Source organism: Paenibacillus sp. AGC31, assembly GCF_057334655.1.
In genome coordinates, this window is sequence record NZ_JBHFJH010000001.1 from 395,116 (window position 1) to 452,786 (window position 57,671).

Sequence of the window (57,671 nt, forward strand, 5' to 3'; positions counted from 1 at the left end):
AGTTTAATTTATATCAGACCTGCAATCAGATTCTTTTCTTTCGTCTCCAGGTCCACACTACTGCCAAAGCTGCCAATACAATGACTCCGCCATATAAGATGAGATAGAGAGGCCCACTTCGCCCACCACCATCATTGGTTTCTCCAAAATCTTCTTTACTTACAAGCTTTCCCGCACCCAGCAATTTCAGATCGTCTCCGGCTTGTTCAATTGGAACATTGCGACTGCACAGATTCGTATGAAGCTTATGATCCACTTCATATTGATAAGCATAGATCAGGTAGGACTGATTCTTTTCAAATTGAATGCCACAGGACTCAGAACCACCGTCACTCGTGAGAATTTTCATCTTTTTGGCATTAACCCCCTTCCATGCAGTATCTACATCAAAGGTATACTCTCTTAATAAGCCATCATGCTTAGACTGTTGAGAACGTCCCTTCTTCACCACTTCTCCTGTAAATACAGTTGTGTTTGTCTTCAATCTCTCTTGAGCATCACTCTCGACACAACTGCAAGCATACACTTTCTCTCCGGGAAATAGAGCTAACCCTGACATAACCAACAGTAAGACCAACATGCACATCACCAACCGTCGTTTCATTCCGCCCACTCCCCTATTAGATTCTCTGCTCAAACAACCGTGTTAAGGTTACATATTTTTATTGCTGCAATATTTATTGTAAAATTATAGCACAAAACCAATATGGCTATGTTCGCATTCGCAGACACAACCTACAAAAATCAACCATCACGGAGGAACTCAACATTTGATGCACAACTGGAAAAAGAATATCTCATTCCCGCTGCTCGTTGCAGCGTTATGCATGATCGCTTTTGTAAGCATCGCCCTGTCCATCAGCGACAACCAAATTCATCGATTTGATGATACCTTAATCGGATGGATTCAGGGGTTGGAATCCCCTGGTATGACACAATTCATGCACCTTTTCACCTGGATCGGCAGCGAAATGCCAGTGGTCTTCATTACCATCATCGCCATGATTGTGTTATACATTTTCCTGCGACACAAACGCGAACTGCTCTTCCTGGCTTGTGTGCTCCTAGGTTCAACCCTGTTAAATGCATTGCTCAAGCTGGTATTCCAGCGTGCCAGACCTACCATTAACCGGATTATCGAAGTGAGCGGCTATAGCTTCCCCAGTGGGCATTCTATGGCAGCATTTAGCCTGTACGGTGGACTGGCCTTTCTAATCTGGAAACATGTACCCACCGTCACCGGACGTGTGCTGATGATTGTTGCCAGCGCCGTATTTATACTTACCATTGGGATAAGTCGTATCTACTTGGGGGTGCATTATCCAAGTGATATCGTAGGCGGATACTTCTTGAGTGGTTGCTGGCTCTCCATATGTATATGGTTTTATCGACGGCATTTGGAGCGCATGTCCCAACTGCAAAGCAGAAGACTGGCATAGCCGCCACCAGCGCTTACACAAAGAAATACCCGGCTTTCCTTAACTGAAGGATAACCGGGTATTTCTATATTCATTATAGTAGTCCTGAACTCGTTCAGATACATGAATCCGCTTGTCCCATTTAAGCGAACAGACGGATCTGTTTTTTTTTACACCAATTTATAACTCTTCACCATTGGATTCGATAACTTTTTTGTACCAGTGGAAACTCTTCTTCGGTGTTCTGCTCAAGTCTCCGTTACCGTCGTTGTCTTTATTGACATGAATGAAGCCATAACGCTTCTTCATCTCTCCAGTGGATGCACTAACCAGGTCGATACATCCCCACATGGTGTAGGCAATCAGATCTACGCCGTCAGCTACCGCTTCTTTCATCTGCTCAATGTGACCTTTCAAATAATCAATGCGATAGTCATCTTGAATGGTGCCATCTTCCTCTACCACATCAACAGCGCCCAGACCGTTCTCAACCACCATCAGTGGAATCTGATAACGATCATACAGATGATTCAGCGTGTAACGCAGTCCTTTTGGATCAATCTGCCAACCCCAGTCGGAGGCTTCGAGATATGGATTTTTGATACCGCCAAGCAGATTACCTTCTGCTCTCTCGAGGGACTCGTCTGCACTTTCAACCAAAGACATGTAATAACTGAAGGAGTAGAAGTCTACGCAGCCGTCACGCAGGGTCTGTTCATCATCTGGTTGCATCTCGATCTGGATGCCTTCTTCGGCGAAGAAACGTTTGGCGAATCCAGGATACGCTCCACGAACCTGAACATCACCGCAGATCATGTTGGAGATTTGGTCTTTCTTCTGTGCGAGCAACATGTCGTCCGGGTTACATGTGTTTGGATAGGTTGTCATGAAAGCGACCATACAGCCGATCTGAAAATCAGGGTTGATTTCATGTCCCAGCTTCACCGCTTTGGCACTGGCAATGAATTGATGATGTAATGCCTGGAAACGAGTCTGTGGATCATCCACTCCGTCGACCAGTGTCTCTTTACCTTCAAACAGAATACCTGCAGCCATATAAGCACCCATCGGCATCGTCAGACAGTTGATTTCGTTGAACGTTAGCCAGTATTTGACCTGATCCTTGTATCGATTAAAGAGGGTTGTACAATAGCGGATATAACAGTCGATGACTTCACGGGAAGCCCAGCCATTATACTTCTGTGTCAGACCAAATGGCGTTTCATAATGGGAGATTGTTACGAGCGGCTCAATATTGTATTTTTTCAACTCGGCAAAGACGTTATCGTAGAACTGCAATCCCTCTTCGTTTGGCTCCAGATCGTAACCGTTCGGATAGATCCGGGACCAGTTGATGGACATGCGGAACATTTTGAAGCCCATCTCTGCCATCATGGCAATATCTTCTTTGTAATGTCCGTAAAAATCAACCGCTTCATGGCTCGGATAATACGTGCCCTCTTCCAATACAGGCGTAATCCGGCGTGGAATCGTGTGAGTTCCCCCTGTCATCATGTCCGACGTGCTTGGCCCTTTGCCACCCTGGTTCCATCCACCCTCGAATTGATTGGCAGCCGTTGCGCCACCCCAGTAAAATCCTTCTTTCATTGTCATGACCAGTTCCTCCTTCATATTTAACTCATTTCGATATAAAGTGCTTGATATTATGCGAGTAGCCGTTCCGGTCACGAATCGTTCTTCTGATCGCTGTTATCCTCGGATTTCTTTTATTCCCATTTCTAAATGGAAAAATCCCATGATAAATGCGAACACTTCGTTTCTTCAGAATCGATATCGTCCCCTTCACTACTTCGCAATAAATGAAGAACAAATTATAAGACTGAGTCAAAATGTCTTGGTAAGACTTTTACACCAGTGTACCACCCATACCCTGACACCTATTGTCATGGTATAATAAGAGCATGGAAAATAACCGACTATTTCGAATGTTGCTTTTGTTATTGGAGAAAAAGAAAGCCACCGCACCCGAACTCGCCCGTATGTTCGAGATTTCTGTACGCACGGTGTATCGTGATATCGATCGGTTGAGTGCTGCGGGCATTCCCGTCTATACAACGACCGGCAAGCATGGCGGTATCCATCTGATGGACAACTATGTCATGGACAAGTCCCTGTTGTCAGAAGAAGACCAGAATGAAATTTTGATGGGACTATACAGCATCAGTGCGATCCCCCATCTTAACAGTGCCCATATGCTCCAACGGTTAACCGCCCTTTTTGATCACAAGCTGGATTGGATCGAATTCAATTTCTCACCATGGGGCAGCATCCCTCTGCAGGAGAGAGAACTGTTCAATCAGGTGAAGCAGGCTATATTAACGAATCAACTGATTACGTTTCATTATGTTAATTCGGATGGTGAGAAGAGCATTCCGACCGTGGAGCCACAGAAACTTATATTCAAAAACAGTACATGGTACTTCAAAGGCTATATTCATGATGATCCTGAGCGGAAAGAATTCGAGACATTCAAAATGAAACGGATCACCCAATTGAGTTTTCTAACGAGAAAACACGATCACTCTGTTACTGCCGGATCAAACGACCCTGAATCAGAAGCAGCTCCTGTCCTGACTCCTCTTACACTCTCGTTCTCCAGCAATATTGCATACCGAGTGTATGATTTTTTCGAACCCTCCCTCATTAAAAAAGAGCCTGATGGCAGGCTCCGTGTTTCTCTCGAACTGAATGTAGGGGAATGGCTCTACTCCTTCCTGCTGTCATTTGGTTCCGAGCTGACCGTAATTGAGCCTGTTCATGTTGGACAGGAATTGCTCAGACGTCATATCAAAGCCGTTGAACATTTGCAGAACGTCATGAACAAACTTCCCAACCATGAATGATATAATATAGGCCTATACAACTTTTGATCACAGCTGACTCTCCGTCATCCATCTGACCGAAGGAGGTTTATTCATGCAAGACATTAGACGCAACAATGTGGAACGTTTCAAAGGTTTTGGTACGTTATACGATCAGAACCGACCAGCTGCTCCCACTGAAGTGGTGGATATTCTAACGACATATCTTGGCAGCACACCGCGTATGGTCGCAGATATTGGTTGTGGCACCGGCTTATCCTCGTGGATCTGGCTTAATGAAGCTGAACGTATCATCGGCTTTGAACCCAGCGATGACATGAGGTCTGTAGCTGAATCCAAGTGGGAATCTGCCGGGAAGCCGGATAACCTGCGGTTTGTGTCCGGCTTGTCTCACGACCTTGGACTACCAGATGGCAGTGTGGATGTGCTGACCTGCTCGCAATCGTTTCACTGGATGGAGCCGCAACCCACACTACGCGAGTTTGCACGTGTACTTCGTACAGGGGGCATATTTGCAGCCTACGATTGTGACTGGCCGCCAATGTTAGACTGGCAGTTAGAACAAGCCTATCTGCAGCTGAATAAGGAAGCAGATCAACGAGCAGCCAGTCTGGCTCCCCAGGATAGTCAGGCACACAAATGGAGCAAGGATGGGCATTTGCAGCAGATTCAGCAGTCCGGGCTGTTCCGATATGTTCGGGAAATCGTATTTCATCACCACGAGACATTCACAGCCGATCGATATGTCAATCTCGCCCTGAGCCAAGGCGGCCTGCAAACGGCGTTGAAGCTCGGAGCGGATGATCTATTAACAGCTGCTGACGAGTTCAGAGCGCTGGCTAATCGTGTATTTGATGGAGAATCCAGAAAAGTACTCTTTTCTTATCGCATGCGCCTTGGTATTGTTTGAAAACCGTCCGTTCCTTGTATCTCTATACATACCAAATGAAAAAGGAGGTCCTACACGTCATAAACATGATCTGTAGGACCTCCTTTTGTCTACATCCTCAGGAAGAGAATAAGTCACTTAATTGTCGCTCCTGTACATTCAATGCCAACACCAATTTTGTTGGATCTTGTCTTGAATAAATGACGTTAATGATATGACCTTGCTGCACCTGGGGCAGCGCAGATGATAAAATTTCTTTTTGCGTTGTCACAATGAAGGTTTCACCGTTCGTTTTCGTTATGCTGAGTTTGAGCTGAAGCTTGATCTTATTAGTGCCTCCACTCCCAAGTGGAGTGACATCAAGGATCTTGGCCATCGCTTTTTCCCCTGTTCTTGCAATATCCATCATTTCAGGTGATACCCCTTGCTGTACCATCTTTTCATCCAGCAATTGCTGCATATCCTCCTGTGATAATTGCCCCTTCATATCAAGCCCTACCTTGCGCTCATCCTTTACGGAGACAACTAACGGAATAAAACTGCCCGGCTGAAACTGTGCCATGGAGGTCAGTGGAATGACGCTTTTCATCTCGGTATCGTATTTCTCTCGCCCTTTACGCGACACCGTCAGACCCAATCGAACCTCAGGTTGTTCATTAATATACGTCCCCGTCAGTTGTATTGTCTTAATGACTCCCACTGCTGGTAAACCTGTCCTTACTCGACCTACGCCAAAAATATTGCTCAAAATCGCAGGAACAAAGATCAGTGCAAACCCGGCAAAGATCGCCGGAGTGTACCACCATGCCTGCATAATCATAAACGGATCATTCCACAGCTGCTGTGCCAGAAATGGGGAGAACCCCACCCCGAATACAGTTAATACGCCAATGAATCTCAGAAATCCCACCATATGATCCACCCTCTCTTAATCCTTTTCTTAATATCTCTATTCAACGTTGTTATAAGCATTATCTAAATAGATTATGACGTCTTATAACCAAATACCTTCTAGCTGGACAATAGCCCCATGTAGATCAGCTCGGACGGATTTGCTGGATTCTGACCTAATCCCACCCGATCGCCTACTCGTGGAATCTGCATTTTGGACACCAGTGTCTCCAATGTCCGCTGATACTGGTTACCATTCGTTTCGGTCACATCCAATACAAGCACAACAATCGGATCAAAGTTGATCAGTTTGCCTGTATCGGTGATTGTCACCACCGTTGCTGTTGCCGTTAAAGGCAGAGAACCACTCGCCGCCAACTGTGCCTGCTTTGCCGAATCCAGACTTTGGTTGATCGCCTCCCGATGTTCCTTTGATACAAAACCTTTCATCATCATGCCCGTGAGTCCTTTATTCATCATTTTATCCGCTTTAGCAATTGCATCTTCCTGTTTGTTCTTTTTACCGAACCATCCCATATCAAACACCTCATTTGTTTTATTTGTTTTTAGAAGTTGTTCAAAAAGTCCACTTTTGATTACGAATCATGCCTAGCGGCATCATCAGCATCGAATATGAAATTCAGCCGAAATGTCCGTTGCTCACGTAGGTCTCCTACGCTCCGCTACTCCATTTCTATCTTCATTCCATCTTCTCGGTACTGAAAACCAGACTTTTTGAACACGTATTTATAGTTAAATTATAAACACCGTGACTTGTCCTTGAATACCCTTCTGGCGGCATACAAAAAAAACGAAAAATCCGGTCATTGAATGACGGGATGATCGCCTCTTTAGTAAGGAATGATGCTAATTTCACAAAAAAAGATCTACTGATCCGATCTTCATTTCACGATTGGTAGCCATATTTTGTGCCAAATCCATCGGCAATGCACAAAATCATGCCAAAAACATAACTTTAAGCTTTCTCGAACCTCCAGACGGACTAGTGGTAGCCTTAATGCAACCTGCCACTTACTCCATTAATCTCCTTTTATTTCATTGTCGTTCGGTATTAATTCATACAAGGTACGAACATCACAACCGATGGAATCGGCGATCGATATGGCAATTTTGAGTGGCATCACTCTTTTGTTTTCAATAAAGTCGTAAACTCGTTCCGGTTTAAAAAGTAAGTCTTTTGCCAACCATTCTGCTGACTTTCCGGATTCCATCAATCGTTCACTCAGTAAGCAACGTCCTAGTTCAAATTTCAAGAAGCGATGACCTCCCGCATTAGATAATATTTAACCTTAAGCGTGGTCCATTGCCAGCATGAATATACTCTTATGGGTAAATCCAAGCTGATTTCCGCTCTATTTTTTGCGTAACAGGTAGACCAGCTTCCGATAATACATCGCCGCTTCCTTGTATTTCCGCTGATCCTCCGATACTACGGCCATCCCCTCATATAACGGCTCAAGCCGCATGACATGCTGCGCGGACTCAAAATAAGGCAGACACGCAAGCGCACGTTCCATGAAAACATCCCGATTTCCATGCGCAAGAGCCAGATGGCTCTGGTAGAAGGTTGCGCTCATCTGCTGGTTCTGTGTTGTTGCACATTTCAAGAGTTGATCTACACTCTGCGCGAGCACGCCCCAGTTCTTCCTTGCCAGGGCCACTTCGCATCGATACACACTGACGAGCGGCTGCATGGCGATCTGTGTTTCTTCCGTTTCCTGCTGCAATAACGATTCAAATCGTTCAATCTCCGCCTGTGCCTGATCCAGTTCACCTTTCATCGTCAGCATGACAATGCGATTGTTGGCAATCGCCGTCACCAGATCTCCCTGGTTGCCAGCATACACGAGGTTTGCCTCCGCCATGGTTAATGCCGAGAGCGCCTCCTGAACCAGCCCCATTGCGAAGCAATAACCACTATATGCCACATATAACCCAGACAACCGATGGAACATCCGCTGATCATAGACATGACGCATCGTAAGCTCGAATACCTGTTTTGCCTCTTCATACTGTTTGACCTGAATGTAGGCTTCCATCTTGATATTTTGCACAGACAACCAGAATTCACTGCCAGGAAGCGCCAGCTCACTGAGCCTGGTTGCATGAGTTAGTACATCCACAAAAGCCATTTTGGAACGATAATATTGTATTTTATAGAATAAAAGTGCCTTGACTAACGGACGCGGCAGATCAATATCGTCTGGGCGACCGTATTTCTCCAGGTAAAAATTGAGGTAGGAGGTATGTATATACTCATGAGCCGTTGCATCGTTTAATTGCTGATAATAGACCGCCTTCATCAAGGCCGTTGTCAGCTCAACGGTCAACGTGTCATCCCGATCTGCCAGTGCATGCACCGTATCTTCGGATATCGCCGACGCTGGAACAGACATTTGTTCGAAAACGACCTCTGCCCGTTCAATTGTTTCCTCGTCCTGAGCCGCAGCTTTTAGAATATAGGAAGGGGATACCCCAAGACGCCCGGCGATGGCTTCTGCCAAGTCCTCAGGTAGAGGATAACGATCCGCCAGGATATTGGCAAAGTGGGCCTGCGTGACCAGACCTTCCACAAGGTCTTTACGGGAGATTTGTTTTCTTTTGCTTAGCAGTTCAATGCGTTCCTTCAGCATGGTATCCCTGTCCTTTCTATCCTAACAAGCGAGTACATTCTATTCACATCATCGCAAAATTAGAGATATCACGCCACCCTTCCGGCGAAATCAAACGAAACGGTTTCCGTTTCCGAGGTAATTGTTTTACAATAAGAAAGTATGTGTAAGAGCATTTTATCGAAATGCTGAAACATGAGCTGAATATGAAAGGATGCAAATAAATGATTATTAAACCAAGAACACGTGGTTTTATTTGTACCACTTCCCATCCTGTAGGTTGCGCTGCGCAAGTGCAGGAACAGATTGATTATGTGAAATCCCAGCCTGAGCTGAAAGGACCGCGTAATGTGCTCGTGATCGGTGCTTCCACCGGATACGGTCTCGCGTCACGTGTTGTTTCTGCCTTTGGAGCTGGAGCGAATACAGTCGGCATTTATCGTCCAAGCAGTTCCACAGAGAAACGTACGGCTTCTGCAGGCTGGTACAACTCCGCTGCATTCGAAAAAGCCGCTGAAGAAGCAGGCCTGAAATCGTACAGCGTTACAGGTGATGCATTCGCAAACGAAACACGAGACAAAGCCGTTGAACTGATTCGCAGTGAACTCGGTCAAGTCGATCTGGTCGTATACAGCGTAGCCTCGGCACGCCGTACCGATCCGAACACGGGTGAAGTATTTAACTCTGTGCTGAAGCCTATCGGACAATCCTACACGAACAAAACGGTGAACTTCCACACAGGCGAAATTAGCTCCGTTACCCTTGAACCGGCAAACGAAGAGGAAATTCGTCAGACGGTAACCGTTATGGGTGGAGACGATTGGGAACTGTGGATGGATGCCCTGCAACAAGGCGGCGTGCTTGCCGATGATGCAACAACCATCGCTTTCTCTTATATCGGTCCTGAACTTACGCATGCCATTTATCGTGATGGTTCCATCGGTCAAGCCAAGAATCATCTGGAAGCGACTGCACACAAGCTGAATGATCGTTTGAGTGCCAAAGGTGGACGTGCGTACTTAACTGTAGCCAAGGCGCTGGTGACTCAATCCAGTTCGGCAATTCCAGTGGTGCCGTTGTACATCTCAGCATTGTACAAAGTCATGAAAGAAAAAGGCTTGCATGAAGGATGCATCGAGCAATTGCAACGTCTGTTCGCTGATCGCTTGTATGCGGGAGGAGAAGTTCCAACCGATGCCGAAGGCCGTATTCGCATTGACGATTGGGAGATGAGAGCTGACGTTCAGGAAGAAGTGGCGAAGCTCTGGAATGAGTTGACCACAGAGAACATCTACGATCTGTCCGATCTGGAAGGTTACCGTCGCGAATTCTTCCAGCTGTTTGGTTTTGAAACCGATGGTGTGGATTATGAAGCAGATGTTGATCCCAACGTTGAAATGCCTCATCTGGTGAACTAAAGAAGTTTTGGCGTGGACGTGAGCTTAGATTTTCGTTAGAGCTAACTTGCGGATATCATGTTAAAGATCGGATTTTAAAATCAATGAAGGAGGAGCCATCTGGCTCCCCTTTTTTTTGCCCTTTTAAAATCACTCAACAATTCCAATTTCCGTATCCATACATCCTTTCGTATTCCCCTAATCAAATCAATTTAAGCAGCTTTTTCAGCTCTTTTGGTACCGTCTTCTCTATAGTAATGGAACGTGCTCCATGCATGGACGCAAAGAATTGAAGCCCCTCCCGAAAATCCGTGATCCATTCCTCCACAGGTGGAGCAGTCTCTTCCATCGATAACAAACGAACGGTAAGTACTCCAGTTTTGCGATCAAGTCGTGGGTCCATACGTCCAATCAACCGATCACCGTGAAGAATAGGCATGGCATAATAACCATAGGTTCTTTTCACCTCTGGGGTATAAATCTCCCATTTATAATGAAAATCGAATAAATCAACAATACGTTCTCTTCTCCATAACAGGTTGTCCAGCGGCGGCAGGAAACGGACCGGGCCTGACGGATCATAGTGTGGCTCTTCGCTTTCCATGTGCAGCAGCAAATCCTCATCTTCAGCACGAATATAATAAGGCGTGGCCACATCCTCCACCTTAAGCGGGATCATTCGCCCATCTGACACACGGGCAGCAATATCGGCTCGACGTTCAGCCGCTGTAGATTTCAGCCAACCCAGACGGGGATCACGGGCATCTACGACACGATACGCATGAATGTATTTATCCAGCAGAGCCTGTCTCTGGGCCAACACATCGATGTCTTCTTTTATTGTAAGTCCCTGTTGTTGCAATCCGGATTCGGTAATATGAAAATAACGTTCATTCCCCTGCCTCGCCACCACACGAATCACAGCGGAGTCTAACAGTAAATTCAGAGCAAGTGTGGTATCCTTCGTCTTTGGCACATCTGCACTGTCCCAATAACCACTTACCCGCTCAACAGCACGAAAGGCTCTTGAAGGTAAAGGCCCTTCTTCCTTCAAACGTTGTAACACATGCTGCACTGTTTTCTCCAGACCTTGCAGGGACGGAGCCAGACGATCCCTTAATCGAGCACGCACAGGTTCAAAGAGAGCATAGTCTTCCATTGGAATGACACAGGCAGCATTTGCAAAATATTCAAACACCTTGTGATCACTCAGCAGTGTATTTAAGCTGTCAGCAGTATAACCAGGGTCACGAGCCCCCAACACCAAATGCTGGTTTCCGGTTACAGCAGCCACAGGATCGATCTGCACGCAACCAAGGGAGCGAATCATACTCAAAACTTGGTCCGGTCCTGAAGGTAAGGAAACTGCGGGCCAACGTCCCAGTAAAGCTTGCGTTTGCAGCAAAAAACGCCGAACGATTTTTTTATTCATGCGCAGCGCTGTTGTCATATGTATAGGTTCTTCCCTTCATTCATATATACAAGGCTTTATAGTCCAATTTATCAAGATACATTGATTTTAACAGTCCACATGATTACTTTCCAACCAAAGAAAGAATTCAATGTCTTACTTATCCAGCAATCCGTTCCTTATGGACAAAATAAAAAGAAGCACCACCATCCTGGATGATCTGCTTCTTGTGTTTGACCTTTTGCAATTTTTCCTGCTTCGTAGGCATGAGCCGTACATGCTGGGATAACGCACCATAATCTCCGTTAACTCTTCGGCTCTGTTCCAAGCACCATTGACCTGACCGCTCTGCTTTGCGTAATGCTTTTTGTGTTTGTGTACGTGCCATAATGGATCACACACTCCTTTGGTTGATATACACTCAATATATCATGTGCAGCTACACAAGTGAAGGTGCTTCCTACTGGAATGGGCATATACATAATTAAGAAGACTTCCACCGAGTACCTTAGCGGGATTGTCGCTTTCGCCGGGACTGCCACGTCTCGATTGGCTCATGATCATCTTCTTCGATCAGTTCCAATGCTTCGTCTACTCTTCTGGCTTTGAACAACAAAATTAACTCTATCAGGTCTTCCCGGTCCAGCAGCTTCACTCCATTAACCGCTGCAAGCGTACGACAGGCTTCGGTGTAACGGGCGGACGTTAATACAATCGACCGGTCGGCTTCATAATAACGCATCGATGTATATATCTCCTGCACAGCACTCAACCCTACGGGATGGTTCGCACCATATCGCTTCGCTTGTATAACACTTCGTCTGCCAAGTCTATCAACAAACACCAGATCTGCCCCGAAATCCCGGCTGCTCGTCGTCTTATGAACTTCATCGTACCCGAGCTCTTCGAATAAATGATAGAGATATAATTCAAATTCCGAACCATCCTCCATTTTGTCGATGTCCTTTATTGTGATCTTACGAGGATTGGCTTCACTTCGGATCCGCTGCCCGCGCCCGATAACCCGCCGAATAATCCAGGCCAGCAGTAGTAATATGACAATAATTCCTATGACCCATAGGGTCACATTTTCACTCCAGTTCATAAATTCTTCTCCTTGTGTCATTTCCTATATTCTATCCAACGTCTTACGCAGATACGGCTTGTCACCGCACTAAATATATCAGACTTCCACCTTCATCGAAAGAAGATGAATTCCCTGTAACCCTTATACTTCACGAAACATAGTGATTTCGACAAACCAATGATAAAAGGTTACAGTACGTTCGGTTGAATTCAGCTTGACTTTAATGGTAAAATTCAACAATCGGTTCTATTTGAACCGAAGAAGAAAGGTGGTTTATCACTTGCATACATTGACCAAACACAAGTCCAAAACATGGGCTGCCCTCATTCTGAGTGGCATGCTCCTCTTCACCATGAATACAACTGGTTACGCCGCTGCGTCAACCGAATCCATGCCGAAACCTGCGTGGACGTCATCTTCCCTGATGTTATCTGAGGCTAATACAGAGAAAGATGTCATGATCAAGGGAATCCATGCCGTGCCATCCAAAAATCTTGTATATGTGCATGCCTCGCAGCCCGTGACCAAAACAAGCAGCAAAACAACACTCGACTGGCAACTGGACTCTCTCCAAGCATTCGATGTTACGACTGGACAATTGAAGTGGAATACAATATTCCATGAGAAAAGTGGGCCTTATACCACCTACTCCGATTCGGTATATGCCAGCAACGGTACGGTTTATGTGTATATGGAATATTCGGACAAAACCAAAAAATTGTACTCTTTCAATACATCCGGTAAAACCAACTGGATCAAAACGGTGAATTCACCTGCAAGCATATCCCTATTGGATAACGATACGCTGATGGTTGCTTCAAGTCAGGGCGTACAATCGAATGGTTCAGTTCGCTCAGCCATCTCGTTATATGACAAAAAGGGCAAGCTGATTACCGAGAAGACCATTAACGGTAGCGTGCTTAAGGCTGATCATGGTCGAATTGTGGTGGATGCCAGTAAACAAACCAAGGTAGGCAACTTCTGGCAGCAAGCTGCAAATCCCAAAGTGGAGATCTATGATCGTACGTTGAATCGTCTGTCCTTCTACCAATTCCCTGCCAATGCAAATACATTAGGAGATGGCGGCGGTGAATCCCTGGCCATTCTGGATGATGGCTCCATCATTATGCGCGCCAATTTGGAGAACACAGGTAACCGACTGATGGGCTTTGGCGTCGATGGAAAGCTTGCTTGGGGACGTGCCATTGCTGGTGATGCCTACATTCAGACGGCTGGCAACGGTTATACAGTCTTTACAGGGCAGAAGCTGGAATTGTACACGATGAAAGGCAAAGTGACTGAGCGTACATTCAAGGACGCACAGCCTGCACTTATGCGTGTGGACCAGACGCAGGATGGACAGTACCAGCTTGATTTTGCCAAAACAGGATACATTCTTGATCCACAGAAGCTGGAAGACGTGCATATCTACACTACCAGTGCCTCGGTTCCTTCATTAGAAGGTGTCTCTACCTATGTCGATGATGTCATCTATTCCATGAACAATGAGACATTGTCCAAATATGTATTAAAGGCTGCTGCAAAATAATGAACAGAGCGCTTCTGTATGACCGCCTAAACGGTTGACAGGGCGCTCTTTTATTTCAAATTCCCCTGGCTCCCCTTACTTGTCATTTCTTCTCATCCTGTTATACTATTAACGTTCTCTTGCTTCACCCTAATCTTGATAGGCAAAAGGAGCTTAACCTTCCTATGATTATTCAGTTCATTCGATACAGATAACTTGGGGCATAGCCATAAACCTCTTTTTTTGAATTTCGTGCAGAGGTTTATTTGTTATGCCCTTTTCTTCAGTTATCCAAATCTGAATGAATGGGGTGTTATTCCATGTCAGTCCATCGCAGAGAACGCAGCGCTGCGCTTATTAATCCATACATCCATATGTTGAACTGTCCCATCTGTCATAGCCCTATGGCAACCATTAACTCAGGGAGCATTCAATGTGTGTCCAGGCATAGCTTTGATTTTGCAAGACAAGGCTATATCAATTTCATGACACGTTTCTTCAAGGGCAACTATGACAAACGTTTATTTACAGCCAAAAGGAATATCTTATCGGGAACCGGTATTTATGCTCCTTTGACCGAAGTACTACGCAGGTGGATCGCACGTTATTCCGTTGACATCAACTATCCCGTGCATATTCTGGATGCAGGCACAGGAGAGGGAACATTTCTGCAGCAGATTACGCAGAATACTCCAGCCGTTGGCTGGGGCATCGATATTGCCAAAGAAGGCATTGCCATGGCTTCCTCTGCCTACAACCAGCAAATCTGGTTTGTCGGCGATCTGGCATGCAGTCCGTTTGCAAAAGGTCAACTGGACATCATCCTGAATATATTTTCTCCTTCCAACTATGAAGAATTTGGACGAATTCTGAAAGAAGGGGGATGGATCATCAAAGTCATCCCCCGTGAACAATATTTAATTGAACTGAGAGAAATGCTTTTCCTGAATCGACCTGATCGAGCAGACGGCCGGGAACTTACGCTGGACCGATTCCGCAAACATCATCATCTCATCGCCAGCATTCCACTGACCTACACGCTGCCCGTCACCGCAAGCATGCTGGATTCACTCGTTCATATGACACCACTTTCCTGGCATCGGTCGGGATCTTCCCTGGCGAGCATTCAAGCTTCCTTGTCGAAGATTACCATTGACGTAGAAATACTGGTGGGAACAATCAGATAACCGTTATGGCTGATTTTAGCCGCCATACAGCCAAAAAGCCGGGCGAGTTCCAACTGGAACTTTCCCGGCTTTTCATGTGATCTGATGCATTATTTCCAGTTCTGCTCGATAAATTCGTCCCGTCCGGATAACGCACGGTCTTCCTTATAATGTTTTTCGTTTTTCTTGTGGTAATCCTGATGATAGTCTTCAGCCGGATAGAAAATAGCTGCATCCCGAATTTCCGTAACAATCGGTTGAGTGAATCGTCCGCTGGCTGCCAGTTCCTGTTTGGACTGTTCAGCAAGCACACGTTGACGTTCATTATGCACAAAGATTGCCGTACGGTACTGTGTCCCCCGATCCTGGAACTGGCCTCCGTCATCCGTGGGATCAATCTGCGGCCAGTATAGCTCCAGCAGTCGTTCATAAGGGAATACATCTGGATCAAATGTAATTTCAACCACTTCGACATGACCGGTCTCCCCGGTTTTGACCTGCTCATATGTTGGATTCTCGACGTGGCCGCCAGCATAACCTGATATAATGCCATGAATGCCCGGTTGTTCTTCAAACGGTGTAACCATACACCAGAAACATCCGCCGGCGAATGTAGCTTTTTCCATTCCGTTCATCCCCTCTTATCTAAACGATCTATAGATTACTGATGCTAAATTACGCATACATTCTTATATTTTAAAACAACAAGAGGTTGATTGAAAGCCATGGTTATGGCTCTCAATCAACCTCTTCATTGGTAAAACATTTAGCTGACAACTAATGCAAGAAATTATCTTGATTAAGTTACCCGCGACTACGTCCCATCGAACGGAAGATCAAGCTTACGATGGCTACAAGAACGATCGCACCAATCAATGCAGGTACAATATGGAATCCGCCCATCTCAGGACCCATATCGCCCAAGATTACTCCACCTAACCATCCACCGATGAAACCGGCAATGATATTACCAATAACACCACCTGGAATGTCACGACCAACGATCAAACCTGCCAACCATCCAATGATACCACCGATAATTAATGACCATAACCAACCCATATCATTCACCTCTAATTAAAGTTTTTGTTGTTGTCTGTCTACTATTAACCGCTACAGAAGCATTTAAACAATTGGCATAAAAATTTTTGCATATTACCTTTTGTCCCCATGCATCTCCCTCTGCAAAACAAGCCTTAGTCAGGTATGGAACAGATCGCGTTACTTTCCGGCATCTCACCAGCTCAGGGCTGCGTTATGTACCTCCCGAAAGTCATTGTATGTTAGAGCAGACAAGGTTAGTATCACCAATTGAGGTAGGATTATTTATAAAAGTGCGTCATATTATAGGATGGATGGGTTAGCTCTGATCAATAAAAGCCTGCACGGCCCTTACCTGGCTGCGCCAGCCAAGTATGTTTATGGCTCTTGTCCAGCTCGCCACGCATCGACTGAATGACTTTCACTATGTCTGTCTGTCCATTCTGATGCCATTCCAGCGCAGCGCTCACATACAACTCACCTAGCTGTGCAAGAGAAAACGTGTCGGTCAGGCGGGCTGCTTCTATCGTGCCTTCTTCACCCGCAAATACGGTGAAGCCTCGTTGGCGCAAATATTGCAGGCGCAACGCTTCATCTGGCAACGGAATTTCATAAGCCCGGTCGAACCGTCCAGCACGGTTCATGAGACCAGGATCTATTTTCTCCGGATAATTCGTTGTCCCAATCAGGAAAATGCCTTCTTTCGACGTAGCACCATCCAGTGTATTCAGGAAAAAGGAACGGACTTCATCCGGCATCGAATCGATGTCCTCAATGATCAGTACCATGGGTGCCAACCGCTTGGCAGCCTCGAACACTTCACGCACCGATTCACTGTTGGTATACTCCGTAATCTGCCAATACGCAGCCGGGCCCGGGATACTTCCCGCAATGGATTTTACCAATGTGGTCTTGCCATTCCCCGGATGCCCATACAATAGAATGCCTCTTTTGTACGGGATATCATAATCCCTGTAAAAAGAACGATCCGCTTCGAAAAATTGATCCAGCGAGCGGAAAATATCCTGCTTGATCTGTGCCGAGAGAACAACATCCTCTCTTCCCACGGAGCGAGTGATGGATTCCACATGACGATCGCTGCCATTCCGGGCATCGGTGTAGACCGTTACTTTTTTCATATTTTGCTGACGTTCCCGTTCCCGGACACTTCCCAGAAATTGCTTCATCTCCTCATCACCGATGGCAAAGACAAAGTCTTCACTATAGATCCCGTTATCTCGGAAAAATGGCACCCGCACAAGTGCTACGCCCCATTTCGGATAAGCAAATACGTTATTGCGAATGGAGTAATGAACACCATAAGTGGGTATATCTCCATCATCGTCGTAATGCAACGTCTGAAGCTCCAGATCCTCGAATATACGGGCTACCAATTCCACTTCGTCACTGCCATTTTGCAAGTCTTCCCGGAGTAACTCCCAGTATTCATTGTTCGGGTCAGAACTGGCATAAAGCTTGTACTCAACTCCATAGCGCTTATGGAGCGCCTCACTGATTCCACGAATCAGCCTTGAATAGATGGCGTACCCTTCCACTCGAATTCGGGTATCATGTTGTTCGTCATAGGTATAGATCGCTTGAGTTGGATCTGTTTGTTTTTCGTTTATTATCATTATTTCGCTCCCTTTACCGCTACAAGCGGTTTGCAATTGGCTACAACTTGAGCCAGGCCTGCGCCGGTAACACTGTCTATAATTTCATCTACATTTTTATAAGCCTGAGGTGATTCATCAATAATGGATTCAAGTGAGCGTTGGTTTACCACGATCTCATCTTCTGTACCCACACCCAGTGCCGTAGCAAAATCTTCCACGCTAATCAATCGTTTTGTTGCCGTCCGTGAACGGATGCGACCCGCACCGTGACATATTGAATAATAATTATCAGCACCCTGCGGCTGACCTACCATGATATATGAAGCAGTTCCCATGGAACCGGGAATAAGCGCCGGATGCCCTGTTGCCAGATAGGGCTTTGGATTGTCCGGGTGACCTGCCGGCAACGCACGTGTCGCCCCTTTGCGATGTACAAAAACGGAACCTTGGTCTGCGTGAGATTCCTCCCAGGCATAGTTGTGCATCAGATCGTATAACGTACGAAATTCACATTTGGAGCCAAACACATCCCGGAATGCTTCGCGAATAGCATACGCAATCAGATGACGATTGACAACAGCGTAATTCAATGCAGAATACATCATGTTCACATAATGACGACCTTCCGCATGCTCAAGTGGAGCAAATACCAGTCTAGGATCGGATGTACCCAGGTTAAGCCGCTGCATGACTTTGGCAATCGCTGAAGAACTCGTCTGGCTTACATAACCACCCCATGCACGAGAGCCGGAATGAATCATGACCACGACCTGTCCATCATACAATCCCCAAGCTTCGGCGATTTCACGATTCTCTTCAGCGATCTCAATTGCCTGGATCTCGGCAAAATGATTCCCCCCACCCAGTGTTCCGAGCTGACGATGCGAACGATGCCATGTCATATCAGGAACGTGGTTTAACACATCCTCATCGTAACTGAACTTGCTGCTTTCCACATGTGTCATCGCTGTTGATTTTTTCGGTGTATAGCTGTCTGGAATATACTTTTTGGGTAAACCATGCAGTCCTTTACGAACAATATGCTCCAATCTGATATCCGAGTAATGACCTCGCTGGTTCGCCTCCATCGGCAAAACTTTCTCAATGGCCTTGACGAGTTTGCGACGGAGCTTGATGTCTTTCAATTCGTCCTTGTGCAAGTTCGTCATATGCACTCGCATGCCACAGCCGATGTCACTGCCCACGATGGAGGGAGAAACGTATCCGCTCTGCGCATCCCACACGGCTGTCGTTCCAATGCATGTACCTACCCCGACGTGCACGTCTGGCGTGTAACTCATATAAGAGATTCCCGGAATCTGCAGATTATTGTTTGCCATCTCGAATACCTTGTAATCAAGCGAGGAGAAGAGCTGTTGCGCCGCATATACGGTTAGGTCGCCTGCAGGCAATTTTACTTCATGCCGGTAGCCGCCTGCGATTTCATCTGGATTAGTAAATAAATTAAATTCTGTATTCATAAAAGTGTATTATTCCTTCCTGTACGTTCAGCAAATTCGGTTTGCTGACTCATCTGTAAAATAAAAATAAAAAAAGCCATAGGCTAATCGCCCATGACTTCTACTGAATGACAATAACGGAGAACAGATCCGCATAAACATGCTGTGTGTCTGTCATCCATCGCTATAATATAAGCGAAGAACGCATATCGATTATAAACCCGTTAAACGATATGCCTATCCCCTATGTCGACCGTATGAGGCCAATGAAACGATGAGCCGGATATGCTATTGTGTCTACATTGCGCCGTGTTTGAATCAAATCATAACCAAGCATCATGTCTCTCGGCCTCCCTTCGTTAATGTTAGTCTTATATTAAGGGGACTAGAATTCATGTGTCAACCCTTTTCTTGGAAATTGGACCCGGCTGCATTGTTCATATGTATACAAAAACAGGAGATTGTCCTAGGACAATCTCCTGTTTTCCAAATAATAATGATGTTGTTAGCGTAACATGATTATTATAGACCTGCTTGTTTTTCCAACTCTTCAACCGGATTCTCGTCTTCTTTTTCAGGAACTTTGGAAGACAGGAACCAACCACATACCGCAATGGTGATCAGTACAATATAGAATCCGAATTTCCAAATTTTATTTTCCGGGAAATGCTCATCCAGAACACCCAATGAAGGGTGTGCGAGTGTAATAACTGCCAGCTTAACCCCTACCCAACCTACGATCACAAAGGCAGCAACTTCAAGCCCTGGACGGGAATGAAGCAATTTCACAAAGTATGAAGCTGCAAAACGCATGATCACAAGCCCGATGAATCCACCGAGGAAGATAACGATAAACTGTCCACCGTCAAGTCCGCCAATTGCAGGCAATCCACTTGGTGGCAACGCCACGGCCAAAGCAACCGCAGCCAGAATGGAATCAACTGCAAATGCGATATCCGCTACTTCGACCTTGAAAACGGTCATCCAGAAACCGGATTGTTTTTTCGGTTTCTTAGGCGTGGAATCAGCTGCTTCATCTGTTTTATTGCGACTACCCAGTATCTTTTTAACGATATGGTTAATCGAAATATACAGGAGATACAGGGCACCGATCGCTTGTACCTGCCATACATCGACGAGGAAAGAGATCAGGAACAACGAACCTAAACGGAAAACAAATGCACCCATCAGACCATAGAACAACGCTTTTTTGCGCTTATCTTCAGGCAAGTGTTTAACCATGATTGCGAGTACCAATGCATTATCCGCTGCGAGTAATCCTTCAAGGACCACTAAGACAGCAAGCACCCACCCATATTCTAATAATAATGAAACATCCAACATTGACTCCTCCTTAATATTCTTATGATGTACAAAAAAAAGGACCTTTACCATCACTGGTAAGGTCCTTTTATATCCACAAAAAGAGACCTTTACCGAGCATGAAAACTTGGTAAAGGTCTCGCTAACAACAAAATTGCTGCCAATAAAGCCGGGGATATGATCCCGAACTGACGACTTTACTGTAAAAGCTACTCCCCTTTAACAGGAATATGTAGTTTTAGTTGGAACGGGTTGTTTAACCTGTACTCATCATATTTCATAACGTTAAATAAAGTCAAGCTTTATTTAGTTGACGATACAGCTTACGGAATACGGCAACATCATAGATCATATTCCCCAGTGGAATGAAAGAAACAAAGAACAGAGCAATTGGACGGCGCAGACGCCATTTCTGTGAGGTGTACATAGTCACCATAAATAACAAATACATTAAAAACAAAAAACCGTACAGATTCCCAAACCATGTGACAGCCTGCGGCATAACCCCGGCATCTCTCAACGGAAAAGCAACAAACAGTAACAACACGTACGAAATGCCCTGCAACCACAACAACAGCCGGAAGCGCCCCAGCGTAGAATGTAACATTATTTTCCTCCTGCTTTTATACATGTAACGAATTCAATTGTTCCCGTACAGTATATCACAAAAGCTGAATATCTCGCTTAAATGCCATGCAGCAGATTATTCCTGCACGCTTTATAGGTGGTTCACCTACCATTTCGCAGGAGCCAAATGCTTTAACTTCTCATAAGATATATGACGAAGATTGTTACAGATGTCGGACAAGGAGGAGCCGGATCATGAAAATAGCTATGGTTGCACCCGAGAAATTGCCTTTGCCCGGTAATGGTTCCGTGGAAATCTGTATCCTGGGCATCGCTCGTGAACTAGCCCATCGCCATCAGGTGACCATTATAAGTCGTCAAATGCAAGGTCTCGCCGCCACAGAACAGATCGATGGGATCACCATTCAACGTGTCCCTGCAACGAGCCCTGTCATGTACACCAAAGCAGTCATACGTTTGTTATCCCAACAACCCTATGATGTAATTCAAGTGGATAACAGGCCACGAAGTATGGCTACCATCAAACGAGCTTTTCCAACCACACCTGTTGTACTCTATCTTCACTCGTTAACGTTTGCTCAGCCTGGGCCTTCCAAACTCACATTGATGAAAAAAGCTGATTGGATTGCCGTCAACAGTCATTCCCTGAGACAAAGGTTAAGCCGCAGATTTCCCTTGGTAAAACACCGGATGAGTGTTGTTCCATTGGGTGCAGATCTAAGCCGCTTCAGACCTGTTGAATCCAGCGAAGAACAGATTCATCTGCGTACACAATATGGAGTAACTAAACCATTCTCTATTCTCTATGTCGGCAGACTGATCCCTGGAAAAGGGGTAGACGTATTAATTCGTGCAACTGCCCTCCTTCAGCAACAGATGCCTGTTCAACTGGTTGTTGCAGGCAAAGGACCTCCGTATTACATGCGTAAACTTCGCGAACTTGCTCAAAAACAAAAAGTCCATGTTTCCTTCCGTGGTCAGATAAACCATGAGCATATCGATCAGTTGTATCGGGCAGTCGATTGTCTGGTCTGTCCGTCTCAAGAACATGAAGCTTTTGGCCTGGTTAATGTTGAGGCGATGGCTTCAGGATTACCCGTCATTGCTTCGGATAACGGAGGTATTCGTGAAATTATTGAATCAGGTATCAATGGATACCTTGTCACCGCTTATAAGCGTCCCCAACGTTTCGCCTCTTACCTGTACAAACTTGCAAGCAATCCCACTTTTGCCGAGAAGTTAGGGAAGGCTGGCCGAGACAGCGCAAGGGCACATTTCAGTTGGGCAAGAACAGCCATGCATCTGGAAGCGACCTATACCAGGCTCATCCGTAAATGAGCCTTCTTCTGTTGCGATGATCAAGCTTTCTCACGAAATTGCCATCCCTTAATCAAAGAATCCATCTGCGGAACAGAAATGTGACTCATCTCAATTAACTCCATAATAACCATATCTCTCATCATGAATCGTACTTTGGCACACGTTAGTTGATGAAATACATCGTAGAATTCCGTCCCGATCCAACATCCATGTGGTACGACCAGCGAATCATTAACGATATAACCTACGGCTCCAATCGGGGGAATAACAACCTTAATCGCTTGATGATCCAACCGATTATCTGGATCTTTGACGAGATACACGGTATCCCCCACATGTAAAGCTTGTACGCCATGGTAGTGGTCCATCCCATACATAGCTGCGAATAATTTGGTGCTCATATTACCTGCTCCTTTTCCTGTATTTCTCCATGATTGAAATTTTCACAAAGATACATCGGTTTCATAATGTTCCAACCACTCGACAAGTTGCCTGCGTATCTCTCTACGAAACTCACGAGGTTCAAGTACCTCTGCCTCGGGCCCAAATTGATACAACCATTTCAAAAATTCTCTGCTGCTATTCAGTGTCACTTCAAATAACAATCCCCCATCCGACATATTCGTCATTCGCGGGCGAACAAACATCTCTTCTTCTTTTATGTAGGGGGCCACTTTCTCAGAGAATCTTACCTTGAAATGGATATTTTCGTCGCCACGGTCAATAGACCATGTGTTCTTCATGTACTGCGTTATGTTGAAATCACCCTTGTCGAAACCGGCATTTGTTCGTGTCACATCCAAAAAACGGCTAATTCGAAACAATCGAACTTTTTGCAGCAAATGGCAGTATCCAATCAAATAAAAACGTTGATCACGTGGAATGAGATAATAGGGATCGATATCCCGGACTGTAATCTCATTTCTTGTCAGCGTATGATATTGAGTACGAATGGTTTGCTGGCTTAGAATAGATTCGATAATGGGAATCAGCAAATTAGGGTCTTTTCCTTCCTCACGATAAGCTGGCGTGCCCATCCGAATAATTCCCGCAATATTTTCTACAATATCACTGTTTCTTGATTTTAATTTGGTATGAGCCGACATGACCTTGTCAAAAGCTGAATCGAACTCAGCAGGTAACTTGGAGGTATCAACTACGGACGGCAGCAAGGAGAAGACCATTGCTTCCTGTTCAGTAAAATCTAATGGATACATCGCAAACTCACCAATAAATCGGTAACCTTTGCCATATCCTTCATTCATAATCGGGGCGACCCTATCCAAAATCCGGAGATCACGATAAATCGTGCGTACAGTCGTACCGCATTTCAGCGCCAATTCCTTGGCCGAAATTCCAGGATTTGCTTGTATAGCCTGAAGTATACGCAGCAGACGAATTAATTTCTCTGTCATGTAGTTTCTCCCCTTCGATATTTTATCGGCAAGGAAAACTAGTTCCTTTAGTACAGGACTAAATCTTTAGTCCCAATTTTATTTTCGCAATTTCACCATTTTTGTATAGTCCAATTGCACTTTTACCCCCTTTTAATATACATTCTCTTACTTGCTTGCGTAAAACATTAACCCGAAAGACCTTAAACCTAAGTCTGAAAGCCTATACAATTTTCTAAAAATAATACAAAAAAAGCCCAGATCTCTATAAAGAGACAAGGCTTTTCTCGAAATTACTTGTTATGCAACTGTAATAATTGATCCATCACATTCGTCATATGCTCACAGAGTTCAGTAATGTCTCCCATCTGGTCTTCATTCACACTGCGGTCAAAATAAACGTGAGCCGTGACGTTATACATGATTGGCTGTTCATCAAAAATATACCGGATGTTCTGGCACATCCTCTGCTCAGGCCAGCTCTTCTGTAATATTGGACGAATATCCGGGCACTGCTTCTCAGGCTCCTTTACAACCATGCTAAACCGTAGTTCCAAACGGCAACCTGGATTCGCACCAGGCGTCTCCAGGATCTCCGCTGCAAGCTCCTCAAGGGAGCTGCTTAATACAACTTCCCCTGTTACTTCCGGGCGATCCCTGAGACAGAATTGTAATGTGAACTCTCTGGACATCACCGCCATCTCCAGCCGATCTTTACGCCCCGTAATCTGAATACGTTCATCCAGGTTATCCATATCATAGAGATAATTCTCAAACCCGACTTTCAGATTGTCATACACCGTTGGATCAAACATTGAAATAAACCTACTTTCTAACCCTTTAACATGTATTGTAGTACATTCTCAATTTTCATGCGACTAGCCCAATCTCTTGTCCTGAAAGTATAAAAAGCCCAGTCACTAGGACTGGGCTTCGGCTAAACATGCGATCTGATAAGATCCCTGAGCTTTGCTTATTCTTCTGTAGCTTTTTCTTCAGCTGCCGGTTCAGCTTCCTCAGCAGAAGCCGTTGGCTCTTCCTCAGCGGCTTGTGGCGGCATGACGGAAGCGATGATGGACTCAGGTGATGTTATGAGTGTCAAACCTTTGTCCAGCTTGATATCCGCAGCAGTCAAGCGATCACCAATATCCAATCCGCTAACATCCACTTCAATGGACGTTGGCAGATCCGCAGGCAATCCTTCTACTTCCAGCTGTGTCTCCTGTGTCTGGAATACACCGCCAGCTTTCGAGCCGGCCGCTGTACCCTGGAAGTCGATCGATACACTTACACTGATCGGCTTGTTCTTGGAAATTTGCAAAAAGTCTACGTGCAGCAAACGTCCGTTACGCTCTTGCTGATCCTTGATCAGCACCGGAACCGTATTACCGCCTTCAACATTCAGGTTGAACATTTCGGAGCGGCCTGTGCGTGCCACTTTCAGCATTTCTTTTTCATCTACATGTATTGAAGCACCTTCAAGTCCCGGGCCGTAAACGACTGCAGGAACTCGTCCGCCTTGTCTTAACAGGCGCAATGCTGCACCTTTCTTTTCCGTTCTTGGCGTTGCTGTAAGTTGAGCCATTTTTCCGTTGGATTTCATGATTGAACATCCTCCTTCAAGGGATCACTACATTATATTTGTTGGAAAGCGCTGAGGCTTATCTCATAGACCATGATGGTCTTTTTCCTTTGGCCGAATCGTGGGCCATATCTATATTTACCCCAATGATAGAGGATCTCAAACACAAAAGAGGACAATTAATTATTTTTTGGCAAGTTATGCGGCTTATAATCAGACCGAAAAAAGCAGTCGGAGTCTCTTCCAACTGCTGGTTTAACAAGGTTTTGACGAATTACATTCGACGTTATAAATAAAGAAACTATGCGCTATTACGATCCTCTGTTTTTTCGCTTTCACGAATGATCTGCATCTCGTCTGATCCGCTACGGACAATAATGTGCACATTCCCGTCTTCAGGTACAATGTCGACGTAACGGTCTCCGCACGTATCTTTAGCTTCCCATTCGTTCAATCGAATGATCAATCCCAGGTGATGCAGACCCGGAGCAACGCGGAAGCGGGCTTCGGCGGCATTTCCGACTTGTTCCAGCCGTACTGCTCCGTCCTCCATACCTGTGCCCCATACCCAGACATCCCAACCTTCATAGTGCTGGTCTTCCCGTTCGTATCGAAGCGTGACGGTTCGCGAAATTTGTTTATGAATCGTTACGCCAAGCGTTGCCCGGATTCCTCCGGCTTCAGCAATAATATGGGTTACTCCAGGTGTCATCGCACGTACGATCCCTGCTGCACTCACCGCTGCAAGTTCTGGGTGAGAAGAGCTCCAGCGTATATTCGAATCCTGAAGCGGCTGACCAAATTGATCCAGAACCAAGGCACGGAAGCGACTGATTCGAGTCATATACATGACAGGTTCGCCCACAATTTCGATTCGTTCAGCATGACGATAATCCACTTGTAACATACAGCTTGCCGTTATGTTCCCACAATGGACTGTAATCGAAGCTTCCCCTCGTTCCAGTGCATGGATTGTTCCATCAGGCTGGATCTGAATGATATCCGGATCAGAAGAAGTCCAGGTGACTGGAGCTTTTTCTACCACATTGCCAATGCTGTCCCGTACGATCGCTCGCAGTTGAGTGGTCTCCTTCGGACTATATACCTGGCGAGGAAAACTAATCTCCACTGTTGATGGTTCAGTGCCTCCAGCATGCTCTGTGTCATACAGTACCATTAAGGACCATCGTTCTACCTGAACAGTACCACGAACAGTCTCGATCACGTCTGTGCCTGCCTGATGATCATTGACTACAACATGCCAGTCTCCTTCTCCCAGGTCGACATGCTGCTCATGTTCCGTTCCGTTATAGATGACCAGAATCTGATTCCAGGTGTCCTGATTCGCACCATTCTGAAGTATAAAGGCAACTACGTTGCCATCCGCACGAATAACACGAAGGTGAGTTCGTACCTGTTCAGCATCAATCATACGAAAAGCGGGATGGGTTCGCCGCATATGAATAAGACCACGATAGTAGTCGAACACCGGTCTGAAGCGTGATTTGTTGGCCCATGTGATGGCGTTCACCGCATCCCCGCTCCGATAACTGTTATGATCACCGGCTTTGGATCTGAGCATCTCATCCCCTGAATGCAGAAACGGAATTCCCTGAGATGTAAGCAGAATGCCGGAAGACAGTATAGAGCGACGAACCATCTCATGATTCAAAACATCATCTGCATCCACATACCGATAAGGATCTGCTGCTTTTACAGCGGACTCAGCACTCCCACCACCCACGGGCTGTCCGTCCTTCCATACGGGAAATCCTAATTCATGTCTAAGGTTCATTGTTGTCGCAATTTTGTCCCACAGATTGAGATTGTCATGGGCAGTTACATAATTGACAACTTCCACAGGTGAAGATGTGAAATCATCCAGTGCTCCCGCTAATCCCCTAATAAGCTCATATTCCTGCCCTCCGGCACCCGTGACAAACCCTCTGCCACTGCCATCACTATCGCCCTTGATTGCACTGCGAAAATGATCATTAAATACTGCAAACCCCTGACCTCGCTGGGTTCCTTTTAATGTTTTACGGTCCAAAGGTGAATCTCCACCCATCCAGGGTTCCCCATAGATCAGAAACGCCGGATCGATCTGTTCCTTCAATTCGCGTGTCAGTTCATTCATCGTTTCCGTATCAATCAGGGCCATAAGGTCAAATCGAAATCCGTCCACATGATATTCTTCTGCCCAGTATCGGAGAGAATCCAAAATATATTTTCGCACCATTGGACGTTCTGTCGCCAATTCATTGCCTACACCAGAACCATTGCTGAGGGTGCCATCCTCCCGATAACGGTAATAATATCCTGGTACAATCCGTTCAAAAGGTCCCTCTTCCACGCTATACGTATGATTATAGACAACATCGAGTACAACGCGAATGCCTTGTCTGTGCAAGGATTGAACGAGTGATTTGAGCTCCCGGATGCGAACTGCAGGATCACGAGGATCTGTCGCATACGAACCTTCGGGAACGTTATAATGCTGGGGATCATACCCCCAGTTGTATGGTGCTCTGATGTTTGAACCCACATCTGCTGTAGCAAGTTCATTCACCGTCTGATAATCCGCCACAGGCAGAAGATGTACATGAGTGACTCCCAGTTCGGCAAGATGGTCTACGCCAATACTATTGCCTGCTCTATCCGTCAGACCGGATGCCGTGAATGCCAGATATTTTCCCTTATACGGAATGTCTGCATGTGGATCCGAGGAGAAATCACGGACATGTAACTCATATAACACGGCATCAACAGGACGCAGAAAAGCAGGTTTGACATCCAGGTCCCAATCGATCGGATTGGTGGTCTCCAGATCTATAATAGCCGTTCGTTGCCCATTTGCCGTTACCGCTCTGGCATAAGGATCAACAACGACTTCAATCCGCTGATCATCATGGATAATTCGGTACATATAATAATGTCCTGCCCAATCGCCGCTGAGCTTCAGGCTCCATATTCCGTCCGCATCGCGCGTCAGACCGTGTTCCTGCCCATTTTCATGATCTTGTACTTTACCACTATCGTTGTAATGCCCTTCATCTTCAAAGACCAATATATAAACCTGCTGTGCCGTAGGTGCCCACAATTTAAAAGTACTTGCTGCACGAGTATATGTTAAGCCAAGATCGTTGCCTTCGTAACAAAAAGAAGTCCATTCCGGCATCGTTCTCACCGCCTTTATATCCATTGATTTCGTGTTGTCCCGATGTTACGGAGCGGGACGTTGTTTGTCAACCCGGGGTTGTCTGTACTCATCATATCGGTCCAATTTGCGTATTCAATTAGCAATCGCTTTCAAAATATAGGATATGAAAACAAGCGCCATAGATTGACAGCATTTGTACCTGTCCTGACAAAAAAAGTTTGGAATATACAAGAATATAATGCAGGATGTCATTTGGTTGAGATTAAAATGCACCAACAGATGCACAGCATAAAGAAGGTCAGACATGACAAGGTATAGCCTTGCGACCAAGGCAATGGTTTCTGACGCATCAACAAATCGGTACCAACAAACCATTAGTAAAATCGCTACTAAGGCCCGTTCTAGATATCCAATCCAATCTAATCAAATAAATTGAGATAAAACAAATCCCCCCCTTTTCTGTATGAAAGGGGCTTCAATTCTTGGCAAGCATTGCGTTCATCAGGAATTGGAATACATTACCGTTAGGGATATCGCATTCACATGTACCTGTCCGTCCTGTATGGTACGTATCGTATCAACGCCTGCTTGTCCTTTTTCTACAATCACATTCCATGTCCCTGTGGGAACAGCGATGTCACGGTTTTCTTTTGCTGCGTTATAGATAACAACAATATGTTCCCATGAATCGCTGGCTGCTGTACCGTTCAGTTCATAGGCTAGCAGCCCATTGCCTTTTTCTATTAGACGAACATACTTCTCGATCTCTTCCCGTGTACGAAGCCGAAAGGCTGGATGTTCTCGCCGAAGACGGATCAGCCCACGATAATAATCAAATACCGGCTTGAACAGCTTCTTCTGCTCCCAATGTATGGCATTAACCACGTCTCCACTCTGATGGCTGTTGGCGTCCCCATATTTGCTTCGAAGCAGCTCATCTCCAGCCGCGATCAGGGGAACACCCTGGGAGGTTAAAACGATACCATTGGCAAGCAAACTACGGCTAACGGTCTCATTCTCCAGAATGTGTTCCGGATCAATCTGCAGGTAAGGCTTAGCCTTCTCTACAGCCTCTTCCACGCTCTCGCAACCACAAATACTTCCATCCTCGTTATAGCTGAGGAAATTCAGGGTATCGTGGAGTCCTTGTGTACGCGCGACTTTATCCCACAGATTGAGATTATCATGCACGGTTACATAGTTAATCGTCTCGGATGGATCATCCGTAAAATCCTGAATGGCTCCCCGGACGCCAGTCCACAATTCGTCTTCTTTCCCGTCCGCACCTGTCGCAAATCCCGTACCCATGCCATCGCTGTCTCCCTTGATCACTCCGCGGTAATTATCGTTAAACACAGCAAAACCCGCCCCGCGCTGCGCTCCTTTTAGAGTCATATCATCTCCAAGCGGCGAATCCAGTGCACCCCATGGTTCACCATATAACAATATGGAAGGTGACACTTCGGTGTGCAACTCCGCTGCAAGCTGTTTCATCGTAGTTGTGTCGATCAGGCCCATAAGATCAAATCGAAAACCATCCACATGATACTCCTCCGCCCAGTAACGGACCGAGTCGATGATAAATTTGCGAACCATGGTGCGTTCAGTAGCTACCTCATTGCCCGTACCTGAGCCATTGCTATAGGTTCCATCGGCGTTTTGACGATAGTAGTACCCTGGTACAAGTTTTTCAAAAGAGCTGCCTGCCGTATCAAACGTATGATTATATACCACATCCATAATTACTCCTATTCCCTTGTTATGAAGGGCAAGCACCATGGATTTGAACTCACGAATTCGTGTCTCCGGATCATCTGCACGTGATGTATAGGAACCTTCCGGGACATTGTAATGAAGCGGATCATATCCCCAGTTATAGTTGGAGCCATCAGACGTATCACCATCTACTCTGGATTCATCCACCGTCGCAAAATCAAATACAGGCAGCAGATGCACATGTGTAATCCCGAGTTCAACCAAATGATCGATCCCCAGTCTGTTGCCCTCCGAATCACGCAGACCCGTCTCGGTGAAAGCCATGTATTTGCCTTTATTCGTTATACCAGATGAAGGATGAATGGAAAAATCACGTACATGCAGTTCGTACAAGATTGCATCTACAGGACTGGTCAATTGCGGACGAATATCCTCACTCCATCCATTCGGATGTGTCTGCTCCAGTCTGACAATTACACCCATTTCTCCATTCATGGTCACTGCTCGTGCGTAGGGATCTACAGCATGGGTTGAATGTCCATCTTCGAAAGTAGGCTTGTACATGTAACGGTAGCTGTTTAAATCACCCTCCAGTTCCAGAACCCAGATGCCTTGTTCTTTCTTTTGCATAGGTAACGCCTGCTGTTTCTGTTGATTGGGCTCTTCCTCCGGGCTCCCCCCTGTCAAAGGTGGGTATAGAAGTAGTTCCATCTGAACGGCTAACGGTGACCAGACTTTAAAGTGACAGGTTTGTGCTTCTAATGTGACACCTAAATCTCTTCCTTGGTATGTATCTTCTGAAATCAATAGTTCCTGCTTATCCTCTTCAATCATGTGTGTTGTTCCCCTCTCGTTGAGAAAATTGATGAACATGGATGATACGAGTGCTCCTTACCCTTTATACCCGTTCTGCTGCCCAACCATAATCCGAATTACACAAAAGAAGACAAACGTCATGTAGATTCACATGACGCCTGCCTTCTTTATGGGTAAAACGATTCTCTCTAATGCGGTACCTGGGATTGGAAATCATTCCGGCTGGATTGATCGGCGTGGTACAAAACCACGTCCCCATCTTGCATCGGCCAGCTTCTCCCCTGATTATCTACCGGGTTGTTATCCAAACCTTCCATTTGCCATTGATTCATCAACGGTGCGTGAATATATTGCAGATGTGGCGCACTCGTATTGCCACTGCGCAATGTTTCGATATTGAAGTTAACCACAATGTAACCGTCTCTCAGAAATACTATTGCCTTCTCATCCAACTGTTTTTGTCTGGCAAGTGGCTCTAAATCGGTTCCTTTGGGTACTGCATATACATCTGCTGGCAAGCTATATTCCCCATACCAGCGCTGAATCGCTGCATTCGCCCGATCAACATTAACACCAGATGGAATATCTGTTTTTGGGCCAATGAGTGTACGGATCTGTGAAGGAAGAATCATCCAATCATAACGACCTACCCACGTTATATGATGAGAGGTCTGATCCACGAAACGAACCATATGTTCCGCCATTGTACCCTGATTGCGTTCCTCCTCCGACAGTTCATAGGTATACTGATAACGCGCTGTATCACCTAACTCCGAACCGGGGACATTTCGCAAACGTGAGTTCAGGACAACAAAGCGTTTTTCTAAATCTTGTGCCGATCCAATACGAATGAGTCGTTCCTGTCCTCGATGGTAGTATAAATCCACTCCTTGCCGGGTGGTGCCATCTTTACTCACAAAAGAGAACGTCGGCGTGATTCGGATACCATCCTGTTTCCCAAACATATTACCCTTGGTTTTCAGATCAAACTTGAAATGGTAACCCGTCTTCACTGCAGCATTTCGGAACCCCTGTACCGGATGACTGCCAGGACGAACTGGCAGGACATAGGGAGCCAAATTACCTCGGGGATCTCCGTCTATACTGTTTTCTCCGGTCCAGTAGCTTACACCCGTTGGTTCGGGGCTGCCCATCCGCTTACGGAACACATTCTCCCAGTTGTAGTCTGAAATATCGGTGATATGAAAATCATATAATCGTCCGATAACTTCTACAGCAACGGTATCTGCTGCGACATGATGAGTCAGATTCGTATTGGCATCCTGTTGTTCTGTGAAGTTTGCAGGTGTATTTTCGGCGATATTTCGAAACTCGACCTGATAATTCCCTTCATCTACCCATACAGGAAGATAAAAAGGAGTGTCCAACTGATTTACCGGAATATCCACCCATGTCATAGCCGGAATAAACTGACTTCTGGCACCGTTATAGACATCGAATGGGAAACGAACCTGTTTGATCCGGAAATATTTCGCATAATCATGGTTTCCATAACCTGGGTAACTCGCTACATCCAAATGTTGACCTGAGGTCGGTATTCGCACAATGAATGGACGCTCTAAAATAAGTGCAGCTCTGGTCGGATCAGGCGTAGTCTTCTGATTATGAGGCTGATCATCAGACACCCAGGCATAGTTCACAACTGGAGTATGTACTGTCACCGTGTTAATTCCCAGAATGGGGAACTTCTGATCCTGACCTCCGTTAACATTGCCAGGGAGCAGTCCATACGTAATCTCACCCGTGGTTGGCTGGTTAGCTTTGTTCATCAATGTGTTCTTAATCGTAAGCCGGTTCTGGTACAGAACATCGTCTCCGATCATGCCAGGCTGCGGGATTGTCCCAGGTCTTGGAGTTGTTTTCTCCACCGGGGCAGGATCCATAATCGTCGCTCCATTAAAGGTTACTTTATCATTATTGACGGTATTCTCTCTAACCTCCGCTTCAGCTTTGGATTGAAACAATGATGTTTCATCTGGCGTAGGCGGTTCAACCGAACCACCCGGAACCCCTTCGGTGCCAAGATCAATCTCTCGGCATGACGCAGGTTTTACATGCGTGGTAACCGCAGGATCCATAGCCGATTGCAAAGTCGGTAGTGTATATGCATTGGGCGTCAGGGTCACGGTGTCACCATAACCGCCTAGCGCATAGTTAAATACCTTAGCTTCATTTAACTTGTAAACCTCCAGGTTATCGATCTGCCAATAGCTATATGTCCGTGTTACTTGCATGGTTTTATCCCCGGGCACATCAAGTTCTTTGGGCTCAGGAGGTGTTCCTGGATCCCCCTCACCACTAGACGCTCTTCCCGGGATCGTCCAGGTTTTATGATACACCCTTTTCACTTTAACGGTGTAAGTCACCGTTCCTGTCATGTTAACCCAACGGTGCTGAAACAGATATTCCTTGGCCAAAACATTGGCATAAAGATCTTCCGAAGTTGGAATACCACGGGTAACATCAAACTTCTCAGATCCCCGATCATCTGCCTTCAACACACCTCCAACAGACGGGTCCATAACCGATGCTTCAATAACCGTGCCTCTACTCGGTGGGCTGATGGTCATAGGGCAAGCGTTCACAGGGTCGCCCCCCGGATCACCATCATTACCACCTTCTCCATTATCTGTGCAGTCCTTCACCTCAAGCACCTGAGTCCCTTGTTCATTCAGTTGCTGAGCAGAATCAAGAAAATGAGCTTTTATGGTCGTGCTACCCACGATCCCTTTTGTCGTGATTTTGCCATCAGCACCGATCGTTGCCACAGCCGGATTCGAGCTCTGCCACGTCAATTTGGGATGAGCCGTCAGTTTATGAACAGAGCGATCCGGTTTGGTTAGAACGGCTTCTGCCTGTAGAGGTGTCGTATTGGCTTTACAAGCGTTCGGCAAATTCACAACGAGTCCTGGCTCAGACGTGACAGTTATGGTGGCAGTATCCGAGATTAGATATGTACCATTGTTCCAGATTGCACGCACAGTGACCGTGCCCGGACTTTCGGCCGTTAACATCCCTGTTTTCAACTCTATACTCGCAATTGTCTCGTCAGAAGAAAACCATTTGATCTCCGTTTCCCTGCGGGATACGTCGATGCCCTCACCAAAGGCTGTCGCACCATAGCCCTTTGTCTTCACCTTGGCTACCATCTGCTGAGTTTGACCTAGGGTAAGGGTTTTATTCGGAGTTACATCGATCTCCTTCTCTTCAACCAGATCACCTTCCCAGATGATATCCATGGGCGTATGGTATGCAACGATTTGCTTCACACAGTTTCGAATTGTTTTACCACCATTTTCATAGTCCCTTCGATTAGTAACTGTGTGTGAGCCTCCTGTTTTGGTAATAATTTTTACGATTGTATTTCCTTCTCTTATAATCGTGTTCCCCAAACCAGTATAAGACGACTGTAGTGTAGTTGATTGGTAATCTACGCTTTTAATACGAATTTTATCTAGCATTCTCTGTGTAACAGTCTGTGATTGAAAATCTGGCCAAGATATTGCGGGCCATTCAGAAAAATCGACCTCATTAGGAATTTCCTTCTCATCTGGATATGGAATAGAACATGAATTAGGATTGAGGTTATTCGAAAAAGTTGGTCCAGTAGTGTGATCTGCTTTGAAATTACCATCATCAAGTTGATACCAGTAAACACCTGGATTTGCTATCCTTTTTTCAGACTGTACCGTATTAGATATTTTTTGTTTCTTAGGTCCATATGGATCTGAACTTGCAGCTTCTATTGAGGATGTTAAATTCAAACATAGTATAGTAATAAGAAAAATTGAGATAAAAATTAAGGATTTCTTCTCAACATGAGCACACAAAAATATTCCACCACCATTAAGTTTGACTTACATATTCTGAATTTTTAGTATATTTCCACTTTTTTGATTAAAGGAATATGCTCCATTTTTACCTTCTAAAACAGATGTCACCCAAAATCTCTTCTTTATATCTTTCTTAATCAAATCACTCGATCTCTCAGGGATAGTCACTAGTCCATTCTTGAATGCTTGCTTAAGATCCAAACGATTAAATTGCAAAAAACCACTATATAACCCTCCATTAAAAGTAATTGGATCGGATCTCTCAATTTTGGATGTAAAAGATATATCTGCAAAAGCCATATAGTTGCCTTTGAAAAGATGTGTCTCTGGACCAATGAATAATGTTGCATAGAGACCTTTTGCTTTACCTTGAGTAACATCTACAACAATATATCTATGCAGTGTAACTACACCGGAATTATTGGATAATTTAATTTCTTCTCTTGCTAAATCACTTACTTTAGCGGAGTTATTACTATACCTATAATTACTAATTGTCGTTAAATTCGTACCTGTCGTGCCGACCTCTCTCATCTCATTCAGGTCACTATACTTCCCGGCATCCGTGCCCTCCACGTCCATATAACGCAGCAAAATGGCCGATACTTCTGCACGAGTGGTGGAATCCGCTGGTCTCAATGTGCCATCCTGGAATCCACCGACAATGCCCGTCCCACGGACAAGGGCAAGATACGGAATCTGTTCGGCACGAATGGTGCCGCGGTTCACTTCCGGTGTGGGAAGCAGTGTGTTTTTCGTATCGTTAAAAGCATCCTGGAAGCTGGTTCCGGACTTGATCAGTCCATTGGCAATCCATTTCATCATCTCGTAACGCGTCAGTTCTGCATTCGGATTGAACCCTTTGGCATAATCACCAGCGTTAATGAATCCTTGTCCCACAAGCTGGCTAACCGCTGCTTCAGACCAATGTCCCTTGAGATCGGAAAACGGATTTTTCCCCTCTACCTTCTCTAATCCAGTCGCACGGGCAAGTATGGTTGCATATTCCCCACGTGTGATTTTGCCATTGGGACGGAACGTTCCGTCCTGATAACCAGAGATCAGATTTTTTTCATAAGCTTTGGCAATAGTCGCTTGAGCCCAATGGCCCTTGATATCCTTGAACTTGCTAAGGGCCGTGTCACTTGTCCCCGATGCTGCATTCGCTGTTGAAGTAAAATGTACTGGGCCCATCGGTAATACTGTTCCTGCCAATACAGCTGTCGTTAATAATCCGACGATCCACACGTTCCGTTTTTTCTTCTTCTCGTGTCCTCTGATCTGCTTCTTCAATCTACTCACGCTCCTATGTACCTTAGTATGGGGATGCTTTACTTGGTCAACCTAGTCACTTCTCTTCATAACCAAAACCTAAATTTGCCATAATAATCAATATTCTACCATGTTGTACTAGGCTATTGGTATTATTTTTCGTCCATCCCCATCACTTCAAGGCGTGCGCCCCTCCTTCCATAGACCCACTTCATTCGCCTAAAACACAAAAAAAGGCCATGAATCCGCAGATTCATAGCCTTATGCTTTAAGGGTGTGGTCTTTCTTATAATATTGGAAAAATGAACTCATTCATAGAATAAACCATATCATTCCATTTGATCAACCCTTTTTTTATGTCAGCCAGCTTTATTTCCCGTTTAATTCCTTATAGGATGCTTCGAGTTCCGTAATCAATTGATCACCACCGGCTTTTCTCCAGCTTGCGATTTCCTGCTCCCAACCTGCATCATCGATTTTGCCCATAATGTACTTGGTCTGCGCATCCCAGATCATCTGATCCAGCTCCTGACCACGCTCGGTATAGATCGCCGAAGACAAGGTGAGTGCCGGATTGGCAATGGCGTACTGCTCATTCTCACGCGCCATCTTTGTACCTTTCATACCAATCGGAACATCAACCAGTTCAGGCACGTTATAACCTTCAATGCTTAACAAATTATCCCGATATGGCTTCACTTCACGCTGATAAGCGTCAAAATCTTTAAGTTCGGTTTTCCCATCCGCAGTCTTGCTGTAGTGCACATCGAGCAATCCACGGAGCTGCAACGTACTCAATTCCTCATCCATCAACTGGTCCAGGAACGTAAGAACCTGCTTCAATTGCTCCTCATCCGTAACGGATGCCTTCGGGATGACCAGCATTCCGTAGTTTCCTGGCTCCCCGGCGATACGAATACCATCGGTTCCCTGGAAAGGAGCCACGTCAATCTCCCCATCCGGAGCATTAGGTGTAAGTCGCTGCTGAGAGGACTTTCCGTTTTGGGCCACACCGTTAAGCTTCATGCCAACCAGGCCGGAATCCATTTTCTTGTCCGCATCGGAAGGATCAAGAGCTGGAAAATCACTGTTAATCAGTCCCTCGCTGAACAGTTGCTTGAAGAGTTTCATCGTATCCACATATTCGGTGGTCAAGAACTCCGGGGTCAATTTCCCAGCATCATCCACACCCCATTTGTTGACACCACCAATACTTACAGCGATCCGCGTCAGTGGCGAAGAGACACCTTCATTATATTTTTTGAACAGCAGCGCACCATACGTATCCTCTTTACCATTCCCGTCAGGGTCGTCCTTACGAATGGAGCGCATCACTTCATACCAATCATCCAGCGTTTTGGGTATATCCAGCTTTAATGTATCAAACCAGTCCTTGCGATATACGATCGCAGTCCGTCCAATATCCCGGAAGTTCGGAATACCGTAGACCTTGCCTTCAATTTTGATATTGTTAAAATAAGCTTCGGATTGGGCAGACAGGTTTTTATAATCCTTCAAGTAAGGCCCCAGTTCCCAGAACAGTCCCGTTTTGGCGGCATTAAATGTGGTCGGCACATAATTCACTCGCATAATGGTCGGCATCTCGCCTGAAGCAACCATAACATTCACCTTATCATCAAAAGCAGACTGCGGAATCCACTGTACATTGACATCCGTATTTGTATATTCCTCAATCTTCTTTTCAATCCCGTTCTCCTTGGCCGGTATGTCTCCTACCTGCATTAAAGAGATGGAAATGGGAAGTTTACCTTCCCCTGCAGCAGGTGCTTTTTCTCCCCCGCAACCTGCAAGCAATCCAGCGGACATTGCACCAATTACAACGATTCCGCCTAAACGGGACATTGGACTTTTTGGACTCATGAACCATCTCTCCTTTTGGATAAGGTTATGTACACAGACCACTCCGATGACAGAACAACCTTCAGATCGCTGTTATCCCCAGATTTTTTTGATTCCCTTCTAAACAAGGGGAAAATCCGGGGATAAGCCTATGCTTCCGATGCAGCTTTCTTTCAGAAAGCTTTTAGGCGAACGCTTCGCTTCCTCAAGTTATTTCTGTCCTCTACGTTCTCATGTACATGTTAGTTGGACTTGTAAAGTTCAATCTCCACTCCTGCCAAAATGAACGGAGCGACCGACTTCGGATCATTGATCCGAATGGACTCGGTCACATAATACTCATAGGACCCGTCGCGATACGGGCTTCCTCCAAGACCGGCTCCGCCGTTACACTGCGTCAGGGACAGTACGCCTTCACGGTCCGTTTGCAGCAGATGCTGCAGCAGACCCTGATATCCTTTTTCCGCAATCGTTTTGAACTTGCCACTTAGATATCCTTTACGCACACCTTTGGCCAATGCATAGACAAACATCGAGGTCCCGGAAGCCTCAAGATAGTTCCGTTCACGTCCCGGTTGATCCAACAAATGTGGCCATAGTCCGGTCTGCTGATCCTGCACATGCACTAGTGCGTTTGCTATCCGTTCGAAGATACCCACAATCTGCCCGCGCTGCGGATGATCTACCGGCAGATAATCCAAGGTATCCACAACCGCTATCACATACCAGCCCATCGCCCGACTCCAGACATGTGGTGAACATCCCGTCTCACCCGAACTCCAGCGCTGCTCTTTGCTCTCATCCCAGGCATGGTACAAGAGACCACTACGCGGATCACGTGTACGTTGCTCCACCAGCAAGAGCTGCAGAGCCGCCTTGTCAAACCACTTCTCTTCACCCGTCACTGCGCCATACTGGGTTAGATACGGAGTAGCCATGTACAATCCATCCAGCCACATCTGGAAAGGGTAAATCTTTTTGTGCCAGAACCCGCCTTCACTCGTATGTGGCTGTCCCTTAAGCTGAGTCATAAGCAACTCCGCAGCTTTGCGGTACTTTTCTTCTCCCGTTTTCTCGTGCAACAGGAACAGTGATTTCCCCTGATTGATCTGATCCAGATTATATTCCTCGATCGCATAGGAGCGAATGGAGCCATCTTCCTGAACGAAATGATCCATCAGCTCACGGATGTAGTCAAAATACTTCTGCTCCCCCGTGTGTGTATACAGCTCCTCCAGTGCTTTCAGGAAGCAGCCGTTCTCGTAATGCCAAGTGGCGTACAGCTCATGGTTGCGATAACTTTCCATGAATTGCTGTGCCATGCGCACCGATGTGAATTGTAATGTTTCCTTCATGATCAAGCCTCCGCTTCCGGCTCTTATTGAGCCTGTTTTTTGTAATCTTCGGCATATTCCTCACGAATCTTGTTTCCACCAGCATTGCCCCAATTCTCGATTTCCTTTTCCCAGCCGCTTTGATCGATCTTGCCCATGATGTATTTGGTTTGCGCATCGGCAATCACCTGATCCAGATCCGCCCCACGGTCACCATACGTTGGAGAATATAACGTCAGCGCAGGGTTTGGCACAGCGTGCTCCGCCAGTTCCTTGGCAAGTGTCGTACCTTTTTCACCCAGTTCGGTATCCTTCAATTTCGGTACGTTATATCCTTCCACATAAGGAAGGTTGTCACGGTAAGGTTTCACTTCACGCTGGAATGCATCGAAGTCACTCATCTCCACCTGATCTTCGCCCACTTTGGTGTGATGTTTGTCTTCCATACCACGCATCAACAGGGTAGCCATCTCAGGGTCCATCAATTTATCGAGGAAGGAGAGCAAATCCTTGAGTTCTTCTTCCGATTTCACCGTTGATTTAGGGAATGCCAGAATTCCGGAGTTACCCGTCTGTCCTGCAACACGATCTCCGTTCGGTCCAAGCAAACCAGCGATGTCTACCACACCATCCGGATTGTTTTTGGACAGACGCTCTTGCTGACTTTTTCCGTTCTGAGCAACACCAACACGAATACCGACAACACCGGAATCATACTTTTTCTCCGCTTCTGTAGAGTCGAATACGGCAAAGTCCTGGTTCAGCAGTTTCTCATCGTACAAACGTTTCAGCAGATCCAACACCTGCATATATTCCGGTGTCATGAATTCCGGCGTGAAGCTGCCATCATCCTCGACTTTCCATTTGTTAGGTGCACCAAAGCTTACGCCAAGGCGAGTCGTGAAGGAATATTGGTCCTCATTGTATTTTTTGAAAAGCATCAGTCCAAATGTATTATCCTGACCATCTCCATCCGGATCGGAGGTAGCCAGCGTTTTAATCGTTTCATACCATTCATCCGGTGTCGTTGGCACCTTCAGATTCAGCTTCTCGAACCAGTCCTTGCGATAGATCACTGTAGCCCGCGCAATATCCGAGAATACGGGAACACCATAGATTTTGCCCTCTACCTTGATGTTGTCAAAGAAACGCTCGTTCTGTGCCGACAGATTTTTGTAATCTTTCAGCAAAGGCCCCACTTCCCAGAACACGTCATTACGCATTGCACTGGTCACCGTTGGATTATATTGCACCTTCACAATTTTCGGCATATCACTTGAAGCGATCATTACGTTAATTTTGTCATTGTAGGCCGAAGCCGGAATCCACTGGATATCCAGTTTGGTATTGGTATACGCTTCAATCTTTTGCTGAACTTCATTGCCTTTGCTTGGTACATCACCCACCTGTGCAATGGCTATGGACACATTTTGTACGCCGCCCTCGGCAGCCTGACCCTCATCTGATCCGCATCCTGCCAGCAAACCTGTCACTAGTGCCAGTGTGCTCAAGACAGCTACGGCTTTCTTTTTTGTTGCTTTCATAACATGAAAACCTCCCTTTTTTTATGCAGTCATACTGAACTGACTTCGAACCATGTGCCGACTCAACCTTTCACCGAACCCAGCATCACTCCTTTGGCAAAATGCTTTTGCAGGAATGGGTACACCAGCATAATCGGGATCGTGGAGAACACGATAACGGCCATGCGAATGGTAAGCGGCTGGATCTCGGTCTCTTCAATACTCGTGTCACCGATTCGGCTCTGTGCCAGAATGACAATCTCACGTAGCCAGACTTGGACAGGCCACTTCTCACTATCGTTGATATAGATAACAGCGCTGAAGAAACTGTTCCAGTGGGCCACCGCGTAAAAGAGTGAAAATGTCGCCATGGCTGGCATGGACAACGGCAGGACAATCCGGAACAATACGCTGACATCGTTACATCCATCAATTTTGGCTGCATCCTCCAGTTCATCAGGAATGGCTTGGAAGAAGTTTTTGAGTACAATCAAGTTAAATGCACTAATAGCGGTAGGTAACATCAGTGACCACAACGTATCCGTCAGGTGCAAGGATTTTACGACAAAATAGGTTGGAATCATCCCGCCACTGAAGAGCATCGTGAACAATACACCGAGCAAAATGGGCTGGCGTCCACGCAAATATCTTCTGGAGAGCGGATAAGCCATAAGTGACGTAAACAGCAGGTTAATGAAGGTACCAATCACCGTAATATAGATCGATACGCCCAGACTGCGAATCAAGGTATCTGTAGAGAAAATGTAACGGTACGCAGCCAGAGAGAACTCTTTGGGAAAAAGAATAAATCCTCCCTTAGCCACTTCATGCGGACTGGTAAACGAGACGGCCAAAATATAAATGAACGGGATGACCGTCACGATTCCAATCAACAGCAGCAAGCCATGATTGAGAATATCAAAGATCCGGTTGCCCCACGTTTTATCCTGTTGCATCTTAATGTTCACTCCTGTCTGGTGAAGAACGTCTGCACCCTAGGGTTAGTAGACGCCTTCCTCCCCGAATTTTTTGGCCATCGTATTGGCACCAAGGACAAGCGCCAGCCCGACAACCGATTTGAACAACCCGACAGCAGCACTATAACTGTACTGTGCCTGTGTAAGACCCTTCGTGTACACGTAGGTATCAAACACCTCGCCCACATCCCGGTTCGTCGGAGTCAGCATCAGGAAGATCTGTTCAAAGCCTGTATCCAGGAAATTGCCCAGACGCAGAATGAGCAAAATGACGATTGTACTGCGAATGGCCGGCAGCGTAATGTGCCATGTTTGGCGCCAGCGATTGGCACCATCAATCCGTGCAGCTTCATAGAGCTGTGTATCCACACCGGAAAGTGCCGCCAGGAAGATAATTGTGCCCCAACCAACTTCTTTCCAGATGGATTGTCCGACAATCATCGTTCGGAACCAACCAGGTTCAAGCAGGAATGCCACTTTTTGTCCTGTCAGGTTATAGAGCAATTCATTAATCGCACCACCCTCGGTTGTGAACAACATGTAGAACACACCAACAACAACAACCCAGGAAACAAAGTGTGGAACATAAACAAGAGTTTGTACAAATCGTTTGAAACGTTCACGGCGAACTTCATTCATCATGAGTGCCAGTACAATCGGCAGTGGGAAAAAGAACACAATGTTATAAATGGCTAGTAAAAACGTATTCCGAAATAATGTCCAGAACTGCGGTTCTCCGAAGAAACGCTGGAAATGTTTGAAGCCTACCCATTCACTCCCCAAGATACCCTTGTAAGGGGTGTAATCCTGAAAAGCCATCGTGATGCCATACATGGGTATGTATTTGAAAATAACAAAGTAAAGCACACCCGGTATTAACATGATATACAGCCACCGGTTTTTGATAATGTCCCTCCACAGCAGGTTTTTGTCACTGCGGGTAGCGGGCCGTGTTCGAGCCGCCGTTTCGGCTTTCATATTGTCTTCCTCCCCACATTGGAAACGATTACAAAATATCACTTCCTGAATTCATGTCTTCATTGTGGAGGATAAACGAATGACTGGCTATCGTCTCGTTTTAGCCTTTTATTTTTCCTTATGTAGCAAGGGTTTAGCTCATTTCCCTCACAGAATCTAAAGGCATAATGAACTGCTTTCAACCTCCATATTCCTGTCTTAACTTCATGGAGGAAAGTGGTCTTCTTCCTTCAGCCGAACATAAAAAAACCTGCCTGCCATGGCGGGCAGAGCAGGTTTGTTTTATCGCTGCTGCTCCCGGTACTTGCCGGGGGTTGTTCCTGTGATTTTGCGAAACGTACGGATAAAAGCGGTTGGGTTGGTATAGTTTAATTTCTCGGCAATCTCCGATATTTTAAGATTTGTTGTTTGCAGCCATGTCTTTGCTTTTTCCATACGATACTCTGCGAGATATTCCGTAAAATTGACTCCAGCTTCCTTCTTGAATACCCGACTAAGGTAGACAGGGTGAAAATTAAGCTCAGCGGCACAGGCTTCCAGCGACAATTCACGATCATAACGTTCCTCGATCAAACGAATCATACGTCTCGCAATATTCATGTATTGGGATTCTTCCTGCTCTCGCCAGAAACGAATGACGGGCAGGAACAGCCGCTTGCGGAACCAATTGGTCATTTCGTCCAATGTGGACAACTTCAGCAAATGTGACATGGATGCTTTTTCACCCAGTACTTCGGCTACATCCCCACCTTGCTCCTGCACAAGCTGATATACACGAGACAATAACTGAACCATAATGACGGGGTATTCACTGAAATGAAGCTTTTTGTCTGCAAGTAATCCCAAATATTGCTTAAAATAGGCGTCAGTCTTTTCTTCATCTCCTTGCTTGAGCGCAGAAGCGAGCTGATCCTCAATCATGCGTAGTTGGGTATACAATGCGGCCTCCATCTGACCACGTGGCTGAATATCCTCGTAATGCAAAATAATACGGCTACCCAGACTTACCCGGCCTTGCAGAGCCTCGCGGCTCTCCTGAACCGCTCTTGGCGTATCTCCGATACAAGTGTAAGAACGACTGATGCCGATACTTACGGGCAGATTCAGATAAGTCACGACACGTTCACGAATCCAGTCTGCCTGAGTATGCATCCATTCCTTCAGCTTCACCTCATCCGTGAGTTCGGAGGCAAGAACGGTGACCTGAGCATCATCCAGCATGACCGGGGTGAACCGAACTGCCGAAGGGAGTAGCTCACCTACCATATTGTTGACAGCAAACAGCAGCAGATCGCGATCCTGTTCCTCATATCGGGTCCCTTCCAAGGTATCGATCTGGAGCATGAGTACGCCAAGACTTGCCCACCCTGTCGGGAAATCGTACAATTCTCCCTGATATCTGAAATCTTCTTCCGAGATTTTGCCTGTCAGCAATTTGGTCATAAAAAACTCCTGGAGGTGCACATGCTGCCCCTTCATCTGCTCACGCATCGTTTTCTCCGAGCTGAACAAGGTTGACAATTGCTCCTCAATATAGATAAATTCATCCTGTCGGCGTCCTGACGGAGCAACTGGGGAATCCAATCCCTTCGTAAATTGCAGCAGTCTGGAGATCGGTGAGTACATCCGCCGACTGCCGTATATGGCGAACAATCCCGTTACACATAACATGACAAGTGTAGCGATACCGGTAACCAATGCAATTTTCTGCGACTGGGCCGTAATCTGTCCAAGAGATACAACGGACACGTATAACCAGCCATTGAGCGGAGATTGCCTGTAACTAACCGCCACTTGATTACCTTCCACCTCCGCACTGAAGAAACCCTCTGGCTGCCCCGTCGTTTGTACCATTTCGTGAATTTCCTTATTCAGCGCGTCATATTTCCCGCCTTGCTGCATGTCGTTCAGAAAATACTTCTGCTCCCGATCCAGAACGTACATATCTCCAGAATTCGTATTTCGGCTCAAGTAGGTGCTCAGTTCCGTATCGGCGATATCAATCACAAGAAATCCCTTTGGTTTCACATTGGTTGGTATCATCGGGATTTTGAATACCATACTGACCACATTATCCGATGATATAAGGGCAGGTGCCTGTTCGGGTGTTAGTTCACCCATACCTGCTGACACAGGTACACTTTCTTTGGCTGAACTGGCATTCTGAGTGACCCAGAACAGGCTGTTGGTATAACTTAGGTAGGAGCCAATTCGGTCTCGAATGCTGAAATCATCCAATTTGCCAAAAGAACGCATCGACACGACCCAATCTTCATCCAGATTAACCAGATAGGCTTGGTCAATGTTCGTAACCGCTTGCAAGTTGTTAAAACCGGATGTCAGATCACGAATCTCCTGAAACTCGCTGCTGTCTAGTGGTTTCTTCATCGCCTGTAGTACCAAGGGAGAATTAACATACTGGATGGATGATAATTGCAGGCTGCGCAGAACTTGTTCTACCCTCATTTGGGTCTGATGCAATATCTGAAGATTGCTCTCACGCACTTTCTGTTCAATGTCACGTGATGCAATCGTATACGAGACCGAACCAATAACAATGACCGGAAGGGCTCCGAGGATCAGGGTAAAACAGAGCAAACGCAGTAAATACTTAGGCAAGAAGAGCATCCTCCTTTATACGTATGTTTATTAAAATAAATCGCTTTCATTGGATTAATTTACTATTGTTATTTTAAAACCCATTCTTATTCAAGTCCACTCATTTATTCTAAAGGTTGACTTCAAACCAATTTCCAGTTTATATTGGTTGCATATTCCTCAATCAAAGGAGAGATTTTTAATGTCGGTGAATGTTCTTAACTAACCAAGTTTCATATTCAGGAGTTTGGCCTTTCATTGCGCTTGTGCCCATATGGCATACGTGTATTTCATGATGCGCCAGATCCCTGTACTTAGTTAAGAACAGCGGATATCATAAATCGCCTCCGGGATTGTAATTGTCCGGGTCTATTTCCGCGCTATGTTCAGCGCGGATTTTTTAATATAGACCTGTAGTGGACTTTGCTTTCCCATACGTTTAGGGCGGAGAATGACGTTTGTTCATTCTCCGCCCTTTTTGCGTTTTCCAGGAATATGTTTCAGCGCGTCAACTGAAATCCCAATTCAAATTCAAGGAGAGATTACGCATGAATGAGAACACATTAAACAGTTTGGGCTATCCACAAATTCAAAAAAACGTTGCAGACTGCGCCCTGTCTTATCTGGGCAAACGTTATGCCAGAGAACTAAAACCGATGGCAGATGCTCACCTGATTCAGATTCGCCTGGAAGAAACAGCAGAAGCAGCTGCGTTGATTCGCTTCGGGGCCAGTATCCCCCTCCCTTCACTCGACGGAATGGAAACCATTATGGATCTGCTTGGCACGGGTTATCTATTCAGTGAGCGCGACTTCAGTCATCTAGCTCAGTTCCTGCGGAGCTGTGCACAACTCATGAAATACATGGAGGGTAAATCCGGGGCCGCTCCCACCGTCAGTCGTTATGCAGCATCCATGATTCTGATCGAACCTTTGCTGAGTGAGATTGAGCGCTGCATCCATAGTGGAAGCATTCAGGATCAGGCGAGCAAGGAACTGATTCAAATTCGTAAAAAAATAACGGTGAATGCGGAACGCATGAAACGAAAACTTGATTCTCTAGTGAGTAAACATCGCTCCATTATGCAGGAACATGTCATCAGCCAACGGGGAGGAAGAACGGTTCTGCCCATTAAGAAAGAGTTCCGTAAACAGGTGAAAGGCAGTGTACTGGATGAATCCGGAAGCGGGCAAACCGTATATATCGAACCTGTTGAATTAGTAAGTTTACAGATGGAATTGGCCGCTCTACAAGCGGAGGAGTCCCGAGAGGAGATGAGAATTCTCGGTGATTTAACCTCCCTGGCCGAATCGTATAACCGTGAAATCGCCCTCAACACCGAAACGGTAGGTGTACTGGACTTCCTGTTTGCCAAAGCCAAATATGCGGCCACCATGGATGGACGTACCGTTCGAGTCAATACTCAGGGCCACATTAACCTTCAACGTGCACGTCATCCGTTCATGGGTTCTTCCATGGTTCCCCTTGATTTTGCCATTGGCAAAACGTACTCGTCGCTCATTATTACTGGCCCGAATACCGGGGGTAAAACGGTCGCACTCAAAACACTTGGTTTGTTAACCTTGATGATGCAATCCGGTTTGCTTATTCCGGTGGAGGAGGGTGGCGAGATGGCTGTTTATAACGAGGTAGCGGTTGATATTGGTGACGGGCAGAGTTTGGAACAAGCGCTAAGTACATTTTCCGCACATATTCGCAATATGATTGGCATACTGGAACAGGCCAATACATCAACTCTGGTGCTCATTGATGAGATGGCTTCGGGCACAGATCCCGGTGAAGGCGTTGGACTGTCCATCGCCATGCTGGAGGAACTGCACAGCCGTGGAGCAACCGTTGTAGCGACAACACATTTTGGTGAAATCAAACATTTTGCTGCTGCCACGCCAGGATTCGAAAATGCCCGGATGGAATTTGACACCGTTTCTCTCCAGCCGCTGTATCGATTGCGTATCGGAGAAGCTGGTGAGAGCTATGCTTATTCCATCGCATTAAAGCTGGGCATGCCACAGCGAATTATCGAGCGATCCAAGTCCCTGTCAGATCAAAGTATTTCGAGAGATCGTACATTCGTGTTCACGTCACCTCCTTTGGAAAATCCGGCCCTGACGCCTGATCGTTCCGTTGCAGAAGCAGACGGCCCAACAGAGTTATCCAGGAAGAACCAGTCGAAGCATTCAAAGGATTCAATCGCTCTCCACAAAAAGACAACAACCAGAGAGTCGGATTCTCCTGCTCCTTCCAAAACTTTTCGCAAAGGAGATCGGGTATATGCGGCCTATCTTAATCAGTCGGGCATCGTCTGTGATGTCGAGGATAGCCGTGGAAATATCGGGGTCATGTTACGTGGACGCAAAGTAAAAATCCATAAGAAACGCCTGACCCTGCATATATCTGCCGATGAGCTTTATCCGGGTGACGATTATGACTTGGACATTGTGCTAGAAACAAAGGAAAATCGAAAGAAACGTAAGTTGATGGGACGCAAACATGTGGAAGGCCTACAGATCGAATTACCGCCTGAAGAATAGCCGATGGGAGAAACAGATGTAGTGAACTGGAAGTCATATATACACAGTGAAATCCATAATCACAAGCACATTTCTGTTATACTGGGACCAGTATGTTTAACTTCAGCTCGTAGCTATTCCACAGGGAGGGAAGAACTGTATGTCTGCAGAACAAGACGATCAAGAGCACATCCATATCGATGTTCTTGTCTGCCCGTTATGCGGGGAAGCTAATCGCTGTTCCTATGCCGCAGGACATCCTCATTCGGAATGCTGGTGTAACCGGGCTACTTTCCCCGAGGGTGTGTTTGACCGCATTCCGCCAGAGCAGCGCCGAAAATCCTGCATATGTCAACGCTGTTTGGACGACTATGCCGATAAACGCCAACCAAAAGAAGAGCCACACAGTTAATAACTGTATGGCTCTTCTTCATTATGCCTCATCAATACTGTTAGCTTGCTACCACTGTTCTTACATTTGGTTATACTGGGCAACAGCCTGTTCAAGCACCGGATGATGCTCATCCATGGACGTATAATGGTGGAGCGCAGCTGTAATCCCCTTCTCGCGGATCATGTCCTGTAGTTCAACTGCTTCCGGATCATCGGAGACATCGAACTTGCAGGCTGCTGCTATACCCATAGCCAGATAAGTCGTATCAGTTCCATCCGCATATGCCTGAAGGGCCGGGCGAACCAGACGATCATTTGGGGACAACTTGCGCAGCGGGGAACGACCAACACGAGTAACCTCATCGGTGAGATACGGGTTGACAAACCGTCCCAATATTTTGACAATATACTGCTCATGTTCTTCCGGGTTGAATGCAAAACGCTTCACCAGAACTTTTCCAGTTTCCTGCAAAGCACCGTAGACAATCGATTTCACCTTCTCGTCGGCAATAGCCTTTTGAATCGTGTCATACCCGTGCACATTACCGATATATGCTGCAACGCAGTGTCCTGTATTAACAGTGAACAGCTTCCGTTCGATATACGGCTCCAGATCATCGACATATACAATGCCCTCAACCGGTTTGAATGCAGGAGCCATCTGGGAACGATCCACCACCCACTCGTAAAAAGGCTCCACCTGTACATGCAACGGATCTTCATGATGCTGAATAGGCACTATCCGGTCTACGGCTGAATCTGGAAAATAAACGTACTGATCTGCAAGGGAACGCACTTCTTCATTGAGCAGAGCATATACATGCTCTTTCAATTGTGTACTGGCTCCAATGGCGTTCTCGCAAGCAATAATGTGAAGAGGGTTTTGAGCAAGACCGGAATTCAGTCTTTTCTCAAGTCCCTTCGCAATCCCTGGTGCAATATGTTTTAACACGCCCACACCCACTGCGGTTGTAATCAGATCCGCTTCCACCACAGTTTGGGCAACCGTTTCTAGCTGAGTCCCATCGATTGCGTTTACACCTGTAACGGTCTCCTGATCCTTGCTCTCGTTAGCCAGTTCTACCGTGTACTGTCCCCGTTCTTGAAGAGCGGTTACCAAGTCCTGATTCACGTCAGAGAAAATCACCTCATACCCTGCACGGGAGAGAATCAATCCAATGAACCCACGTCCAATGTTACCTGCGCCAAAGTGTAGAGCCTTCATAGTTCCATTTCACTTTCCAGAATAGCGATTACTTCTTCGGCTGTTTTCGCCAGACGCAGAGCCTCCATATTCTCATCCTCAGCACAGATCACCGCGATGCTAGTCAAGATCTCCATATGTTCCCCGCCTTGAGCCGCGATACCAATGACCATATAAGCCTTTTCTTCGCCAAAATCAACACCTTGAGGATACTGAATGACAGAGATACCTGTGGATAAAATGAAAGCTTTGGATTCCTTTGTACCGTGTGGGATCGCAAGGCCGTTCCCTACATAGGTTGAGACAATCTCTTCACGTTCAATCATCTTCTCAATGTAATCAGCGGTAATATGTCCCGCATCCTTCAGAATCTGTCCTGCCATGCGAATCGCTTCGTATTTATCCTGAGCCGTCGCATTCATGATGACTTTATCTGTTGTTAACATACTCATAATGGTTGACCTCCAATTTCGGTTTTACTGCGATAAAATCCAACGAGTTCCTGGGACAGGTAATGAATGAGTTCATCCCTGATTCCCTTTTCCAGCAATGTAATCATTTCTTCCTGTAATAACAGGGCGCTGATCTCACTGAGAACCTCCAGGCTTTCCTTGGATAATTCTCTGGGACCAAGCATCAAAAGAACATGGGTAACTCCTGTCGGATCATCCGGCGTACGAAGGAGTGGCTCCGTGAGTTGAAACAAGCTAATGGACGGCCTGTAGATCCCCTCACTGCGTGTATGAAACAGCGCAAGTCTTGTGCCGGGAATCTTCTGACTCCCCACTGCTTCACGTGCCTCCAACCGTTTTGCGATCTCCCCCGGTTCCTTCAACACACCAGATCCATGGAGTACGTTGCACATCGCATACACCGTTTTATAGAATCCGATATCTTGGTTATCCAGCGGATACACCTGAAACTTTCCAATAATTCGGACGATTTCAACTAAAATAGCTTCCATTCCATCAGGGTCAGCGTAACGACTTGTCGTCTGAACCTCTATTTCACGGGGCTTATTATGCTGTTGTTGTAATGTTGTTGTTCGGATAAAATGACGCAGACGTTCGCTCTCTTCCGCCGTAAGCAGTGGACTTACTTTGTAATACTGATGCTCATCCATCGGCAGATCAACAGTGGATAAGACCAGATCATATTGATCTGTAGGCATCCGGGCAGCTTCATACCAGGACACACTGTCCATGATCCGAATTTCGGGAATCTCCTTGGATAATCGGCTGGAAAGCATGCGTGATGATCCGATTCCGCTTGTACACACGATGATGGCCCTGATCTCCCGTTTCAATGCACGTAACCTCTCGATGGAAGCGCCAAAGTGCATGACCAGGAAACCAATTTCCTCATCCGGAACGTCAGTACCTGGCCAAGCTTGATGCACGGATTGTTTGACCTCTTCGAAGAGTGAATCATAATCCTTGCGAATCTGCTGCAGTAGCGGATTACGAATCATCTGTTGCCCTTCAATTCGCTCCATGACAGGTTGCATATGACCAAGCAGACCTTCACGAAGCAACCGATCCTCATGAAAGGCATAATGTGTTCTCGCCTGCATCTGATCAATCAGTGAATGTACCCTGTCCAGTAAAATCAAGTCGTCTATTGGCAACAGCCGTGAAGAGTGAATCCGCTGCTCTGTCTCAACTAATAGTCTGTGAAAATAAGCTTGCTCATCTTGGGAGAATGTCAGTCCCAGTTGGGTGGATAACACACCACACAAGCGGGAAGCCATATAAGGTGGAACCTTCATCTCATCTTGCTCTGCAACTTCATCTCCCGTGTTCTCTTGTGGAGACATACGGCCAATGCCAAAGCCTTTACGAATACGTACAACCGCGACGGATAATTGAATCAGCAGCTTCATGTATTGGCGTTCCGGGATGTTCTCCAGCCATTCGATGTCTGGTTGCCATAACGCATTTTCGACCGTAAGCACATCACCGTGTCCAATCATATCCAGCAGTTTTTGGTTTACGACGGAGCCCCCTTGTTCTGGCTGTCTTCCGAACAGGTCGGACTCATCCAAAAATTCGAGAGCAAGTGCAGCTATGGCTGTGCGATGAATTGTCTCACTTCCATTAATCTTGACGCCATATCCACGTCTGCGAACCAGCTTTAGTCCCGCCTGACGGATCCGTGACTCCAGATCGTCCAGATCCGTGGTTACGGTGGATACGGTCACTTTCAGATCCGAAGCCAAGGCGAGTAACTTTACAGGCTCCGGTTCATCCAGCAGGATGCAAAGCATGAAGAGCTTACGCTCTTCTGGCGTAAACTCTACATATTCTTTACCCTCTAGTTGCTGGCGCAATACAGCCAGATCATCGGAACTGGCATCGATTCGGATACCGGTTCCTGATTTTTTTTCCAGCCTCATGCCCAAAGGTTCAAGCCATTGTTCAATCATTTGCAGCTCCCGGTGAACCGTTCGGGTACTGACCTTTACTTCAACGGCGATTTCGCCGGCAGTGACTTCATGTGGATGCTCCAGCAGAAACTCCACGATTTCACGTTGTCTTTTGGTAATACTCATATCTCAGCCTCCGGCTCAGGGAAAACAAATGCGTGCAATTACTTTAGACGTTCAACGAGCGCATCGTATTCCGGGCTTTTTAGGAAGTTGTCGATGGATATATGTTCTGCGTTCGGCGCTACGGAGCGGGCACGATCGGTTAATACTTGTTGTGTAATCACCACATCTGCATCCGGTGGGATATCACTAATAGCCGTATTGGTCACCGTAACGTCAATCCCCTCTGCCTTCATCTTCTTGCGTAGAATGGAAGCGCCCATGGCACTCGACCCCATGCCAGCATCACAGGAGAAGACAATTTTCTTCACATCTGTTTTCACTGTAGAAGAAGCCATATCTGCGGCTCTGTCTGCTTCACGTTGATTAGCCGTAATACCAGCGCTTGGCACGGTTCCTTGACTCTTCATGTCTTTCATCCGACTGGATGCGGACTCCAGATCTTCGTCTTTTTGTTTACCCGTTTTCAGCAACACTGCTGCAACCAGGAAGGAAACGACTGCTGCTACAAGCACCCCTGCGAGCATCGGCAGGTATCCACCTTTTGGTGTTAAGAGGAAATACGCGATAATACTACCCGGTGATGGTGCCGAAACAAGTCCTGCTCCGGTGAGCATGAATGTTAATGTACCTGCGACGCCACCCGCAATTGCGGCAAGAATCAGAATCGGTCTCATCAAAATGTAAGGGAAGTAGATCTCATGAATTCCCCCGAAGAAATGAATGATAACAGCACCCGGTGCAGAAGATTTGGCCATTCCGCGTCCGAAGAAACAGTAAGCAAGCAAGATACCAAGTCCCGGACCCGGGTTCGATTCAAGCATGTATAACACGGATTGCCCTAATTCTCTTGCTTGATCTGTTGCAATCGGTGTCAGAATCCCGTGGTTGATTGCATTGTTCAGGAACAATACTTTACCTGGTTCAATGATTAGGTTGACCAGCGGTAACAAGCCCAGATTCATTAAGCCTTGTACCCCGGCAGACAATACTTTGCTAATCGCTTCTACAGCAGGCCCGATGCCCAGTAGCGCAAAAATCCCCAAGATCCCGCCAATAATACCGGCTGAGAAGTTGTTAACCAGCATTTCAAATCCGGCTCTAACTTTACCTTCAATGGATTTATCAAACTTTTTAATGATCCATGCTGCCAGTGGTCCGGCAATCATGGCACCGAGGAACATCGGAATATCACTACCCACGATGACCCCGATGGTCATAATGGCACCCACGACACCACCACGCTGACCATGCACCATCGTACCCCCGGTGTAACCAATTAACAGTGGCAGCAAATATTTGATCATCGGATCAACTAGCTGTGCTAGTGTCTCGTTAGGGAACCAGCCTGTTGGAATGAACATGGCTGTAATTAATCCCCAGGCAATGAACGCTCCCATATTCGGCATGACCATACCACTCAGGAATCGGCCAAAACGTTGCACACCTACCCGTAGTCCACCTTTGGAATTGGACGATTGGTCCAAATTACTCATTGTATTATCCTCCTTGGATCAAGTGATTATGATTTATGAAAGGGGTATCATTTCTCCCCTGCTGTAATCCTAAGCGAGAATGCTCTCCTGTTCAATGAAATGAAAGCGTACTTTCGTCATGAACAATGATGACAACATTAGGTTATGTAATCGTTTTAATTGATGCATAATGGCTGAACCCATTGATACACAAGGCTTTTTTTGCCTATGACTTTTATCATTTCCAGAATCATTTCCTAACCTATAGCTTGGTCCAATCAGGTGATTTACATCCACAATCTGCTTCAATCCACATTCAAAACCATTCTTGGAAAGCACAAAAAACCCGTGCAAGCATCAGGCTCACACAGGTCAAAACAATATGAAACTCATTTCATTTGGTTATAAAATATATGTTAATAAGTACAAGTTCGTTAAAACTATTCTTCCGTATGTTTCCGATACGCGTCTGCATTCATCAATGTAGACAATGCTGCTGTCAGATCTCCCTCAACTCGAATCTCAATCATCCAGCCTTCCTCGTAAGGAGAGCTGTTCACAAGTTCAGGGGAATCCTGCAACGAATCATTGACTGCAATAATTGAACCTGTGACGGGAGAGAACAAGTCCGAAACCGTTTTGACCGATTCGATCGTTCCAATGCTATCTTCTGCTTTTACATTGGTTTCAAGGTCAGGCAGTTCCACAAACACAATGTCACCCAGCTGATGCTGTGCGAACTCGGTAATGCCAATACGTACAGTATCCTCCCCTACGGTTTGCACCCATTCATGCTCTTCACTGTACAGGAAATCACTTTTCAATTCGCTCATCGATATCCGCCTCGCTTTTCATTAAATGAGTGCATGCGTTCTTTGACCTTAACCTTTTTCCCAGAACATAGCGTATGATATTTATGAATCAAATGTCAAGATACCTCACAATTTATTTACTAAACACCTCTAAATCCTGTAACCGGATTACACTCTTTCTTCATATACTGGTGAATATTAGAATAGTAAGCGCACTCTTTATAAATACACGAACAATAACAACGAAAACAGATTAAATATTCGGTTTTAAATTGTTATCTATGATATCGTTCTTGACATCGGTAGTGGATTCACGTTTTAATGAGAGGAGTAAATGTGTTTATTGGACCATGATATACCCGCGGATGAATGTAAAGGGAGAGATTACCCGTGACACCCGATTCGGGATGTACATGAGGTAACGCCGAAGGAGTAAACCACCGATAAGCGGAGGTGAATCTCTCAGGCAAAAGGACTTTTACGGGACGCAACTCTGGAGAGCATCTATTCGCCCTGTGCGGGCGTTATGATCACCCAAGGGGAAACCTGCTGCACAACCGCGGCGGGGTAACTCTCAGGTACAAGGGACAGAGCCTTAGAATACAGCGTGCTACTTGGCATGCCGATTCTTTGGCCTGTCCTTTTCCTTTTTCCCAAAAAACGAAAAACAGGATGTAGAACGGCGCTGCCATAGCTGCCTTACCATACTTATGTGATGAAATTATCTAGCTGGAAATTTAAAAATACCCTGGTTCATTGATCCACGATTGTATATCCGGCCGGCTGACGGCCCATGACGAGGTGATTTGATGTCCGATTTGCTGCTTAGAACACCACTCTTCCCACTATATCAGCAATATGAAGGCGTACGGTGCATTGATTTTGGAGGCTGGGAGCTTCCGGTACAATTTAGCGGAATCCAGAAAGAACATGAAGCGGTACGCGAGCGTGCTGGACTGTTCGATGTATCCCATATGGGCGAATTCACAGTACAGGGTGAGCAGGCTGAAGCGTTTTTGCAACAAATGATGACCAATGATGTGACCACGCTGGTTCCCGATCAAGCCCAGTACACCCTGATGTGTTATCCAGATGGCGGTGTGGTGGATGATCTGCTCGTGTATAAGCTGGAAGATCAGCATTATATGCTTGTGGTTAACGCCTCCAACATCGACAAGGATTGGGCGTGGCTGCAAGAGCACTTGATCCCTGGCGTGAGCATGACCAATGATTCGGAGCAGACAGCGCTGCTCGCCTTGCAAGGTCCACTGGCTGTAGACATTATCGGGAAAGTTACAGATACGGATGTAAGCTCGATTGAACCGTTTCGTTTTGTGCAGGATGCTGAAGTATGCGGAGTAAAATTACTGTTGTCCCGTACCGGTTATACAGGTGAAGATGGCTTTGAACTATATGTTCCTGCGGATCAGGCCGCTGTGGTCTGGAATGGATTAATGCAAGCCGGTGAAGGTCACGGACTCGTACCAACCGGACTTGGTGCCCGGGATACACTGCGCTTTGAAGCAAGGTTACCACTGTATGGACAGGAATTGTCGGCAACCATCTCTCCGCTCGAAGCTGGTGTTGGCATGTTTGTGAAGCTGAATGCCGGACCTTTTATCGGACACGAAGCCTTGTTACAGCAAAAAACTGACGGTCCTGCCCGCAAACTGGTCGGCATCGAAGTGCTGGAGCGTGGTATTCCTCGCCCCCACTATCCGATTTACGCTGAAGGCGTACAGATTGGTGAAGTGACAACAGGCACACAATCACCTACATTGAAGCGTAATCTGGGGCTTGCCCTCATCGACAGCAAATACGCTGCGCTGGGAACCCCGCTTGAGATTGAGATCCGCGGCAAGAAACTAAAAGCCGAGGTCGTGAAGACCCCTTTTCATAAACGGACACGTACGTCGAAGACACCTACTCAAGGAGCTGATCAAGCATGAGCAAGCACCGTTACATTCCCATGACTGAGCAAGATCAGAACGCCATGCTCGCAACCATTGGTGTGGGTACGCTGGAGGATCTGTTTCAGGACATTCCGCAGGAGATTCGTTATCAGGGCGAGCTGCCCGTATCCTCCAAACTTGATGAATATGCGCTGACACGTCATATGTCCAAACAAGCTGGCGTCAACGCCAATTTCGAAACACACGCCAGCTTCCTCGGCGCAGGTATATACGATCATCATGTTCCTTCCGTCATCAATCATGTCATTTCCCGTTCCGAGTTCTACACCGCCTACACACCTTATCAGCCTGAGATCAGCCAAGGTGAACTACAGGCCATTTTCGAGTTTCAGTCCTACATCTGTGAATTAACCGGTATGGCTGTAGCCAATGCCAGCATGTATGACGGCGCAACAGCTTTTGCGGAAGCCGGTAATCTGGCCGCAGCGGCAACTCGTCGCAAACAGCTCATTGTATCCCGTACCGTTCATCCGGAAGCCCGTCAGGTATTGCAGGCATATGCGCACGGACTCCGTCTGGAGATTGTCGAGATTGGTTATAAGGATGGCGTCACTGATTGGGATGCCCTGCAAGCCGCCATATCGGACGATACCGCTGCTGTCATGATCCAGAGTCCGAACTTCTTTGGTGCTGTGGAAAATGTGAAGCAGGCTGCCGACCTCGTGCATGCGCACAAGGGCCTGCTCGTTGTAAGTGCCAACCCGATATCGCTGGGTCTGCTGGAAGCCCCAGGCAAGCTGGGTGCCGACATCGTTGTAGGTGATGCGCAGCCCCTTGGCATCGCCGCTTCACTCGGCGGCCCAACATGCGGATATTTCGCCGTATCCCAGCCTCATATGCGCCGAATTCCTGGCCGAATTGTAGGCCAAACAACCGATCGCAACGGCAAGCGTGGTTTTGTACTCACACTGCAAGCACGTGAACAGCACATCCGCCGCGAAAAGGCGACATCCAACATCTGTTCCAACCAGGCTTTGCTTGCACTCAGCGCATCTGTCTATATGTCCATTATGGGGAAACAAGGAATGATCGATGTCGCGGATCTGAACCTGCAAAAGAG

45 protein-coding genes and 2 riboswitches (1 of these 47 running past the window's edge) are annotated in these 57,671 nt (G+C 46.3%); of the genes, 11 read left to right on the forward strand and 34 right to left on the reverse strand.

Annotated elements, in window-relative coordinates:
• Positions 1-25: 25 nt before the first annotated feature.
• Entirely contained in the window at positions 26-604 is a 579-nt protein-coding gene (locus ACE04G_RS01690) for a hypothetical protein (RefSeq protein WP_449003429.1), read from the reverse strand.
• Positions 605-773: 169 nt separating this feature from the next.
• Between ACE04G_RS01690 and ACE04G_RS01695 the strand changes: the two genes are divergently transcribed.
• On the forward strand, positions 774-1,439 hold the full coding sequence (locus ACE04G_RS01695; RefSeq protein WP_449003571.1) for a phosphatase PAP2 family protein: 666 nt from the start codon (positions 774-776) through the stop codon (positions 1,437-1,439).
• 159 nt (positions 1,440-1,598) lie between these two features.
• Here ACE04G_RS01695 and ACE04G_RS01700 read toward each other — a convergent pair whose 3' ends face one another.
• Positions 1,599-3,032 carry a glycoside hydrolase family 1 protein gene (locus tag ACE04G_RS01700; RefSeq protein WP_339178678.1) on the reverse strand — a complete coding sequence of 478 codons (1,434 nt, stop codon included), beginning with the start codon at positions 3,030-3,032 and terminating at the stop codon, positions 1,599-1,601.
• A 308-nt stretch (positions 3,033-3,340) separates the two neighbouring features.
• On the opposite strand from ACE04G_RS01700, the gene ACE04G_RS01705 reads away from it, so the two are divergent.
• Positions 3,341-4,282: a helix-turn-helix transcriptional regulator gene (locus tag ACE04G_RS01705; RefSeq protein ID WP_405130662.1), complete on the forward strand. Its 942-nt coding sequence runs from the start codon at positions 3,341-3,343 to the stop codon at positions 4,280-4,282.
• A 73-nt stretch (positions 4,283-4,355) separates the two neighbouring features.
• Positions 4,356-5,171, forward strand: coding sequence for a class I SAM-dependent methyltransferase (locus ACE04G_RS01710; protein WP_036674482.1), 816 nt, complete (start codon positions 4,356-4,358; stop codon positions 5,169-5,171).
• A gap of 97 nt (positions 5,172-5,268) precedes the next feature.
• On the opposite strand, the gene ACE04G_RS01715 is transcribed toward ACE04G_RS01710, so the two are convergent.
• The 4 genes from ACE04G_RS01715 to ACE04G_RS01730 all read right to left on the reverse strand — a co-directional run bounded on the left by ACE04G_RS01715 (position 5,269) and on the right by ACE04G_RS01730 (position 8,695).
• Positions 5,269-6,063, reverse strand: a complete 795-nt coding sequence (locus tag ACE04G_RS01715) for a hypothetical protein (protein WP_339185444.1) — start codon at positions 6,061-6,063, stop codon at positions 5,269-5,271.
• Positions 6,064-6,161: 98 nt separating this feature from the next.
• The gene (locus ACE04G_RS01720; protein WP_221824681.1) at positions 6,162-6,578 is read right to left on the reverse strand and encodes a hypothetical protein; all 417 of its coding nucleotides are present in this window, start codon (positions 6,576-6,578) and stop codon (positions 6,162-6,164) included.
• Between the two features lie 503 nt (positions 6,579-7,081).
• Positions 7,082-7,315, reverse strand: coding sequence for a transcriptional regulator (locus tag ACE04G_RS01725; protein ID WP_076329132.1), 234 nt, complete (start codon positions 7,313-7,315; stop codon positions 7,082-7,084).
• Positions 7,316-7,414: 99 nt separating this feature from the next.
• Positions 7,415-8,695 carry an XRE family transcriptional regulator gene (locus ACE04G_RS01730; RefSeq protein WP_449003428.1) on the reverse strand — a complete coding sequence of 427 codons (1,281 nt, stop codon included), beginning with the start codon at positions 8,693-8,695 and terminating at the stop codon, positions 7,415-7,417.
• 203 nt (positions 8,696-8,898) lie between these two features.
• Here ACE04G_RS01730 and fabV point away from each other — a divergent pair, with 203 nt between their 5' ends.
• Positions 8,899-10,092, forward strand: a complete 1,194-nt coding sequence (fabV, locus tag ACE04G_RS01735) for an enoyl-ACP reductase FabV (RefSeq protein WP_036617082.1) — start codon at positions 8,899-8,901, stop codon at positions 10,090-10,092.
• Positions 10,093-10,273: 181 nt separating this feature from the next.
• Here fabV and ACE04G_RS01740 read toward each other — a convergent pair whose 3' ends face one another.
• The 3 genes from ACE04G_RS01740 to ACE04G_RS01750 form a co-directional block, all read right to left on the reverse strand.
• Entirely contained in the window at positions 10,274-11,521 is a 1,248-nt protein-coding gene (locus ACE04G_RS01740; RefSeq protein ID WP_486094112.1) for a DNA glycosylase AlkZ-like family protein, read from the reverse strand.
• Between the two features lie 121 nt (positions 11,522-11,642).
• Positions 11,643-11,870, reverse strand: a complete 228-nt coding sequence (locus ACE04G_RS01745) for a hypothetical protein (RefSeq protein WP_339178692.1) — start codon at positions 11,868-11,870, stop codon at positions 11,643-11,645.
• Between the two features lie 120 nt (positions 11,871-11,990).
• Positions 11,991-12,587 carry a restriction endonuclease gene (locus ACE04G_RS01750; protein WP_221824687.1) on the reverse strand — a complete coding sequence of 199 codons (597 nt, stop codon included), beginning with the start codon at positions 12,585-12,587 and terminating at the stop codon, positions 11,991-11,993.
• A 262-nt stretch (positions 12,588-12,849) separates the two neighbouring features.
• Here ACE04G_RS01750 and ACE04G_RS01755 point away from each other — a divergent pair, with 262 nt between their 5' ends.
• Both ACE04G_RS01755 and ACE04G_RS01760 read left to right on the forward strand, forming a co-directional pair.
• Positions 12,850-14,118: a hypothetical protein gene (locus ACE04G_RS01755; RefSeq protein ID WP_237176994.1), complete on the forward strand. Its 1,269-nt coding sequence runs from the start codon at positions 12,850-12,852 to the stop codon at positions 14,116-14,118.
• Positions 14,119-14,471: 353 nt separating this feature from the next.
• Positions 14,472-15,284: a putative RNA methyltransferase gene (locus ACE04G_RS01760; protein ID WP_486094116.1), complete on the forward strand. Its 813-nt coding sequence runs from the start codon at positions 14,472-14,474 to the stop codon at positions 15,282-15,284.
• Positions 15,285-15,373: 89 nt separating this feature from the next.
• Here the strand turns inward: ACE04G_RS01760 and msrA are convergent, their stop codons facing one another.
• The 6 genes from msrA to ACE04G_RS01790 form a co-directional block, all read right to left on the reverse strand.
• Complete coding sequence (gene msrA / locus ACE04G_RS01765) at positions 15,374-15,889, reverse strand: peptide-methionine (S)-S-oxide reductase MsrA (protein WP_405130666.1); 516 nt, start codon at positions 15,887-15,889, stop codon at positions 15,374-15,376.
• 178 nt (positions 15,890-16,067) lie between these two features.
• Entirely contained in the window at positions 16,068-16,325 is a 258-nt protein-coding gene (locus ACE04G_RS01770) for a GlsB/YeaQ/YmgE family stress response membrane protein (RefSeq protein WP_062835823.1), read from the reverse strand.
• 308 nt (positions 16,326-16,633) lie between these two features.
• Positions 16,634-17,938: an ATP-binding protein gene (locus tag ACE04G_RS01775; protein ID WP_237176991.1), complete on the reverse strand. Its 1,305-nt coding sequence runs from the start codon at positions 17,936-17,938 to the stop codon at positions 16,634-16,636.
• Positions 17,938-19,401, reverse strand: coding sequence for an RtcB family protein (locus ACE04G_RS01780; protein WP_449003426.1), 1,464 nt, complete (start codon positions 19,399-19,401; stop codon positions 17,938-17,940). The genes ACE04G_RS01775 and ACE04G_RS01780 overlap by 1 nt, the downstream gene beginning before the upstream one ends.
• Positions 19,402-19,902: 501 nt before the next feature.
• Positions 19,903-20,724, reverse strand: coding sequence for a TerC family protein (locus ACE04G_RS01785; protein WP_083657153.1), 822 nt, complete (start codon positions 20,722-20,724; stop codon positions 19,903-19,905).
• 274 nt (positions 20,725-20,998) lie between these two features.
• The gene (locus tag ACE04G_RS01790) at positions 20,999-21,310 is read right to left on the reverse strand and encodes a DUF3817 domain-containing protein (protein ID WP_221824694.1); all 312 of its coding nucleotides are present in this window, start codon (positions 21,308-21,310) and stop codon (positions 20,999-21,001) included.
• Between the two features lie 215 nt (positions 21,311-21,525).
• Here ACE04G_RS01790 and ACE04G_RS01795 point away from each other — a divergent pair, with 215 nt between their 5' ends.
• Positions 21,526-22,629, forward strand: coding sequence for a glycosyltransferase family 4 protein (locus tag ACE04G_RS01795; RefSeq protein WP_221824695.1), 1,104 nt, complete (start codon positions 21,526-21,528; stop codon positions 22,627-22,629).
• 20 nt (positions 22,630-22,649) lie between these two features.
• On the opposite strand, the gene ACE04G_RS01800 is transcribed toward ACE04G_RS01795, so the two are convergent.
• The 14 genes from ACE04G_RS01800 to ACE04G_RS01865 all read right to left on the reverse strand — a co-directional run bounded on the left by ACE04G_RS01800 (position 22,650) and on the right by ACE04G_RS01865 (position 45,696).
• Complete coding sequence (locus ACE04G_RS01800) at positions 22,650-23,012, reverse strand: HIRAN domain-containing protein (protein WP_449003425.1); 363 nt, start codon at positions 23,010-23,012, stop codon at positions 22,650-22,652.
• A gap of 42 nt (positions 23,013-23,054) precedes the next feature.
• Positions 23,055-24,026, reverse strand: a complete 972-nt coding sequence (locus ACE04G_RS01805; RefSeq protein WP_076212352.1) for a helix-turn-helix transcriptional regulator — start codon at positions 24,024-24,026, stop codon at positions 23,055-23,057.
• A gap of 272 nt (positions 24,027-24,298) precedes the next feature.
• The gene (locus tag ACE04G_RS01810; RefSeq protein WP_449003424.1) at positions 24,299-24,820 is read right to left on the reverse strand and encodes a hypothetical protein; all 522 of its coding nucleotides are present in this window, start codon (positions 24,818-24,820) and stop codon (positions 24,299-24,301) included.
• A 158-nt stretch (positions 24,821-24,978) separates the two neighbouring features.
• Positions 24,979-25,608 (reverse strand): 50S ribosomal protein L25, encoded by a 630-nt coding sequence (locus ACE04G_RS01815; RefSeq protein ID WP_339178710.1) that lies wholly within the window; start codon positions 25,606-25,608, stop codon positions 24,979-24,981.
• A 280-nt stretch (positions 25,609-25,888) separates the two neighbouring features.
• Positions 25,889-28,765: a type I pullulanase gene (gene pulA / locus ACE04G_RS01820; RefSeq protein WP_449003423.1), complete on the reverse strand. Its 2,877-nt coding sequence runs from the start codon at positions 28,763-28,765 to the stop codon at positions 25,889-25,891.
• 483 nt (positions 28,766-29,248) lie between these two features.
• A complete protein-coding gene (gene pulA, locus ACE04G_RS01825; RefSeq protein WP_221824700.1) occupies positions 29,249-31,297 on the reverse strand; it encodes a type I pullulanase in 2,049 nt (682 codons plus the stop codon).
• A gap of 170 nt (positions 31,298-31,467) precedes the next feature.
• On the reverse strand, positions 31,468-34,539 hold the full coding sequence (locus ACE04G_RS01830; RefSeq protein ID WP_449003422.1) for a DUF5704 domain-containing protein: 3,072 nt from the start codon (positions 34,537-34,539) through the stop codon (positions 31,468-31,470).
• Positions 34,540-35,157: 618 nt separating this feature from the next.
• On the reverse strand, positions 35,158-36,435 hold the full coding sequence (locus ACE04G_RS01835; protein WP_486094113.1) for an S-layer homology domain-containing protein: 1,278 nt from the start codon (positions 36,433-36,435) through the stop codon (positions 35,158-35,160).
• A 339-nt stretch (positions 36,436-36,774) separates the two neighbouring features.
• Entirely contained in the window at positions 36,775-38,286 is a 1,512-nt protein-coding gene (locus ACE04G_RS01840) for an extracellular solute-binding protein (protein WP_449003420.1), read from the reverse strand.
• A gap of 221 nt (positions 38,287-38,507) precedes the next feature.
• Entirely contained in the window at positions 38,508-39,620 is a 1,113-nt protein-coding gene (locus ACE04G_RS01845; RefSeq protein WP_449003419.1) for a glycoside hydrolase family 88/105 protein, read from the reverse strand.
• Between the two features lie 23 nt (positions 39,621-39,643).
• Positions 39,644-41,143: an extracellular solute-binding protein gene (locus ACE04G_RS01850; protein WP_339297767.1), complete on the reverse strand. Its 1,500-nt coding sequence runs from the start codon at positions 41,141-41,143 to the stop codon at positions 39,644-39,646.
• Positions 41,144-41,205: 62 nt separating this feature from the next.
• Positions 41,206-42,078: a carbohydrate ABC transporter permease gene (locus ACE04G_RS01855; protein WP_076212380.1), complete on the reverse strand. Its 873-nt coding sequence runs from the start codon at positions 42,076-42,078 to the stop codon at positions 41,206-41,208.
• A 45-nt stretch (positions 42,079-42,123) separates the two neighbouring features.
• Positions 42,124-43,077, reverse strand: a complete 954-nt coding sequence (locus ACE04G_RS01860) for an ABC transporter permease (protein ID WP_145323915.1) — start codon at positions 43,075-43,077, stop codon at positions 42,124-42,126.
• A gap of 282 nt (positions 43,078-43,359) precedes the next feature.
• Positions 43,360-45,696 carry an AraC family transcriptional regulator gene (locus tag ACE04G_RS01865; RefSeq protein ID WP_339305413.1) on the reverse strand — a complete coding sequence of 779 codons (2,337 nt, stop codon included), beginning with the start codon at positions 45,694-45,696 and terminating at the stop codon, positions 43,360-43,362.
• A gap of 527 nt (positions 45,697-46,223) precedes the next feature.
• Between ACE04G_RS01865 and ACE04G_RS01870 the strand changes: the two genes are divergently transcribed.
• Together ACE04G_RS01870 and ACE04G_RS01875 are read left to right on the forward strand one after the other, a co-directional pair.
• Positions 46,224-48,227 (forward strand): endonuclease MutS2, encoded by a 2,004-nt coding sequence (locus ACE04G_RS01870; RefSeq protein ID WP_449003418.1) that lies wholly within the window; start codon positions 46,224-46,226, stop codon positions 48,225-48,227.
• Between the two features lie 139 nt (positions 48,228-48,366).
• Complete coding sequence (locus ACE04G_RS01875; protein ID WP_076212388.1) at positions 48,367-48,618, forward strand: cysteine-rich CWC family protein; 252 nt, start codon at positions 48,367-48,369, stop codon at positions 48,616-48,618.
• Positions 48,619-48,678: 60 nt separating this feature from the next.
• On the opposite strand, the gene ACE04G_RS01880 is transcribed toward ACE04G_RS01875, so the two are convergent.
• From ACE04G_RS01880 to gcvH, 5 genes are all read right to left on the reverse strand, one after another.
• Positions 48,679-49,824 carry a mannitol-1-phosphate 5-dehydrogenase gene (locus tag ACE04G_RS01880; protein WP_449003417.1) on the reverse strand — a complete coding sequence of 382 codons (1,146 nt, stop codon included), beginning with the start codon at positions 49,822-49,824 and terminating at the stop codon, positions 48,679-48,681.
• Complete coding sequence (locus ACE04G_RS01885) at positions 49,821-50,255, reverse strand: PTS mannitol transporter subunit IIA (protein WP_017686856.1); 435 nt, start codon at positions 50,253-50,255, stop codon at positions 49,821-49,823. Before ACE04G_RS01885 ends, ACE04G_RS01880 begins: the two co-directional genes overlap by 4 nt.
• Positions 50,252-52,354: a BglG family transcription antiterminator gene (locus ACE04G_RS01890; RefSeq protein WP_221824714.1), complete on the reverse strand. Its 2,103-nt coding sequence runs from the start codon at positions 52,352-52,354 to the stop codon at positions 50,252-50,254. Before ACE04G_RS01890 ends, ACE04G_RS01885 begins: the two co-directional genes overlap by 4 nt.
• Positions 52,355-52,392: 38 nt before the next feature.
• Positions 52,393-53,847, reverse strand: coding sequence for a PTS mannitol transporter subunit IIBC (locus ACE04G_RS01895; protein ID WP_449003416.1), 1,455 nt, complete (start codon positions 53,845-53,847; stop codon positions 52,393-52,395).
• A 419-nt stretch (positions 53,848-54,266) separates the two neighbouring features.
• Positions 54,267-54,659 (reverse strand): glycine cleavage system protein GcvH, encoded by a 393-nt coding sequence (gene gcvH / locus ACE04G_RS01900; RefSeq protein WP_047844042.1) that lies wholly within the window; start codon positions 54,657-54,659, stop codon positions 54,267-54,269.
• Positions 54,660-55,003: 344 nt separating this feature from the next.
• Positions 55,004-55,126, forward strand: a riboswitch (glycine riboswitch).
• Between the two features lie 3 nt (positions 55,127-55,129).
• A riboswitch (glycine riboswitch) is annotated at positions 55,130-55,231 on the forward strand.
• 216 nt (positions 55,232-55,447) lie between these two features.
• On the opposite strand from gcvH, the gene gcvT reads away from it, so the two are divergent.
• Positions 55,448-56,587 (forward strand): glycine cleavage system aminomethyltransferase GcvT, encoded by a 1,140-nt coding sequence (gcvT, locus tag ACE04G_RS01905; RefSeq protein ID WP_449003415.1) that lies wholly within the window; start codon positions 55,448-55,450, stop codon positions 56,585-56,587.
• Positions 56,584-57,671: the 5' portion of an aminomethyl-transferring glycine dehydrogenase subunit GcvPA gene (gcvPA, locus tag ACE04G_RS01910; protein ID WP_449003414.1), read on the forward strand. It continues 268 nt past the right edge of the window; only the first 1,088 of its 1,356 coding nucleotides appear in the window; it begins with the start codon at positions 56,584-56,586; its stop codon lies off the right edge, out of view. The genes gcvT and gcvPA overlap by 4 nt, the downstream gene beginning before the upstream one ends.

Excerpts from the sequence above, each read along its gene's own strand:
- pulA (WP_221824700.1), bottom strand. The coding sequence starts at position 31,297 with ATGATTGAAGAGGATAAGCAGGAACTATTGATTTCAGAAGATACATAC.
- ACE04G_RS01705 (WP_405130662.1), top strand. The coding sequence starts at position 3,341 with ATGGAAAATAACCGACTATTTCGAATGTTGCTTTTGTTATTGGAGAAA.
- ACE04G_RS01860 (WP_145323915.1), bottom strand. The coding sequence starts at position 43,077 with ATGAAAGCCGAAACGGCGGCTCGAACACGGCCCGCTACCCGCAGTGAC.
- ACE04G_RS01730 (WP_449003428.1), bottom strand. The coding sequence starts at position 8,695 with ATGCTGAAGGAACGCATTGAACTGCTAAGCAAAAGAAAACAAATCTCC.
- ACE04G_RS01710 (WP_036674482.1), top strand. The coding sequence starts at position 4,356 with ATGCAAGACATTAGACGCAACAATGTGGAACGTTTCAAAGGTTTTGGT.
- ACE04G_RS01880 (WP_449003417.1), bottom strand. The coding sequence starts at position 49,824 with ATGAAGGCTCTACACTTTGGCGCAGGTAACATTGGACGTGGGTTCATT.
- ACE04G_RS01780 (WP_449003426.1), bottom strand. The coding sequence starts at position 19,401 with ATGAATACAGAATTTAATTTATTTACTAATCCAGATGAAATCGCAGGC.
- ACE04G_RS01850 (WP_339297767.1), bottom strand. The coding sequence starts at position 41,143 with ATGAAAGCAACAAAAAAGAAAGCCGTAGCTGTCTTGAGCACACTGGCA.
- msrA (WP_405130666.1), bottom strand. The coding sequence starts at position 15,889 with ATGGAAAAAGCTACATTCGCCGGCGGATGTTTCTGGTGTATGGTTACA.
- ACE04G_RS01695 (WP_449003571.1), top strand. The coding sequence starts at position 774 with ATGCACAACTGGAAAAAGAATATCTCATTCCCGCTGCTCGTTGCAGCG.
- ACE04G_RS01715 (WP_339185444.1), bottom strand. The coding sequence starts at position 6,063 with ATGGTGGGATTTCTGAGATTCATTGGCGTATTAACTGTATTCGGGGTG.
- ACE04G_RS01845 (WP_449003419.1), bottom strand. The coding sequence starts at position 39,620 with ATGAAGGAAACATTACAATTCACATCGGTGCGCATGGCACAGCAATTC.
- gcvH (WP_047844042.1), bottom strand. The coding sequence starts at position 54,659 with ATGAGCGAATTGAAAAGTGATTTCCTGTACAGTGAAGAGCATGAATGG.
- ACE04G_RS01830 (WP_449003422.1), bottom strand. The coding sequence starts at position 34,539 with ATGGATATCATCTGGGAAGGTGATCTGGTTGAAGAGAAGGAGATCGAT.
- ACE04G_RS01720 (WP_221824681.1), bottom strand. The coding sequence starts at position 6,578 with ATGGGATGGTTCGGTAAAAAGAACAAACAGGAAGATGCAATTGCTAAA.
- ACE04G_RS01805 (WP_076212352.1), bottom strand. The coding sequence starts at position 24,026 with ATGACAGAGAAATTAATTCGTCTGCTGCGTATACTTCAGGCTATACAA.
- ACE04G_RS01770 (WP_062835823.1), bottom strand. The coding sequence starts at position 16,325 with ATGGGTTGGTTATGGTCATTAATTATCGGTGGTATCATTGGATGGTTG.
- ACE04G_RS01800 (WP_449003425.1), bottom strand. The coding sequence starts at position 23,012 with ATGAGCACCAAATTATTCGCAGCTATGTATGGGATGGACCACTACCAT.
- ACE04G_RS01790 (WP_221824694.1), bottom strand. The coding sequence starts at position 21,310 with ATGTTACATTCTACGCTGGGGCGCTTCCGGCTGTTGTTGTGGTTGCAG.
- ACE04G_RS01795 (WP_221824695.1), top strand. The coding sequence starts at position 21,526 with ATGAAAATAGCTATGGTTGCACCCGAGAAATTGCCTTTGCCCGGTAAT.
- ACE04G_RS01890 (WP_221824714.1), bottom strand. The coding sequence starts at position 52,354 with ATGAGTATTACCAAAAGACAACGTGAAATCGTGGAGTTTCTGCTGGAG.
- ACE04G_RS01855 (WP_076212380.1), bottom strand. The coding sequence starts at position 42,078 with ATGCAACAGGATAAAACGTGGGGCAACCGGATCTTTGATATTCTCAAT.
- ACE04G_RS01690 (WP_449003429.1), bottom strand. The coding sequence starts at position 604 with ATGAAACGACGGTTGGTGATGTGCATGTTGGTCTTACTGTTGGTTATG.
- fabV (WP_036617082.1), top strand. The coding sequence starts at position 8,899 with ATGATTATTAAACCAAGAACACGTGGTTTTATTTGTACCACTTCCCAT.
- ACE04G_RS01840 (WP_449003420.1), bottom strand. The coding sequence starts at position 38,286 with ATGAGTCCAAAAAGTCCAATGTCCCGTTTAGGCGGAATCGTTGTAATT.
- ACE04G_RS01740 (WP_486094112.1), bottom strand. The coding sequence starts at position 11,521 with ATGACAACAGCGCTGCGCATGAATAAAAAAATCGTTCGGCGTTTTTTG.
- pulA (WP_449003423.1), bottom strand. The coding sequence starts at position 28,765 with ATGCCGGAATGGACTTCTTTTTGTTACGAAGGCAACGATCTTGGCTTA.
- ACE04G_RS01785 (WP_083657153.1), bottom strand. The coding sequence starts at position 20,724 with ATGTTGGATGTTTCATTATTATTAGAATATGGGTGGGTGCTTGCTGTC.
- ACE04G_RS01750 (WP_221824687.1), bottom strand. The coding sequence starts at position 12,587 with ATGAACTGGAGTGAAAATGTGACCCTATGGGTCATAGGAATTATTGTC.
- ACE04G_RS01775 (WP_237176991.1), bottom strand. The coding sequence starts at position 17,938 with ATGATAATAAACGAAAAACAAACAGATCCAACTCAAGCGATCTATACC.
- ACE04G_RS01885 (WP_017686856.1), bottom strand. The coding sequence starts at position 50,255 with ATGAGTATGTTAACAACAGATAAAGTCATCATGAATGCGACGGCTCAG.
- ACE04G_RS01700 (WP_339178678.1), bottom strand. The coding sequence starts at position 3,032 with ATGACAATGAAAGAAGGATTTTACTGGGGTGGCGCAACGGCTGCCAAT.
- ACE04G_RS01875 (WP_076212388.1), top strand. The coding sequence starts at position 48,367 with ATGTCTGCAGAACAAGACGATCAAGAGCACATCCATATCGATGTTCTT.
- gcvT (WP_449003415.1), top strand. The coding sequence starts at position 55,448 with ATGTCCGATTTGCTGCTTAGAACACCACTCTTCCCACTATATCAGCAA.
- ACE04G_RS01870 (WP_449003418.1), top strand. The coding sequence starts at position 46,224 with ATGAATGAGAACACATTAAACAGTTTGGGCTATCCACAAATTCAAAAA.
- ACE04G_RS01810 (WP_449003424.1), bottom strand. The coding sequence starts at position 24,820 with ATGTTTGATCCAACGGTGTATGACAATCTGAAAGTCGGGTTTGAGAAT.
- ACE04G_RS01815 (WP_339178710.1), bottom strand. The coding sequence starts at position 25,608 with ATGAAATCCAACGGAAAAATGGCTCAACTTACAGCAACGCCAAGAACG.
- ACE04G_RS01760 (WP_486094116.1), top strand. The coding sequence starts at position 14,472 with ATGTTGAACTGTCCCATCTGTCATAGCCCTATGGCAACCATTAACTCA.
- ACE04G_RS01745 (WP_339178692.1), bottom strand. The coding sequence starts at position 11,870 with ATGGCACGTACACAAACACAAAAAGCATTACGCAAAGCAGAGCGGTCA.
- ACE04G_RS01895 (WP_449003416.1), bottom strand. The coding sequence starts at position 53,847 with ATGAGTAATTTGGACCAATCGTCCAATTCCAAAGGTGGACTACGGGTA.